The 57,671-nt window shown below is 64.1% G+C and carries 47 protein-coding genes (1 of these 47 running past the window's edge); 21 read left to right on the top strand and 26 right to left on the bottom strand.

Annotated elements, in window-relative coordinates:
- The 6 genes from P0D70_RS05510 to purT form a co-directional block, all read right to left on the bottom strand.
- Positions 1-444, bottom strand: partial view of a DEAD/DEAH box helicase gene (locus tag P0D70_RS05510; protein WP_408183364.1) — the 5' end (the start) only. 1,038 nt of this gene lie to the left of the window's left edge; 444 of the gene's 1,482 nt are visible here — the first part of the coding sequence; it begins with the start codon at positions 442-444; the stop codon falls past the left edge of the window.
- A gap of 324 nt (positions 445-768) precedes the next feature.
- A complete protein-coding gene (locus P0D70_RS05505) occupies positions 769-2,205 on the bottom strand; it encodes an aldehyde dehydrogenase family protein (RefSeq protein ID WP_408183362.1) in 1,437 nt (478 codons plus the stop codon).
- Between the two features lie 169 nt (positions 2,206-2,374).
- Entirely contained in the window at positions 2,375-4,027 is a 1,653-nt protein-coding gene (locus P0D70_RS05500) for an acetolactate synthase large subunit (protein WP_091796098.1), read from the bottom strand.
- A gap of 256 nt (positions 4,028-4,283) precedes the next feature.
- Positions 4,284-4,652 carry an MliC family protein gene (locus P0D70_RS05495; protein ID WP_408183358.1) on the bottom strand — a complete coding sequence of 123 codons (369 nt, stop codon included), beginning with the start codon at positions 4,650-4,652 and terminating at the stop codon, positions 4,284-4,286.
- A 104-nt stretch (positions 4,653-4,756) separates the two neighbouring features.
- Positions 4,757-4,969, bottom strand: a complete 213-nt coding sequence (locus tag P0D70_RS05490) for a DUF6726 family protein (RefSeq protein ID WP_408183556.1) — start codon at positions 4,967-4,969, stop codon at positions 4,757-4,759.
- A gap of 130 nt (positions 4,970-5,099) precedes the next feature.
- On the bottom strand, positions 5,100-6,314 hold the full coding sequence (purT, locus tag P0D70_RS05485) for a formate-dependent phosphoribosylglycinamide formyltransferase (protein ID WP_408183356.1): 1,215 nt from the start codon (positions 6,312-6,314) through the stop codon (positions 5,100-5,102).
- 274 nt (positions 6,315-6,588) lie between these two features.
- Between purT and P0D70_RS05480 the strand changes: the two genes are divergently transcribed.
- Both P0D70_RS05480 and P0D70_RS05475 read left to right on the top strand, forming a co-directional pair.
- Positions 6,589-7,140, top strand: a complete 552-nt coding sequence (locus P0D70_RS05480; protein WP_408183354.1) for an META domain-containing protein — start codon at positions 6,589-6,591, stop codon at positions 7,138-7,140.
- A gap of 260 nt (positions 7,141-7,400) precedes the next feature.
- Positions 7,401-11,861: an FtsK/SpoIIIE family DNA translocase gene (locus P0D70_RS05475; RefSeq protein ID WP_459252443.1), complete on the top strand. Its 4,461-nt coding sequence runs from the start codon at positions 7,401-7,403 to the stop codon at positions 11,859-11,861.
- A gap of 119 nt (positions 11,862-11,980) precedes the next feature.
- Here the strand turns inward: P0D70_RS05475 and P0D70_RS05465 are convergent, their stop codons facing one another.
- On the bottom strand, positions 11,981-13,273 hold the full coding sequence (locus P0D70_RS05465) for a lactonase family protein (RefSeq protein ID WP_408183352.1): 1,293 nt from the start codon (positions 13,271-13,273) through the stop codon (positions 11,981-11,983).
- 231 nt (positions 13,274-13,504) lie between these two features.
- Here P0D70_RS05465 and P0D70_RS05460 point away from each other — a divergent pair, with 231 nt between their 5' ends.
- Positions 13,505-13,657 carry a DUF3096 domain-containing protein gene (locus P0D70_RS05460; RefSeq protein WP_073429502.1) on the top strand — a complete coding sequence of 51 codons (153 nt, stop codon included), beginning with the start codon at positions 13,505-13,507 and terminating at the stop codon, positions 13,655-13,657.
- A 231-nt stretch (positions 13,658-13,888) separates the two neighbouring features.
- Here P0D70_RS05460 and P0D70_RS05455 read toward each other — a convergent pair whose 3' ends face one another.
- Entirely contained in the window at positions 13,889-14,134 is a 246-nt protein-coding gene (locus P0D70_RS05455) for a hypothetical protein (RefSeq protein ID WP_408183552.1), read from the bottom strand.
- Positions 14,135-14,362: 228 nt separating this feature from the next.
- Between P0D70_RS05455 and P0D70_RS05450 the strand changes: the two genes are divergently transcribed.
- Positions 14,363-16,243: a glycoside hydrolase family 15 protein gene (locus P0D70_RS05450; protein ID WP_408183350.1), complete on the top strand. Its 1,881-nt coding sequence runs from the start codon at positions 14,363-14,365 to the stop codon at positions 16,241-16,243.
- A 180-nt stretch (positions 16,244-16,423) separates the two neighbouring features.
- Positions 16,424-17,701: a polyhydroxyalkanoate depolymerase gene (locus P0D70_RS05445; protein WP_408183348.1), complete on the top strand. Its 1,278-nt coding sequence runs from the start codon at positions 16,424-16,426 to the stop codon at positions 17,699-17,701.
- Positions 17,702-17,816: 115 nt separating this feature from the next.
- Here P0D70_RS05445 and P0D70_RS05440 read toward each other — a convergent pair whose 3' ends face one another.
- Positions 17,817-18,449 (bottom strand): TetR/AcrR family transcriptional regulator, encoded by a 633-nt coding sequence (locus tag P0D70_RS05440; RefSeq protein WP_012432273.1) that lies wholly within the window; start codon positions 18,447-18,449, stop codon positions 17,817-17,819.
- A gap of 225 nt (positions 18,450-18,674) precedes the next feature.
- Here P0D70_RS05440 and rsxB point away from each other — a divergent pair, with 225 nt between their 5' ends.
- The 3 genes from rsxB to P0D70_RS05425 all read left to right on the top strand — a co-directional run bounded on the left by rsxB (position 18,675) and on the right by P0D70_RS05425 (position 20,765).
- On the top strand, positions 18,675-19,514 hold the full coding sequence (rsxB, locus tag P0D70_RS05435) for an electron transport complex subunit RsxB (protein ID WP_091800700.1): 840 nt from the start codon (positions 18,675-18,677) through the stop codon (positions 19,512-19,514).
- A gap of 19 nt (positions 19,515-19,533) precedes the next feature.
- Positions 19,534-20,178, top strand: coding sequence for an endonuclease III (nth, locus tag P0D70_RS05430; protein WP_091796126.1), 645 nt, complete (start codon positions 19,534-19,536; stop codon positions 20,176-20,178).
- Positions 20,179-20,330: 152 nt separating this feature from the next.
- Complete coding sequence (locus tag P0D70_RS05425; RefSeq protein ID WP_035551992.1) at positions 20,331-20,765, top strand: DUF1841 family protein; 435 nt, start codon at positions 20,331-20,333, stop codon at positions 20,763-20,765.
- Between the two features lie 129 nt (positions 20,766-20,894).
- On the opposite strand, the gene P0D70_RS05420 is transcribed toward P0D70_RS05425, so the two are convergent.
- Both P0D70_RS05420 and P0D70_RS05415 read right to left on the bottom strand, forming a co-directional pair.
- On the bottom strand, positions 20,895-21,278 hold the full coding sequence (locus P0D70_RS05420; RefSeq protein WP_095420040.1) for a c-type cytochrome: 384 nt from the start codon (positions 21,276-21,278) through the stop codon (positions 20,895-20,897).
- Positions 21,279-21,336: 58 nt separating this feature from the next.
- The gene (locus P0D70_RS05415; RefSeq protein WP_007175710.1) at positions 21,337-21,705 is read right to left on the bottom strand and encodes a c-type cytochrome; all 369 of its coding nucleotides are present in this window, start codon (positions 21,703-21,705) and stop codon (positions 21,337-21,339) included.
- A gap of 460 nt (positions 21,706-22,165) precedes the next feature.
- Between P0D70_RS05415 and P0D70_RS05410 the strand changes: the two genes are divergently transcribed.
- From P0D70_RS05410 to P0D70_RS05390, 5 genes are all read left to right on the top strand, one after another.
- Positions 22,166-23,008 carry an AAA family ATPase gene (locus tag P0D70_RS05410; RefSeq protein ID WP_408183344.1) on the top strand — a complete coding sequence of 281 codons (843 nt, stop codon included), beginning with the start codon at positions 22,166-22,168 and terminating at the stop codon, positions 23,006-23,008.
- A 112-nt stretch (positions 23,009-23,120) separates the two neighbouring features.
- Entirely contained in the window at positions 23,121-24,296 is a 1,176-nt protein-coding gene (locus P0D70_RS05405) for a vWA domain-containing protein (RefSeq protein ID WP_091796130.1), read from the top strand.
- 48 nt (positions 24,297-24,344) lie between these two features.
- Positions 24,345-25,565 carry a benzoate/H(+) symporter BenE family transporter gene (locus P0D70_RS05400; protein WP_091796132.1) on the top strand — a complete coding sequence of 407 codons (1,221 nt, stop codon included), beginning with the start codon at positions 24,345-24,347 and terminating at the stop codon, positions 25,563-25,565.
- A 292-nt stretch (positions 25,566-25,857) separates the two neighbouring features.
- Positions 25,858-26,811 carry a transaldolase gene (gene tal / locus P0D70_RS05395; RefSeq protein ID WP_091796133.1) on the top strand — a complete coding sequence of 318 codons (954 nt, stop codon included), beginning with the start codon at positions 25,858-25,860 and terminating at the stop codon, positions 26,809-26,811.
- A gap of 249 nt (positions 26,812-27,060) precedes the next feature.
- Positions 27,061-27,477 (top strand): VOC family protein, encoded by a 417-nt coding sequence (locus P0D70_RS05390; protein WP_408183341.1) that lies wholly within the window; start codon positions 27,061-27,063, stop codon positions 27,475-27,477.
- A gap of 124 nt (positions 27,478-27,601) precedes the next feature.
- On the opposite strand, the gene P0D70_RS05385 is transcribed toward P0D70_RS05390, so the two are convergent.
- The 8 genes from P0D70_RS05385 to P0D70_RS05350 form a co-directional block, all read right to left on the bottom strand.
- On the bottom strand, positions 27,602-28,726 hold the full coding sequence (locus P0D70_RS05385) for an FUSC family protein (protein WP_408183339.1): 1,125 nt from the start codon (positions 28,724-28,726) through the stop codon (positions 27,602-27,604).
- 177 nt (positions 28,727-28,903) lie between these two features.
- Positions 28,904-30,454 carry a monocarboxylate uptake permease MctP gene (gene mctP, locus P0D70_RS05380; RefSeq protein ID WP_091796139.1) on the bottom strand — a complete coding sequence of 517 codons (1,551 nt, stop codon included), beginning with the start codon at positions 30,452-30,454 and terminating at the stop codon, positions 28,904-28,906.
- Positions 30,454-30,693 (bottom strand): DUF3311 domain-containing protein, encoded by a 240-nt coding sequence (locus tag P0D70_RS05375; protein ID WP_091796141.1) that lies wholly within the window; start codon positions 30,691-30,693, stop codon positions 30,454-30,456. The genes mctP and P0D70_RS05375 overlap by 1 nt, the downstream gene beginning before the upstream one ends.
- Positions 30,694-31,125: 432 nt before the next feature.
- Positions 31,126-32,058, bottom strand: coding sequence for a class I SAM-dependent methyltransferase (locus tag P0D70_RS05370; protein ID WP_408183336.1), 933 nt, complete (start codon positions 32,056-32,058; stop codon positions 31,126-31,128).
- Positions 32,055-32,528 carry a DNA-deoxyinosine glycosylase gene (locus P0D70_RS05365; protein ID WP_091796148.1) on the bottom strand — a complete coding sequence of 158 codons (474 nt, stop codon included), beginning with the start codon at positions 32,526-32,528 and terminating at the stop codon, positions 32,055-32,057. The genes P0D70_RS05370 and P0D70_RS05365 overlap by 4 nt, the downstream gene beginning before the upstream one ends.
- A complete protein-coding gene (locus tag P0D70_RS05360; protein ID WP_408183333.1) occupies positions 32,528-33,211 on the bottom strand; it encodes a chorismate--pyruvate lyase family protein in 684 nt (227 codons plus the stop codon). The genes P0D70_RS05365 and P0D70_RS05360 overlap by 1 nt, the downstream gene beginning before the upstream one ends.
- A 123-nt stretch (positions 33,212-33,334) precedes the next feature.
- Positions 33,335-35,206, bottom strand: coding sequence for a hypothetical protein (locus P0D70_RS05355; protein WP_408183331.1), 1,872 nt, complete (start codon positions 35,204-35,206; stop codon positions 33,335-33,337).
- A gap of 47 nt (positions 35,207-35,253) precedes the next feature.
- Complete coding sequence (locus P0D70_RS05350; RefSeq protein ID WP_408183328.1) at positions 35,254-37,062, bottom strand: tetratricopeptide repeat protein; 1,809 nt, start codon at positions 37,060-37,062, stop codon at positions 35,254-35,256.
- A 273-nt stretch (positions 37,063-37,335) separates the two neighbouring features.
- Between P0D70_RS05350 and P0D70_RS05345 the strand changes: the two genes are divergently transcribed.
- Complete coding sequence (locus P0D70_RS05345) at positions 37,336-37,605, top strand: hypothetical protein (protein ID WP_408183325.1); 270 nt, start codon at positions 37,336-37,338, stop codon at positions 37,603-37,605.
- A gap of 124 nt (positions 37,606-37,729) precedes the next feature.
- Here the strand turns inward: P0D70_RS05345 and htpG are convergent, their stop codons facing one another.
- Positions 37,730-39,634 (bottom strand): molecular chaperone HtpG, encoded by a 1,905-nt coding sequence (gene htpG, locus P0D70_RS05340; RefSeq protein ID WP_091796158.1) that lies wholly within the window; start codon positions 39,632-39,634, stop codon positions 37,730-37,732.
- A gap of 164 nt (positions 39,635-39,798) precedes the next feature.
- Entirely contained in the window at positions 39,799-41,253 is a 1,455-nt protein-coding gene (locus tag P0D70_RS05335) for an aminotransferase-like domain-containing protein (protein ID WP_408183322.1), read from the bottom strand.
- Positions 41,254-41,527: 274 nt separating this feature from the next.
- Between P0D70_RS05335 and P0D70_RS05330 the strand changes: the two genes are divergently transcribed.
- The 6 genes from P0D70_RS05330 (at position 41,528) to P0D70_RS05305 (ending at position 49,368) form a co-directional block, all read left to right on the top strand.
- Positions 41,528-42,229 (top strand): VOC family protein, encoded by a 702-nt coding sequence (locus P0D70_RS05330; protein WP_408183320.1) that lies wholly within the window; start codon positions 41,528-41,530, stop codon positions 42,227-42,229.
- 72 nt (positions 42,230-42,301) lie between these two features.
- Positions 42,302-43,498: an aminotransferase-like domain-containing protein gene (locus P0D70_RS05325; protein ID WP_408183317.1), complete on the top strand. Its 1,197-nt coding sequence runs from the start codon at positions 42,302-42,304 to the stop codon at positions 43,496-43,498.
- Positions 43,499-43,565: 67 nt separating this feature from the next.
- Positions 43,566-44,030 (top strand): RidA family protein, encoded by a 465-nt coding sequence (locus tag P0D70_RS05320; RefSeq protein ID WP_091796166.1) that lies wholly within the window; start codon positions 43,566-43,568, stop codon positions 44,028-44,030.
- Between the two features lie 201 nt (positions 44,031-44,231).
- Entirely contained in the window at positions 44,232-45,149 is a 918-nt protein-coding gene (locus P0D70_RS05315; protein WP_408183314.1) for a PhzF family phenazine biosynthesis protein, read from the top strand.
- A 487-nt stretch (positions 45,150-45,636) separates the two neighbouring features.
- Complete coding sequence (locus P0D70_RS05310; RefSeq protein ID WP_408183550.1) at positions 45,637-47,997, top strand: bifunctional diguanylate cyclase/phosphodiesterase; 2,361 nt, start codon at positions 45,637-45,639, stop codon at positions 47,995-47,997.
- Positions 47,998-48,159: 162 nt separating this feature from the next.
- Positions 48,160-49,368, top strand: coding sequence for a chromate transporter (locus P0D70_RS05305; RefSeq protein WP_408183311.1), 1,209 nt, complete (start codon positions 48,160-48,162; stop codon positions 49,366-49,368).
- 108 nt (positions 49,369-49,476) lie between these two features.
- On the opposite strand, the gene P0D70_RS05300 is transcribed toward P0D70_RS05305, so the two are convergent.
- The 3 genes from P0D70_RS05300 to P0D70_RS05290 form a co-directional block, all read right to left on the bottom strand.
- Positions 49,477-49,935, bottom strand: a complete 459-nt coding sequence (locus P0D70_RS05300; RefSeq protein WP_012432243.1) for a CopD family protein — start codon at positions 49,933-49,935, stop codon at positions 49,477-49,479.
- A gap of 355 nt (positions 49,936-50,290) precedes the next feature.
- The gene (gene parC, locus P0D70_RS05295; RefSeq protein WP_091796174.1) at positions 50,291-52,615 is read right to left on the bottom strand and encodes a DNA topoisomerase IV subunit A; all 2,325 of its coding nucleotides are present in this window, start codon (positions 52,613-52,615) and stop codon (positions 50,291-50,293) included.
- 64 nt (positions 52,616-52,679) lie between these two features.
- A complete protein-coding gene (locus tag P0D70_RS05290) occupies positions 52,680-54,665 on the bottom strand; it encodes a DNA topoisomerase IV subunit B (RefSeq protein ID WP_408183308.1) in 1,986 nt (661 codons plus the stop codon).
- A gap of 54 nt (positions 54,666-54,719) precedes the next feature.
- Here P0D70_RS05290 and P0D70_RS05285 point away from each other — a divergent pair, with 54 nt between their 5' ends.
- The gene (locus P0D70_RS05285; RefSeq protein ID WP_143048318.1) at positions 54,720-54,956 is read left to right on the top strand and encodes a hypothetical protein; all 237 of its coding nucleotides are present in this window, start codon (positions 54,720-54,722) and stop codon (positions 54,954-54,956) included.
- 55 nt (positions 54,957-55,011) lie between these two features.
- Here P0D70_RS05285 and P0D70_RS05280 read toward each other — a convergent pair whose 3' ends face one another.
- Both P0D70_RS05280 and P0D70_RS05275 read right to left on the bottom strand, forming a co-directional pair.
- Positions 55,012-56,949 carry an ATP-binding cassette domain-containing protein gene (locus P0D70_RS05280; protein ID WP_091796178.1) on the bottom strand — a complete coding sequence of 646 codons (1,938 nt, stop codon included), beginning with the start codon at positions 56,947-56,949 and terminating at the stop codon, positions 55,012-55,014.
- Positions 56,950-57,141: 192 nt separating this feature from the next.
- Positions 57,142-57,543: a DUF4399 domain-containing protein gene (locus P0D70_RS05275; protein ID WP_091796180.1), complete on the bottom strand. Its 402-nt coding sequence runs from the start codon at positions 57,541-57,543 to the stop codon at positions 57,142-57,144.
- Positions 57,544-57,671: the final 128 nt, after the last annotated feature.

Genomic DNA, 57,671 nt, shown 5'->3' with positions numbered 1-57,671 from the left:
CAGACGGCCTGGCGTGGCGATCAGAATCTCGACGCCGCGGCGCAGTTGCTCCGATTGCGGATTCATATCCACGCCGCCGAACACCACTGCGCTGCGCAGCGCAGTGTGCTTCGCATACGACTGCACGTTCGCGGCGACCTGGTCGGCCAGTTCGCGGGTCGGCGTGAGGATCAGCGCGCGCACCGGATGGCGGGCGGGCGATGCGCTCGTGCTCGCCTGCGGCAACAGGCGCTGGATGATCGGCAGCGAGAAACTCGCGGTCTTGCCGGTGCCGGTTTGCGCGGCGCCCATGACGTCGCGGCCGGCCAGCACGACGGGAATCGCCTGCGCCTGGATCGGCGTAGGGATGGTGTAGCCCGATTCTTTGACGGCTTTCAGGATGTCGGGCGCGAGACCGAATTGATCAAAAGTCGCAGTGCTGGGCGTGACGGCTGTGTCGGACATGGTGGCTTTCGCTAAAAATGCGCTTTGCGCGTGCGCGCGGCAGCGGTCGGAACCGCAGAGGGCATTGTGATGAAGGCGGAGCCACGGCGTTCCGCACGGGACCCGATAGTATTGCGGGAAAAAATGCGGCCGGCTCCGGCCGGCGGAAACACCCGCCGGAAAGGCCGGTATTGTAGCACTTCAGCAAAAACACTCATGGCGCATGTGCCGGCTTTCTGCTTACGCCGGCGAAAGCCGGGGCGCCGGCACTCGGGGCACCCCCATGCGCCGTCGCGCTTCGCTCGCAGCGTAGTGGGCTCAGACGACAGTTGCGTGACAGCCGTCCTACCACGTCTCGCGCATCACCATCAGGCGCAGCTCGGTCATGTCTTCGATCGCGTAGCGCACGCCTTCACGCCCCAACCCGGAATCCTTCACGCCGCCGTACGGCATGTTGTCGACCCGGAACGACGGCACGTCGTTGATCACCACGCCGCCCACGTCGAGTTCGTCCCACGCGCGATGCGCATGCGCGAGCGAATCCGTGAACACGCCCGCCTGCAGGCCGAAGTCGCTGTCGTTGACGGTCGCGAGCGCGGCGTCGAAATCGTCGAAGCGCTCCAGAATCGCCACCGGTCCGAACGCTTCCTTGCGGTACAGATCGGTGTCGCGTTTCACGCCTTCGAGCAGCGTGGCCTCGAACATCGCGCCCTCGACCTTGCCGCCGGCAATGATTTTCGCGCCCGCCTGCACCGCGCTTTCCATCCAGCCGGCGAGGCGTTTGGATTCCGATTCGGAGATCATCGGCCCGACGAAGGTCTTTTCGTCTTTCGGATCGCCCATCACGAGCGATTTGGTCTTGGCAATGAGCTTCTCGCGCAAGGCGTCATACAAGCTGGCGTGGACGAGAATCCGCTGCACGCCGATGCAGCTCTGCCCCGACTGATAGAACGCGCCGAATGCGAGCCGGTCGACCACATAGTCGAGCTTTCCGCCCTGATCGCCGTCGACGATCGCAGCCGCGTTGCCGCCCAATTCCAGAATCACCTTTTTCTTGCCCGCCTTCTTCTTCAAATCCCAGCCCACCGCGGGCGAGCCGGTGAAGGACAGCAATTTGAAGCGCTCGTCGGTGGTGAAGAGATCGGCGCCGTCGCGATGCGCGGGCAGAATCGAGAATGCGCCTTTGGGCAGATCGGTTTCCGCCAGAATCTCGCCCATGATGAGCGCGCCGACCGGCGTGCGGCTCGCCGGCTTCAACACGAACGGCACACCTGCCGCGATAGCCGGCGCGACCTTGTGCGCGGTCAGGTTCAGGGGAAAGTTGAACGGCGAAATAAACGAGCAAGGGCCGATCGGCACCCGCTTCACATAGCCGTGGTAGCCCTTGGCGCGCGGCGAAATCTCCAGATTGACGATCTCGCCGTCGATGCGCACCGCTTCCTCCGCCGCCACCTTGAACGTGTCGATCAGGCGCGTGACCTCGCCTTTCGAGTCGTTGATCGGCTTGCCGGCCTCGATGCACAGCGCGAGCGCCAGTTCGTCGTAGCGCTCGCGAAAGCGCTTCACGCAATGTTCGAGCACCGCCTGGCGTTTGAACGGCGGAAAAGCGCGCAGCGCGGGCATGGCCTCGACGGCGTGGCCGATCGCTTTGTCGATCGCGGCGGCGTCGGCCATCGCCACGCGGGTGGCGACTTCGCCGCTGAATTTATCGGTGACTTCGAGATCGGTGTTGGCGGCCACCGCAACGTTGGCGAGATAGTACGGGTAGGTCTTGTTCAACATGACGCGTCTCCTTGATCCGATACCTGTAAAAGCAAGACTGCCAGCAAGGGGCATGCCCCTTGGCTGCTCATTGGCTGCTCACTTGCCACTAGCGTGCCGTTCGCGTGCCGCTCACTAGCCGCGCGCATTTCCCGCTCGCCCGTCAGTCGCCGGTGAAGCCACCCGCCGTTCATAGTTGCGCCGACAGCCGCTTGATCTCGCGATTCAGCACGCGCTCGTTGTCGGAATAGTCGATCGGCAGATCGATCACATGTACGCCCGGCGTCACGAAACATTCGCGCAGCAGCGGCGCGAACTCCGCCGCCGATTCGATACGGTGACCCTTTGCCCCATAGCTCTGCGCATACGCGACGAAATCCGGGTTGCTCAGCGTCATGCCGTAGTCGGGGAAGTTCATGTTTTCCTGCTTCCAGCGGATCATGCCGAACGCGTCGTCGCGCAAGATCAGGATCACCAGATCCAGCCTCAAACGCACCGCCGTTTCCAGTTCCTGCGAATTCATCATGAAACCGCCGTCGCCGCACACGGCCATGACCTTGCGGTCCGGATGCACGATCTTGGTGGCGATCGCGGACGGCAGCCCCGCGCCCATCGAAGCCAACGCGTTGTCGAGCAGCAGTGAATTCGGTTCGTGCGCGCGGTAGTAGCGGGCGAACCAGATCTTGTACATGCCGTTGTCCAGACATACGATGCCGTCCACCGGCGTGGTCTCGTACACGTCGTTGACGATCCGTACCGGATACATGGGAAAACGATCGTCGTGCTGGCCCTTGATCAGATGCGCCTCGAAGTGCTCCTTGATTTCCTTGAAGCGCGTGAAGTCCCAATGCTCCTGGCGCTCCTTGAGACTTTCCTTGAGTTGCCACACGGCGTTGGCGATATCGCCGACCACTTCGATCTGCGGGAAGTACACCGTGTCGACCTCGGCGCCGAGGAAGTTGACGTGAATCACCGTCTTCTCGCCGGCCTCGCCGCTGCGCATGAAGAACGGCGGCTTTTCGATCACGTCGTGACCGACATTGATGATGCAGTCCGCGTGGTCGATCGCGCGGTGCACGAAGTCGCCGTCGGAGAGCGTCGCGTTGCCGAGCCACATGGGATGCGATTCGTCGATCACGCCCTTGCCCATCTGCGTGGTGAAGAACGGAATGCCGATCTGGTCGACGAACTCGCGCAGCATCTTGGTGGTCGTCTTGCGATTGCCGCCCGCGCCGATCATCAATAACGGATGCTTCGCGCGGGTGATCGCCTCGACCGCGTGCGCCACGGCTTTTTCCTCGGCGATGGGACGGCGGCTGTAGCTCTTCGGAATCGGCTTGCCGTCGCCTTCTTCATGCGCGACGTCTTCCGGCAATTCGAGGTGAGTGGCGCCGGGCCGCTCTTCTTCCGCCTGACGCACCGCCTCGCGCACCGCCGCCGGGATATTGCTGACCGACACGATCTGCCGCGTGTATTTGGTCAGCGGCTCCATCATGCGCACTACGTCGACGATCTGAAAATGCCCTTGCTTGCTCGCCTTGATCGGTTTTTGCCCGGTGACCATCAGCATCGGCATGCCGCCCAGTTGCGCGTACGCGGCGGCAGTCACGAGGTTGGTCGCGCCCGGGCCCAGGGTCGCCAGGCACACGCCGATGCGCCCCGTGAGACGCCCGTAAGTGGCGGCCATAAAACCGGCCGCCTGTTCATGACGCGTGAGGATCAGACGGATTTTCGAGCGGCGCAGCGATTCGAGCAGATCGAGGTTTTCTTCACCGGGAATACCGAACACATACTCGACACCTTCGGCTTCCAGCGATTTGACGAACAGGTCCGATGCTTTCATTGAGGGTCTCGCTTGATGATACGGACGCGGGCCGCGACCCCTTGCCGGGGTCCGGAAACGGACGATCGAAAGACGACGACGGCCATGCGGACACCGCCCGGCATGGCTTGATGGCATAACGTGAGCGCGCTGCAGATGCCACGCCAGACAGCTTACTACTCGAACGGGAATGATGTGCGGCCGGCGGCCAATGCCGCGCGGCAGGAGCATGATGAGGCAATCGGCGGCGCAGTTGGGATAACCCGCCGCCGCATGCCTAGCGATTGATGGTGACGCAGTCCGACAGCATGGGCGGCGCGTTTTCGCCGTCCATGGCGTCGTACAGGTCGGCGCGCGGGCCCTTGGTCCACCATGTATAGCTGCCGGCCTGATATTTCGCGCCGGAGGCCGACATGGTGTTGACGAACAGCAGCGCTTTGCCCTTCACCGGCACGAGCGCGAAGCTCTGGCCGTTCGCCGTGTTCCAGTAGGTGACCTGCAGGATCTTGCCGGTCGCACAGGTGTATTTGTGGGTCTGACGGTTTTTTGCCTGAATCTCTGAAAACTGCAACGGCGCGGCACATGCAACGCCATATGACGCCGCCAGTCCCGCCGCCGTGGTTAACGCAACCAGCCATCTCTTCATGGGAAGCCTCGATCGTTGCTGCCAGTCAAACACGGGCGATGCCAGGCAAGCCCCAGGTATGCCGCGCCTCGTGGCTGCGGCTCAGGACAGTCGACGCGAATCGATCATGGATCGATCACGTCGGCGCACGCATCGGTCGGCGCGGCGGCCACGTGCCCGACCACCGGCACGATCTTCAAGCCGGCCGAAGCGATCCGGCACGGCGCGGCCGCGAGACCGCACCCCGTCAATCCGGCACATAGCGCGAACAGCACGCCGAGTGCGCCGAGACGGCCGGCCACCCCGCGCCGCGTGTTGTTGCCGATTTCCAGCGCCATACGTACCTCAACGTCGATGAGCTCGACGAGCCCAATCATTTCAGATTGCGCGCGCCGATTATGCCGGCCGCGCGAAACCAGCGGCGCGTGGCGGTTCGTCACAACCATGCCGAGCGCGCCCCGCCGGCACTTACTTCGCCGACACCGGCCGCACCGCCGCCGCAGCCTGCTTCGCACGCGAGCGTGCTTCGTCGGTCGTGTCGCCCGTGGCGAGCGCCACGCCCATGCGGCGCTTGACGAAACTCTCCGGCTTGCCGAACAGGCGCAGGTCCGAGTTCGGCACCGCCAACGCCGCGGCGACACCTTCGAAAGCAATACCGGTCTCGTCGAGGCCGCCGTAAATCACCGCCGACGCACCCGGCGCCCGCAGCGACGTATCCACCGGCAAACCGAGGATCGCGCGCGCGTGCAATTCGAATTCCGAAAAGCGCTGCGAGCACAGCGTGACGAGACCGGTATCGTGCGGACGCGGACTCACTTCCGAAAACCATACGTCATCGCCGCGCACGAAAAGTTCCACGCCGAACAGACCTCGCCCGCCGAGCGCGGCCGTGACCTTGTGCGCCACTTCACGCGAACGTTCGAGCGCGAGCGGGCTCATGGGCTGCGGCTGCCACGATTCGACGTAATCGCCCGCCACCTGCACGTGGCCGATCGGGTCGCAGAAATACGTGCTGACTTCACCGCTCGCCGGGTCGATGGCGCGCACGGTCAACTGCGTGATTTCGTATTCGAAGTCGATAAAGCCTTCAACGATCACGCGGCCGTGGTTCACCCGGCCGCCGGCCATGGCGTATTGCCATGCGGGTTCGACGTCGGCGTCGCTGCGCAGCACCGACTGCCCCTTGCCCGACGACGACATGACCGGCTTCACCACGCACGGATAGCCGACTTTGGCGATGCCCGCGCGCAGTTCGTCGAGCGAGTCGGCGAACGCGTACGGCGAGGTCGGCAGGCCGAGTTCCTCGGCGGCCAGACGGCGGATGCCTTCGCGGTTCATGGTGAGCTGCGTGGCGCGCGCCGTTGGGATCACTTCGGCGAGCGCGTCGGCCTCGATAGCGGCGAGTTCGTCGGTCGCGATCGCCTCGATCTCGGGGACGATCAGATGCGGGCGCTCCTGTTCGACCAGCGCGCGCAACGCGGCGCGATCCGTCATGTCGATCACGTGCGCGCGGTGCGCGACCTGGTGACCCGGCGCGTTCGGGTAACGGTCGACGGCGATCACTTCGACGCCCAGCCGTTGCAACGCGATGATCACTTCCTTGCCGAGCTCGCCGGCGCCGAGCAGCATGACACGCGTGGCGGATTCAGAAAGGGGCGTGCCGATCCGTTGGCCGATCTGCATGAGGTCTCCAGATAAAAGTCGGATGAGGGTGGGATTGGGTAGAGCACGATGTTAACATGCGGGCCCCTCGCCGCACCTTGCTCGCGGCGGCCACATCCTGATCCGCGCGTGACGGGCAACGACTGCGCACGACTTGCGCACAACCTGCGCACAACGGCGGCGTACAAGGCCGCCACGGCGCGCTGAATAAGCTCGTGGCACGCCAATGCTCTCGCGTGCGGCGAGCTTAGTGCGTTACCCTTACGCCTTCGCCAGTTTGAAGAGGAACGACGCCATGCTCCAAAGCTCCTCCGCGCGACGTGTTGCGCGCTTTGCCCCGTATTTCACCCCGCATCTGCGCACCGCCATCGCCGCGTTGAGCGTCGCCGCGCTGTTGAGCGCCTGCGCGATCCCGAAACATCCCGACTCGGAAGCCGCCGCGCCCGACCCCTTCAACCCCGCCGCCGCGCAATTGCTCGACGACACCAGCTGGGTGCTGAGCGCCTGGAAACAGGCTGACGGCACCGTACGCGCGATTCCGTCCGCGAACCAGGGCGCGCCGATTACGCTCACGTTGTCCACCTCGACCGGTCAACGGCACGCCAGCGGCTTTTCCGGTTGCAACCGCTATATGGGCTCGTATGCGCTGAAAGACGGCAAGCTGAGCTTCGGGACGCTGGGCGGCACGCGCATGGCGTGCATGACGCCGGGCGGACAGATCGAGGGCGCGTATCTCAATGCGCTGACGCATATCGATCGCACCGGCGTGCAGATGCGCGCGCCGCAGCAGATGCAACTGGTGCTCGACAACGGCGACACGCTGACCTTCGACAGCAGCACGAAATGAGCGGGGCGCGGATCACCGGACGAGAGCAAGGCACACTGACTGGCCAACCGGCCTGCGGCGCGCGCCACGGTCGGAACGGTCCGCATGAAGGGTGAAGGCTGTCCCGACAGCCGTTGTTTTTCACCGACGGCAGGCCGCGCGCCGGTCTGCTTTCCAATGGGACGCAAGCATACTTGCGTCTGCCTTCGAAGCGTCGGGCTTCGCCGGTTTAAACTCGACGGATTGCGTTTGCGCGCGTCCGTCATTCGTTGATGTCTAGTATGCAAACGGTAGTTTTCGGCTGGTTCGGCGGGTCAGCCGTCTGGTTCATTCCTCTTGTGTGGCGTCTCGTGAAGTCCGCGCTGCCGGGCGGCGCAGGCTTGCGCGGCCCCGGCACGATCCGGCTTTGGCTCGGCTTCGTCTGCGTGCTGGTGGCGAGCTGCACACTCGAAGCGTCGCTGATCGGCATGGCCGGTGTGAATGGCTTCGGCCACGCGCTGGCCGCGGGCTTCGGTCATCTGCTCGGGCATATCGGCACGCCTCTCGCGGCGCTCGCGCTGCTGCTGATCAGCCTGCCCTGGCTGATCGATTTCCGCTGGCGCGACTTCGCCGCATGGGCCGACGGCGCGTTCGGCCTCGGCCTGTCGCGCGGCCTCGCCAAACGCGACGAGGAAGCACGCCGTCATCGCAGTATCGACGACGGTGTGCCGTCGCACGTTTCGCCGGCCACCAATACGATGGCGCCGAAAACCAATGGACGTTACGCGCGCCCCACGGTGTGGCGGCCGCCGGCGCGCGGGCGCGACGCGGCCGCGGGAGCCGCTGCGGCTGCCGCGGGCAAGGATGCGTCGGCGCGTGGCGCCGGCGCGAGCTGGCGCAGCGGGGCGGCGGCGCCGCGCGGTCAGACGCAGTCCGAGCCGGTGCTGCGCACGGGCGCAGCGACGACACCGCCGCGCCATGTACCGATGCAAACGCAATCACTCAACCCGGACAAAGCCGCGTGGATGCCGGTCGAGCCGGTCGCACCGACCGGCTGGTTGCGCGACTCCGGATCACGCATGGCTGCGCCGGCGGCGGATTCGGTCGCCGGATCGGGTGCATCCGGTGCCGCGGCTCGCGACAGCGCATCGCAGGTTGGACGTCGGTCGGCTGGCGAGCAGCGGGCCGTCGGATCGTCAGGGTTCGGTGCCGGCCTCGCGGCAGGTGCGGCCTTCGCTCCGGGTGCTGCTGCAGCTGGTGCAGTGGGTACAGTGGGTGCAACTTCGGCAGCCGCGACAGGCACTGCGAGTGCGGCACGTACTGTGGGTGGTGCAGCTGCGGCGGGCGCGGCAGCTGCCGCGGGCCGCGCGGCTGTGCCAACCAGAGTGGCTCAGACAGCGACGCACGCGACGGCAACGGCGCGCGGCGTCCCCGGCGCGGCCTCGCACTCGACTGCGGCGTCAGTGGGCAACGCAACCACTGGCGCGGCGCGTCCGTCGGTGGCGGCCCAAGGCACGTCTGCCCCGGCGGCTTCGGTCAATCGCGCCGCGGCGCCCCGGCAGGCTTTCCCGGCCGCCCCGCGTTCGGGCGACGACATGCCGGCGTCGGCGACGCGCCGGGCGCCGCCCAGCTTCACGCGGCCTATGCCCACGACGCAGAAAGTCACGCCGCCTCCGAGTGTGCAGGAGACGCTTCGCAGCATTGCTGAAAACGCCGCCCGCTGGACCGACCTTGCCGGGGTGAGCCTCGCGCGCAGCAGCAGCGCGGACGCCCCGAAAGTCACGAGCGCGCTGGACGCGTTGGGGTCGTTCGAGGTTCGGCCATCGGGCGGGGATGTGGCGCGAGCGGAGGTACTCGAGACGCCTTTGATGCCATTGACGCCTTTGCCGCCGGACGAGTCTGTGCCTTCGTTCGAAGTTGTGGAAAGTGCATCGGCTGACGACTCGGTAATCGCACCGGTCGAAACGACGCGCACGGAAACCGCGATCGAAGTGCCGCTGGAGGTCAGCCACGAGCCCGTCGTGCAATGGCCGATCGAGCCACCGATCATTCAACCACCGTTGACGGCGGCGCCCGTAGTCGAGCCTGTGTTTGCGGCTCCGGCTGCGGCTGCGGCTGCGGCTGCACCTGCGTCGCAGTATGTGCCATCGGTTGCTACACCTACGCCGTTTCAGATCTTCGCGGCGCAGTTGCAAGCGAGCGAAGCTCACGCGGACGAACCGCCGCTCGAAGACGATTCAGCGCAGCTGGCACCTCACGCCGACAGCCACGCGAACCCGACAGCTGAAGTCGCGCAGACACCTAGCCAGCCGGCGGATCACTCAGAAGTCATCGCATCTGAGGTTGCCGGGCAGCCAACTACATCCGCGGCCACCGAACACGTTAAAGCAGCCGCACCGGTCATCGAGCCGCCATCCGCTGTGCCGGCGTATGCCCCGGTCGCTTCCGTCGTGTTCGATAAAACCCTCGCGCCTTGGGAAGCCGAACTCGATGCCGTCCTGGCGCAACACGCGGCTTCGTCGTCGAGCGGGCCGGCAGTCGCTAGCGTTGCCGCGTCGAGTGAAGCCGTGGCGACGCATGACGTCGTGCCGTCGCTGAGCGGAGCGCGCCTTGACGAATCCGCCGCGCCGCTCCAAATGGAGGCAGTGAACTCCCCTGCTCTGCCGGACGCGACCCAGGCATCGGACGCGTCAACCAGCACGCACGCTGCAAACATAACCGCAGCAATGCCGCCACTCAACGTAGCGTCGCATGCGTCGGAATCGCCATCCACCGAGCACGTTGCAAACGCTTCGGCCGCAATGCCACCGCAAAGCATCGTGCCGCATGCGTCGAACTCGCCAACCACCGAGCACGTTGCAGACGCTTCGGCCGCAATGCCACCGCAAGGCATCGTGCCGCACGCGTCGGAATCGCCGGCCACCGCATACGCCGACAACACAGCAGCCGCAGAGCCGCCACCCACCATCGTGGCGCAGGCATCGAACGTGGTTCGCTTTCCGGGCTTCGCGGTTCACGCCGCGCCCGTGGCATCCGATGTCGTTGCCGACGAACCGGTCGCCGTGGAAGACCGCGTCGACGAGGCCACCTTCGCGCCGGCGGCATCCGCACCGCTCGCGGCAGCACCGCTCGACGCAATGCCACTCGACGCAACACCCCCCGCTGCACCGACCACAACCGCGCCCGCATCCACCGGGCCCGCCGAACCCGCCGTCCAACGCCCGCCGCTGCGCGGCCACAGCCCCACCAACGGCTTCGAGTTCCGCGCACCCGCGGCATCGATGGTCGAACTGCCCACGCTCGACCTGCTCGCGCCCGCAGACATCGACGTCGAACCGGTCTCCGAAGAAAAGCTCATCGAAACCGGCCTGCTGATCGAACAGCGTCTGCAGGAATTCAAGGTGCCGGTGACCGTTGTCGGCGCGTCGGCCGGGCCGGTCATCACGCGCTTCGAAGTGGAACCGGCGCTTGGCGTGCGCGGCAGTCAGATCGTCGGTCTGATGAAGGATCTGTCGCGCGGGCTCGGCCTGACATCCATCCGCGTGGTCGAGACGATTCCCGGCAAGACCTGCATGGGTCTGGAATTGCCGAACGCCAAGCGCCAGACTATCCGCCTGTCCGAAATTCTCGAAGCCAGCGTCTATCAGAACTCGCATTCGCAGTTGACGCTCGCCATGGGCAAGGACATCACCGGCCATCCGGTGGTGGCCGATCTGGCGAAGGCGCCGCACATGCTGGTCGCGGGCACGACCGGTTCGGGCAAGTCGGTGGCGATCAACGCGATGATCTGCTCGCTGCTCTTCAAGGCGACGCCCGAGGAAGTACGCCTCATCATGATCGATCCGAAGATGCTGGAGCTATCGGTCTACGAAGGCATTCCGCATCTGCTCGCGCCGGTCGTCACCGACATGAAGCTGGCCGCCAACGCGCTAAACTGGTGCGTCGGCGAAATGGAAAAGCGCTACCGCCTGATGTCCGCGGTCGGCGTGCGCAATCTGGCCGGCTTCAACCAGAAAATCCGCGACACCGAAGCCAAGGGCAAGAAGCTCGGCAACCCGTTCTCGCTGACGCCGGAAGCGCCCGAGCCGCTCGCGCCGCTGCCGCTGATCGTGGTCGTGATCGACGAGCTGGCCGACCTGATGATGGTGGCCGGCAAGAAGATCGAAGAACTGATCGCGCGGCTTGCGCAGAAGGCGCGCGCTGCCGGCATCCATTTGATCCTGGCGACGCAGCGTCCTTCGGTGGACGTGATCACCGGCCTCATCAAGGCGAACATTCCGACGCGCGTGGCGTTCCAGGTATCGTCGAAGATCGACTCGCGCACGATTCTCGATCAGATGGGCGCCGAGTCGCTGCTGGGCCAGGGCGACATGCTGTTCCTGCCGCCCGGCACGGGCTACCCGCAACGGGTACACGGCGCGTTCGTCGCCGACGAGGAAGTGCATCGGATCGTCGAGTATCTGAAGCAGTTCGGCGAACCGCAGTACGAAGAAGGCATTCTCGACGGCCCGGCCACCGAGGGCGGCGCAGCGCAAGACCTGTTCGGCGAATCGCCGGACGCGGAGGCCGATCCGCTCTACGACGAGGCGGTCGCCTTCGTGGTGCGCACGCGGCGCGCGTCGATCTCCTCGGTGCAGCGCCAGTTGCGCATCGGTTATAACCGCGCGGCGCGTCTCGTCGAACAGATGGAAACGGCGGGCCTCGTGTCCGCCATGGGCATCAACGGTAGCCGTGAAGTGCTGGCGCCTGGGCCGGCGGAGTGAGCCACTATCGCGGGGCATCGCTCGCATAAAGCCAGCCGCAAAAAATGCGGCCGCTTGAACAACAAGCGGCCGCATTTTTCATTCAGCGCGCATAGTCAAATCACACGCTTCGTCATCGCTTACGACGGCGAGACCAGTTTGAAATCCACCGGCGATCCAAGCTCGAAGTGCTTCGGATTCGCTTCGAGCAAACCGCTCTGTTGATCGCGTTTGAACACATACACGGTATCGCTATTCTGATTACCGACGATCAGCCAGTTGCCGGTCGGATCGATCGCGAATTCGCGCGGCGATTTGCCGAGGCTCGATTGATGCCCGATCTTCCTGAGATGCCCGTTGGTCGGGTCCACCGAAAAGATCACGATCTCATTCGCGTCGCCGCGATTGGTGGCATACAGAAAGCGCCCGTCCGGCGACAGATGAATCGCCGCCGCGCCTACCGCGCCCTTGAAGCCCGGCTCGGTCAGCGGCACGGTCTGCACCTGCGTGAGCTTGCCGCCGTCGTAATTGAACGTGCTGACCGTGGCGGCCAGTTCGCTGGTCAGATACGCGTGCTTGCCGTCCGCGCCGAACACCAGATGGCGCGGCCCCGTGCCCGCTTTCTCCTGGGTGTAGCGCCAGTCGGTCGGGCCGAACAGGCCGCGGCTGCCATCAGGTGTGTAGCGGTACGAGTACAGCTTGTCCGCGCCGAGATCCTGCGCGAACAGATAGTGGCCGTCCGGCGAGAACACGGTGGAGTGAACGTGCGAATTGTCCTGGCGGCCCTTCACCGGACCACCGCCTTCGTGATGCACCGTGAGCACGGACGCGCCGACCTGGCCGTCGGCCTGCAACGGAAACACGGCGAAACTGCCGCCCGGGTCGGCTGCCACTGAGTAGTTCGCGGCCAGCAGATATTTGCCGTCCGGCGAGAGGCTCAGATAGCACGGATCATTGCCGTCCGCCGACACCTTGTTGAGGAACGTCAGCTGGCCGCTCGCGGCGTCGAATCGAAACGCGCTGATGCCGCCGCGCTGGGAGGCCGGGCCATTGTCACCGGGCAGTTCGTTGACCGCGTAGACGAAACGGCGGTCGCGGCTCACCACGAGATACGACGGATTGACCGTCGGCGCGACCGAGACGCGCGTCGCCTCGCCCGTCTTCGTGTCGAAGCGATAGACGTACAAGCCTTCACTCCTGGCGCCGGTGTACGTGCCGACCAGCATGTCGTAGACACCGTCGGCGGGAACCGGGCCGGAATCTTGCGCAAAAGCGTGCGAAGCAACAATCGAGACCATGAGCGCGAAACCTTTTATTATCGAGCGGGCGGAGCGCGACGGAGCAGCTTGCCCCGCGCGTTGTGAAATGCCATCAACAGCAGGCAGGTGAGAACCTGCAACGGCACGCGTCGCGGCCCGGTGACGACGAAGCATATGACCTCCTGTTCATTCGTTATTGGGTTGAACCGGTTGTAAGAGTGTCTCTGGTCTGCCGCGCCATCGGTCGAGCGTTGTTCTTATCGAAAGAAGTATAAAAGCGTTGTGTCGGATCATGCTGTTAATGCGGCTGGCGGTATCCAGTGGAACCGAGAGCCGCAGCATGGGTAACCATTGTCCCGCCTGACGGGGCATTTTTTCAATCGCGTCTCACTCTACGGAGTCTTCATGAACGTCACACTCAGTTTGGGCCCGCTGGTTTCGTTGATCGCCGGTATTCTGATTCTCGTCATGCCGCGCCTGTTGAACTACATCGTCGCGCTCTATCTGATCATCATCGGCATCATTGGGATCTTCGGCGTGGGGGCTTCGCACTTCTGAGGCCGGGCGGCGCCCGCTTGCGCATGCATGAGACGCACTACCGGGCGCAGTCGCGGCCCGGTGCCGTTCCGCTTCGCGAGCGGACACAAGGCGTGACGCAACGTCACGTGCGCGGGAGTCGTGAAAACGAGGGAAGCGATAAAACGCGGCGGCGCGGCGAAGCGGTGTACCCTCGCCGCAAGCGCGATCAGATTGCGCTTACTGCGGCGCGCCGACCACGAAGGCCTGCGGTCAGCCGTTCGAAAGCTGGTCGAGGCGCAGACGTCCCTGCAACGAAAGAGCGCCCACGGCATAATTGCCATCGCCTTCCTGATAACGCCGGAAGCAGGCCCGTTCGACCAGAAAGGCGGCGGCTGCCAGCATGCCGTTGCGGCTCAGGCCCAGCCGGCCGTGATCGAGCGGCAACATCGAATCGTCGGCAAGCTCGCTGGCGGCCGAGAGAATCGTGATGCAATCGGATTTCGACGGGTTCGGCATAGCTTTGGTCCTCGGAAACGGCGTCTGTATGCGCCATGGGCGGGGCCGGTCCATCATCCGGAATGCTCCGGGCGTCGGCATGAAATCTGATTGTAGGCATTCGTTTGACAGATTACCAACTCGCGTTTCGCGGCAATGTGCGGTGAACCAAAGCGCATCGCGCGAGTCGGGTAACAACAACGACACGCGCGGCGCTCCTTGCCGCGCGCCATACTGACTCCGCTCCCCATGCCCGCACACATCGAAGACTATGCGCTCGTCGGCGACGGCCACACGGCCGCGCTCATCTCCCGCGAAGGTTCCGTCGACTGGCTCTGCTGGCCGCGCTTCGATTCCGGCGCCTGCTTCGCCGCGCTGCTCGGCACGCCCGGCAACGGACGCTGGCTGATCTCACCGGTCTCGGACACGCCGCCCACCGTCACCCGCCGCTATCGCGGCGAAACACTGATTCTCGAAACCCATTTCGAGACGCCCGAGGGCGCCGTCACGCTGGTCGATTTCATGCCGCCGGGCAATGGCTGGTCGGAACTGGTGCGGATCGTCGTCGGCCAACGCGGCACGGTGCGCATGAAGATGGAACTCGTGCTGCGCTTCGATTATGGTTTCTCGATTCCGTGGGTCGACCGCCTCAAGCACGACAGCGGCATCAAGGCGATTGTCGGGCCCGATACCGCCGTGTTGCGCACACCGGTCGCGTTGCGCGGCGAAGACATGAAGACGTTGGCCGAATTCACCGTCAGCGAAGGCGAGCGGGTGCCGTTCTCACTGGCTTATTCGCCCTCGCATCTACGCATTCCGCCGGCGCGCGACCCGCATACGTCGCTTGCGCGCACCGAGAACCACTGGCTCGAATGGTCGGCGCGCAGCACGGTCGAAGGACGCTGGGCCGAGCCGATCCGCCGCTCGCTGATCACGCTCAAGGCGCTCGCCTACGAGCCGACCGGCGGTATCGTCGCCGCGCCCACGACTTCGCTGCCGGAGCAACTCGGCGGCACCCGCAACTGGGACTACCGCTATTGCTGGCTACGCGACGCCACGATCACGCTGCTCGCCATGATGCGCGGCGGCTACTTCGACGAAGCCCGCGCGTGGCGCTCCTGGCTTGGCCGCGTCATGGCCGGTGCGCCGGATCAGTTGCAGATCATGTATGGCATCGCGGGCGAGCGGCGTTTGCCCGAGTTCGAACTCGACTGGCTGCCGGGCTATCAGGACGCGAAACCGGTGCGGGTCGGCAATAACGCGGTCGGCCAACGCCAGCTCGACGTCTATGGCGAAGTGATGAATGCGCTGCATCTCGCGCGGGTCGGTGGCCTGCAGGCGGACGACACGGCGTGGAACGTGCAGCGCGCGCTGCTCTCCCACCTCGACACGATCTGGCGGGAACCCGACGAAGGCATCTGGGAAACGCGCGGCGGCCGCCAGCATTTCACCTTCTCGAAGGTGATGGCATGGGTCGCCTACGACCGTGCCATCCGCTCGGCGGAAATGTTCAAGCTCGACGGCCCGCTCGACGAATGGCGCGCCACCCGCGAGCAAATCCATGCGGAAGTCTGCGAAAAGGCATGGAATCCCGCGCTTAACGCGTTTTCGCAGTCCTACGGCACCGACCAGCTCGATGCGAGCGTGCTGTTGATGCCGCTGGTGGGCTTTCTGCGGCCGCAAGATCCGCGCGTCAAAGGCACCGTGGCGGCCATCGAAAAGGACTTGATGCATGACGGTTTCGTGATGCGCTATCGCACCACCGAATACGACGACGGCCTGCCGCCAGGAGAAGGCACGTTTCTCGCGTGTTCGTTCTGGATGGTGGACAACCTCGCGCTGCAAGGCCGCCTCGACGAAGCGATCGCCATGTACGAACGGCTGCTCGCGCTCTGCAACGATGTCGGTTTGCTCGCGGAAGAGTACGATCCGGGTGCGCAGCGCCTGGTGGGCAACTTTCCGCAGGCTTTTTCGCATGTGGCCCTCGTGCATACCGGCCTGAACCTGATGAAGCACGAACAGGCGATGGCGCAGGCGACAGGGCAACCTCCCCATAACGGCACCGGAGAAACAGAACTTGATGTTGCGGCAAGCCCCGATAGCGGCACGGCAACATCGCCAGTAGCATGATTTAATGACAGTTCGCGTGGCAGCTGCACGCGAATTGCTGCATTGCACAATTGCGCTTAGTTCGATATGATCGATCAGACTGTCGGCCGAAAAACAATGTGCCCACAAACAAATTGGCCTGCCGCAACGCCCTGCGCGTGTTTGCGAAGCCCCATGCGAACCGCTTAAAACGGAGCACCCATGCTCTACCAACTGCACGAATTCCAGCGGGCTATGTTGAGCCCCCTCACCGCCTGGGCTCAGGCCGCGTCCAAATCCTTCGCGAATCCCGCCAGCCCCTTGGCCTATGTGCCGGGCGCCACGCGCCTCTCCGCCGGGTACGAATTACTCTACCGGCTGGGTAAAGATTACGAAAAACCCGAGTTCAATCTTCATCAGATTGTCAAAGACGGTCACAACATTCCGATCATCGAGCAGACGATCATCGAGAAGCCGTTTTGCCGCCTGATGCGCTTCAAGCGTTTCGCGGACGACAGCGACGCTGTTACCCAATTGAAAGATGAGCCGGTCGTGCTGGTATGCGCACCGTTGTCAGGACACCACGCCACGCTGCTGCGCGACACCGTGCGCACGTTGCTGCAAGACCACAAGGTCTACCTGACCGATTGGATCGACGCGCGCATGGTGCCGCTCGAGGCCGGCGAGTTTCATCTGGACGATTACGTCGCCTACATTCAGGAATTCATCCGCCACATCGGCGCGAAGAATCTGCATGTGATCTCGGTATGTCAGCCGACCGTACCCGTGCTCGCCGCCATTTCGCTGCTGGCGAGCCGCGGCGAAGACACGCCGCGCACCATGACCATGATGGGTGGCCCGATCGACGCGCGCAAGAGCCCGACCTCGGTCAACTCGCTTGCCACGCAGCATTCGTATGAATGGTTCGAGAACAACGTGATCTTCACGGTCCCGCCGAATTATCCGGGCGTCGGCCGCAAGGTTTACCCGGGCTTTCTGCAGCACACCGGTTTTGTGGCAATGAATCCGGAACGTCACGCGGCGTCGCACTGGGACTTCTATCAAAGCCTGCTGCGCGGCGACGAAGACGACGCGGAAGCACACCGCCGCTTCTACGACGAGTACAACGCGGTGCTCGACATGGACGCGGACTACTATCTCGACACGATACGCGTGGTGTTCCAGGAGTTCAGCCTCGCCGAGGGCACGTGGGACGTCTCCGGCGAACGGGTGAAACCGCAGGACATCACGAAGACCGCGCTCTTCACGATTGAAGGCGAGCTCGACGATATTTCCGGCGACGGCCAGACCTATGCCGCGCACGAACTGTGTACGGGCATTCCGGAAGCAAACAAGCGTCACTTCACCGCGGAAAAGTGCGGCCACTACGGCATTTTCTCGGGACGCCGTTGGCGCACCATCATTTATCCGCAGTTGCGCGACTTCATCCTCGAGCACAACAAGGTGACGAAGGTCGCGAAGGAAAGAGTCGAAGCCTGAGCGGCGTACGCACAGCACGCGCATCACGCACAGCCAGTCGGCAACAACGGCCTCTTCGGAGGCCGTTGTCGTTTATGAGGATCCCGAAGCCTCCACCCGCGATTGACGCTGCAGCCTACTTGCGCAACAGATACGCGAGCAGCAACTCGGTGTTCATCTGAATCACTTCACTGCGCTCGCTTGCGCTGCTGAAATCGCGCCCGAGCGTGGCTTCGAGCGTGAAGCGATTCGACACGATGTAGTAGCCCATGCCGGACAGCGTGACATAGAAACGCAGCGGGTCGACATTGGTGCGAAACAGCCCCGCGCGTTGGCCACGCTCGAGAATGCCGCCAAGCGTGGCGACGATCGGCGAGATCATTTCGCGGATGCGCGTGGACTTCTGCATGTAGCGTGCTTCGTGCAGATTCTCGTTGTTGATGAGACGCAGCAACTCGGGATGATCGCGGTAGTAATCCCAAACAAAATGCGCAAGACGCGTAATGGCCTCCACCGGCGCGATGCCGTTGAGTTCGAGCGTGCGCTCCGCTTCATTGAGCGCGCTGAACGCGTGCTCGAGTACGGCAGTGAAAAGCTGCTCCTTGCTACCGAAGTAGTAATAGAGCATGCGTTCATTCGTTTCCGCGCGGCGGGCGATCTGATCGACGCGCGCGCCGAATAGCCCACCATTTGCAAACTCTTCGGCCGCCGCGAGCAGAATGCGGCGCCGTGTGCCTTCAGGATCTCTTTTGATTTTCGGCTGATTCATGGTGGCATCGTCTTCGTGAGCCGCGTTATCCGGATCGCGCCGCCGGCCTCTCCTCGGGCCTTGCACCGACAGCACTGAACGGGCTGGTTGGGGGAACACCCTTCTGCGGTCTTTCGAAAAAGCGCTTCGATTATGGCACATGGATTGCGGATGGCAATTGGGGAAATCGGCGATAATGTGCTATTTAGTTCAAGCTGTGCGGCCGCAAGCCAAAAGCCCCACGTCGTGACCGTGACAGAAATCAAAACACTCGCAGATCGCATTGAAGATCTGCTCCCACAGACGCAATGCACCAAGTGCGGTTACCCCGCATGCCGCCCCTATGCCGAAGCCGTGGCGAGCGGCGAGGCCAATTACAACCAGTGTCCACCGGGTGGCGCCGAAGGCATCGCCCGGCTCGCCGCATTGCTCGGCAAACCGGTGATTCCGCTCAATTCCGCCAATGGCGTCGAACGGCCACGTCCGTTGGCGGTTATCGACGAACAAGTTTGCATCGGCTGCACGTTGTGCATGCAGGCGTGTCCAGTCGATGCAATAGTTGGCGCACCGAAACAGATGCATACGGTCATCGCAGAGCTTTGCACCGGCTGTGATCTGTGCGTGCCGCCCTGCCCGGTCGACTGTATCGCGCTACCGCCCGTGACCGGCAACGCAACCGGTTGGGACGCGTGGAGCCAGGCCCAGGCCAACGCCGCGCGCGAACGCCATGACCGGCGTGAAGCGCGTCTCGCCCGCGAACGTGAGGCCGCCGAGGCACGTGCCGCAGCGCGGCGCACAGGCAGCAGCCCGGCTGCTCAGGTTACCGAAACAACGCGAGCCGGCGCTGCGGTGACATCCTCCGCGCCCGCGGCGGAAGACGCCGAAGCAAAGAAACGCGCGATCATCCAGGCCGCGCTCGAACGTGCCCGCAAGAAAAAGGAAGAATTGGCCGCCAAGGGCCAAGGTCCGCTGAACACCGAACAGGTGAGCGCCGACGTCCAGGCCCAGATCGACGCCGCCGAAGCACGCCGCCGCCGTCTCGGACTCGCCGGCGACGACACCGGCACGCCGTCCGACAAGCGCTAACCGCACCTTCACGACGAGTATGAACGCGAACAAACGCCGCGCCATCTACGAGACGCTTCAGAGTCTCAATCCGCATCCCACAACCGAACTCGAGTACACCACTCCGTTCGAACTGCTGATCGCCGTGCTGCTGTCCGCGCAGGCCACCGACGTCTCGGTCAATAAAGCCATGCGCAAGATGTTCCCGGTCGCGAACACGCCGCAGCAGGTTTTCGATCTCGGCGAAGAAGGCGTGGCCGGCTACATCAAGACCATTGGCCTCTATCGCACCAAGGCGAAGAACGTCATTGCCACCTGCCGTATTCTGCTCGACCAGTATGGCGGCGAAGTGCCCGAGGATCGCGAAGCGCTCGAAAGTCTGCCGGGCGTCGGCCGGAAAACGGCCAATGTGATTCTGAACACGGCGTTTGGTCATCCGACCATCGCGGTCGACACGCACATCTTTCGGGTTGCGAACCGAACCGGTCTTGCACCGGGCAAAGACGTTCGCGCAGTCGAGGCGGCATTGGAGAAATTCACCCCCGCCGAATTCAGGCAGGATGCGCACCACTGGCTGATCCTGCACGGCCGTTATGTCTGCAAGGCGCGCCGGCCGGAATGCTGGCATTGCGTGATCGAACCGCTGTGCGAGTTCCGTCCGAAAACACCGGCGCCGGATCTGTGAGCGTCGCCCGCCCGGCACGGCGGCACGGCGGCGTGGGCGCCCCAGCAGCCCGCGGCGCCGCGGCGTAAAATGACGGCCTGCCTCGTCGGCTTCATAGGCTGACGCTTCAACGACTTACGCTACACGCCCCAACTCCACGCACCGGTCCCACGATGTTCAATCCTAGCCGCGACGAAGTCCGTCTCTTCTTCACCGACACCTGGCGCAAGCAGCGTCAAGGCGAAATTCTCACGCCGCTGGAGGCAATCGCCGCCGACTGGATCGTCGAGCATCCCGAATATCACGCCGACCTGACCGACGGCGACGCCGCCCAGGCGCAGGACTACTCGCCCGAACGCGGCCAGACCAACCCGTTCCTGCATCTGTCGATGCATCTGGCCATCACCGAACAGTTGTCGATCGATCAGCCGCCCGGCATTCGCGCGGCGCACGAGCGGCTCGCCGCGCGCCTCGGCTCGACCCACGAGGCACAGCACGCCATCATGGACTGCCTCGGCGAAACCATCTGGGAAGCGCAGCGCACCGGCACGCCGCCGGACACGGACGCGTATCTTCAACGGATCGAGCGGCGCGCCACGCGCGACTGAGACCGGGGCCGAACGCGCAATACCGGACGCGCAACACCGCGCACACGAATCACCCCTCCAAAAGCACAACACCCCGCCGAGGCGGGGTGTTGTTCAATCTAAAAGCCGCGCGCAAACCACGCGACTCGCTTACTTCTTCTGCACCAGATCGCCGTTCAGCGATTCGACATAAGCTGCGATGTCTTTCATGTCGCTTTGCGACAGGCTTTGCACCTGCGCCTGCATGATCGCGTTGTTGCGACCGAAGTGCGGGTTGCCGTTGCCCATCTGGTATTGGCGCAACGACCAGTACACGTAATCGGAATGCTGACCGGCGAGCTTCGGATATTCCGGGCTCACCGGCTTGTTCAGGTTCACGCCGTGGCAAGCCGCGCAGTTGTGGCTGTCCGCCAGCACCTTGCCGTTGCCGGCGTCTGCGGCGTGCGCGAGATTCGCTGCAACCAGACCGATCACTGCCGCCGACGCGCATGCAGCCTTGAACACCGTGTGGAGTGCCTGTTGGGGCTTATTCATGAATTCTCCTATCCCGCGAATTTAATAGCCGAGTGACTGGATGGATGACCGCAGCCGATCACTTGTCGGGATTGCTTTTCGAAGAGGAATTTTGCGCTGCGTAATAAGCAGCGATGTCGGCGATATCCTGGTCCGACAGCGACGCGGTAATGGCGCGCATCGTTTCGAAATGGCGGTCGCCCTTCTTGTAGCCATGCAGGGCGTTTTCGAGGTACGCCTGATTCTGGCCGCCGAGCATCGGCACGCGGTAGACCTCAGGGTACGCCGTGCGGTATTCAGGGATGCCGTGGCAGCCGATACACATCGCGACCTTGCCTTGGCCCGCCTTAGCGTTGCCGACGACATCCGCTGCCTGCGCACTGGCCGCATAGCCCGCGAGCACCGACAGCGCTGCGATCACGACGTGTTTGCCAACGAATTTATTCATAGCATGTAACCTGGCTTGAGGGGAAACGGGCGACCAAAAGGCAACGGCCCGCGCCGTTATTCTTATAGGGTAGCCACGCAGGCCAAAAAAATCGGGCTAATTGTACCGCGACGCCGCGCCAAACGTCCACCGCGCGGGGCCGGCGGCCCATCCGCCAGGCGCAAAACCACGCCTAGCGCCGCTTTGCTCCGCCGCGTCTGATCGGCACCGCGTGGCGGCCGCCTTCGCATGCCGAACCGGCGCACCAATTCCACACGGCATTCGCCGCCGCAAGCACCCGATCCGCCCGGCACGCCCGCCCACCGGGCCCGCCGGGCGAGCATCCGGGCCGCTCGCACGCGCCGCGCGCACCCTTGCTTCACGCTGCGACACCGCGGGTGACACCTTACGCGAGCCGGTTTCAGGCCAACAGGTCTTCTGACTTATACTGGGCTTTTTCCCCGAAAAAGAGCATCTCGCCATGCGTTTCGAAGGCTCATCGCAGTACGTCGCCACCGACGACCTCAAGCTCGCGGTCAACGCCGCGATGACGCTCAAGCGCCCGTTGCTGATCAAAGGCGAACCCGGCACGGGCAAAACCATGCTCGCCGAAGAGGTCGCCGCGGCGCTCGGCATGCCGCTGCTACAGTGGCACATCAAGTCCACCACCAAGGCGCAGCAGGGTCTGTACGAGTACGACGCGGTCTCGCGCCTGCGCGATTCGCAGCTCGGCGACGAACGCGTCAAGGACATTCGCAACTACATCGTCAAGGGCGTGCTGTGGCAGTCGTTCGAATCGGAGGCGCAAACGGTGCTGCTGATCGACGAGATCGACAAGGCCGACATCGAATTCCCGAACGACCTGCTGCGTGAACTCGATCGCATGGAGTTCTATGTGTACGAGACGCACGAGCTGATCCGCGCGAAACAGCGCCCGCTCGTGATCATCACCTCGAACAACGAAAAGGAATTGCCCGACGCGTTCTTGCGCCGCTGCTTCTTCCACTACATCAAGTTCCCCGACCCGGTCACCATGCAGCAGATCGTCGAGGTCCACTATCCCGGCATCAAGAAGGAACTGCTCGCGGCCGCCATGCAGAGCTTTTTCGAGTTGCGCAACGTCGCCGGATTGAAGAAGAAGCCGTCCACCTCGGAACTGCTCGACTGGCTCAAGCTGCTGCTCGCCGAAGACATTCCGCCCGAAGCGCTGCGCTCGTCCGACCAGAAGCAGATCATTCCGCCGCTGCACGGCGCGCTCCTGAAGAACGAGCAGGATGTGAGCCTGTTCGAGCGGCTGATCTTCATGAACCGCAATAACCGTTGAAAGATCGTCGACTGAGCGTCGGTTGATCATTGATCGAGCGCCGGGCAGTCGCCGCGAGGCCGCCATTGAAACGACCGCCGCCCCGACCACCCGAGCCCGCAGAGGACCCAGCATGCTGATCGATTTTTTCTACTCGCTGCGCGCCGCCAAGCTGCCGGTGTCGGTGAAGGAATACCTGACGCTGCTCGAGGCGCTCAAAGCCAACGTCATCGCTCCGTCGCTCGACGAGTTTTACTATCTCGCGCGCATGACGCTGGTCAAGGACGAGCAATATTTCGACAAGTTCGACCAGGCGTTCGGCGCGTATTTCAACGGCGTCGCACAGGCCTCGGAGCTCGCTTTCGACGTGCCGCTCGACTGGCTGAAAAAGAAGCTGCAACGCGATCTGTCGCCGGAAGAAAAAGCGCAGATCGAAGCCATGGGCGGCCTCGACAAGCTCATGGAGCGCCTGAAAGAACTATTCGACGAACAGAAGGAGCGCCACGAAGGCGGCAGCAAGTGGATCGGCACCGGCGGCACGTCGCCGTTCGGCAATGGCGGCTATAACCCGGAAGGCGTGCGCATCGGCGGCGACGCGGCGGGCAACCGCACCGCCGTCAAGGTCTGGGAAGCCCGCGCCTATCGCGATTACGACGATCAGGTCGAAATCGGCACGCGCAACATCAAGGTCGCGCTGCGCCGCCTGCGCCGTTTCGCCCGCGAAGGCGCCGCCGAAGAACTCGACCTGCCCGACACGATCCGCAGCACCGCCGCGAATGCCGGCTGGCTCGACCTGAAGATGGTGCCCGAGCGCCACAACAAGGTAAAAGTGCTGATGCTGCTCGACGTGGGCGGCTCGATGGACGATCACATCAAGCGCACCGAAGAACTGTTCTCCGCCGCAAAAGCCGAGTTCAAGCATCTGGAGTTCTACTACTTCCACAACTGCGTGTACGACTTCCTGTGGAAGAACAACCGCCGCCGTCACGCTGAGCGCATGCCGACGTGGGACGTGCTGCATAAATTCACGCCCGACTACAAGCTCATTTTCGTCGGCGACGCGACGATGAGCCCGTACGAAGTGTTGCAGCCGGGCGGCTCGGTGGAGTACAACAACGCCGAAGCCGGCGCAGTCTGGCTGCGCCGTCTCGCCGATCATTTCCCGCATCACGCGTGGCTCAATCCCGAACCGGAAGGCCTGTGGGCGTACCGGCAGTCGGTCAGCGCGATCCGCGAAGTGCTCGGGCACCGCATGTACCCGCTCACGCTCGCCGGCCTCGAGACCGCCATGCGCACGCTGAGCAAATAGTCCGGTCACGTTTTCACGCTTTACACTCCACGATAAGAAAGTATCTGCATGAGTCCGCTGTCATCGCCCGATTTGTCCCCTGCCGCGACACCGCCTGGGCGCCTCAATCCCTTCGCCGACACCTCGCTGTCCGCCATCGTCGCCGGTTTCGTCGCGATGATGACGGGCTACACCAGCTCGCTCGTGCTGATGTTCCAGGCGGGCCAGGCCGCGCATCTGACCGATGCGCAGATTTCGTCATGGATCTGGGCGCTTTCGATCGGCATGGCCGTGTGCACGATCGGCCTCTCGCTGCGTTACCGCGCGCCGATCGTAATTGCCTGGTCGACGCCGGGTGCGGCGCTGCTGGTGTCCTCGCTGCCGCATGTGCCGTACGCGGTGGCCATCGGCGCGTTTATCGTGTGTGCGCTGCTGCTCACCCTGGTCGGCCTGACCGGTTGGTTCGATACGCTGATGAGGAAAATTCCGGCGGGCATCGCCTCGGCCTTGCTGGCGGGCATCCTGTTCGAGATCGGCATCGAGATTTTCCGCGCCGCGCAGTTCCAGACCGCGCTCGTGCTGACCATGTTCCTCACCTATCTGGTCGTCAAACGGCTCGCGCCGCGCTATGCGATCGTGACGACGCTAATTGTCGGCACGGCGGCCGCCGGCGCACTCGGGCTGCTCGACTTCAGCCACTTTCACGTCGCGCTGGCGCATCCCGTGTTCACGATGCCGGCGTTTTCGGTGGCGGCCAGCGTCAGCATCGGGATTCCGCTCTTTGTCGTGGCAATGGCGTCGCAGAACGTGCCGGGTATCGCCGTGCTGCGCGCGGACGGCTACAGCACGCCCTCCGCGCCGCTGATTTCGACCACCGGCATCGCTTCGCTGCTGCTCGCGCCGTTCGGCTCGCACGGCATCAATCTTGCGGCGATCACCGCTGCGATCTGCACGGGCCCTGAAGCGCACGAAAACCGTGACAAGCGTTACACCGCCGCGGTCTGGTGCGGCATCTTCTACCTGATCGCCGGCATTTTCGGCGCGACCATCGCCGCGCTGTTCGCGGCCTTGCCCAAGGCGCTGGTGGTCTCCGTCGCGGCGCTGGCGCTGTTCGGCTCGATCATGGGCGGCCTCACCAACGCCATGCAGGACGTGAAACAGCGCGAGGCGGCGCTGGTCACGTTCATGGTGACCGCCTCGGGGCTCACGCTGCTGTCCATCGGCTCGGCATTCTGGGGGCTGGTGGCGGGCGTGGTGACGCAACTGGTATTGAACGCGCGGCGCGCCTGAGGGCCCGTGGTGCGCTGCGGCGGCATAATGGGCGGCAATACCTTGCACGTCGTCACATCAACGGTGGCGGGCAACTGCCGTTCGAATTCCGTTTGAACGGATTGCCGTGGCCAAGTGTCAACACTGCATCAGGCGATCGCCATAGAATAGAAGCATCCGGCAGCGTTTCCCGGCAACATGGCGGGCAATGCTGCAGCGTGACCCGCGGCCGCCGGAACTGATCTGTCTTTCAGACCGGCGGCGATCTCATTTCTCCTGAACCACGGCGCACGAGCGCCCTGAAGGCTCGAACATGACAACCGCACTCGACCAACTCAAGCAATACACCACCGTCGTGGCCGATACCGGCGACTTCCAGCAGCTTGCCCAATACAAGCCGCAAGACGCCACCACCAATCCGTCGCTGATTCTGAAAGCGGTGCAGAAAGACGACTACAAGCCGTTGCTCGAAAAGACCGTCAAGGCGCACGCGTCGAAGCCGGTCGGCGCGATCATCGACCAGTTGCTGATCGCATTCGGCACCGAAATTCTCAAGATCATTCCCGGCCGTGTGTCGACCGAAGTCGACGCGCGCCTGTCGTTCGACACGGAAGGCTCGATCGCCAAGGGCCGGGAACTGATCGCGCTGTATAAGGAACACGGCATCGGCCGCGAACGCGTGCTGATCAAGCTCGCCTCCACGTGGGAAGGCATCCGCGCGGCGGAAGTGCTGCAGAAGGAAGGCATCCACTGCAACATGACGCTGCTGTTCTCGCTCGCCCAGGCCGCGGCCTGCGCCGAAGCGGGCGCGCAGTTGATCTCGCCGTTCGTCGGCCGGATTTACGACTGGTACAAGAAAAACGCCGGCAGCGCGTGGGACGAAGCCAAAGACGGCGGCGCCAACGACCCGGGCGTCAAATCCGTGCGCCGCATCTACGCGTACTACAAGAAGTTCGGTTACAAGACCGAGGTGATGGGCGCGAGCTTCCGCACGCCGGGCCAGATTCTGGAACTGGCCGGCTGCGATCTGCTGACCATCAGTCCGGATCTGCTGCAAAAACTGCAGGACAGCACCGAAAAAGTGGAGCGCAAGCTGTCGCCGGACCTCGCCAAGGATACGGACATTGAACGCGTGCCGGTCGACGAATCGTCGTTCCGTTTCCTCGTCAACGACGAAGCCATGGCCACTGAAAAGCTCGCCGAAGGTATCCGTGCCTTCGCCGCGGACGCGGTCAAGCTGGAAAAGCTGATCGACGCGCTGCGTTAAGCCTCGCTCGCGCCGCGCTCAACGCCGGCGCTCGGAACTCGCGGCCCTGGATCTCACGATTCAGGGCCGCGCGCCGTTTACCGGCGAGTTTGCGAGGACCGCGTGTGGCAGTGGCGTGCGGCGCCCCACTCTACGACATATAGTCACAATTGCCGTTTGAGCGGCGACTACAATCGTCTTCACGGGTGCTTTCCCGCCAGTCCTGGCGGGCGATATCGGTGCCACTGACCTCGATTCCGGGAGACGATCATGCAGGTTCAACCCTACGTATTCTTCAACGGGCGTTGCGAAGAAGCGCTCGACTACTACTGCGCGAAGCTCGGCGCCCAGGTGACCTTCAAGATGCGTTACAAGGAGGCGCCGCCCGATCCGCAAAACCAGCCGCGCCCCGGTCTCGAAGAGAAAATCATGCACGCCAACGTGCGGATGGGTTCGACCGACTGGATGGCCTCCGACGGCCATTGCGATCCCGCTGCGGGCTCGATGAACGGTTTCAGCCTCTCGCTGACAGCCGACGACACGGCCTCCGCCGAACAGTACTTCACGGCCCTCGCCGATGGCGGCCAGGTCATGATGCCGTTCCAGCCGACCTTCTGGAGCAAGGGCTTCGGGATGGTAGTGGACCGCTTCGGTCTGATGTGGATGGTGACGCTGCCGGAAGGTTGAGCGCGGCGAGGCGGTGGGCGCTCTCGCCGGGTGAGGCTTGCGGCAAGTGGGGCGTCTTGCCGTAAGTGGTGAGGCTTGCCGCAAGCGGCACGCTCAACCCGCCCACCTCTCCAGCCTCACTCGCCTACCCCTTCGCTAAAATCCGCGAATTCCGTTCGATGTTCCAGTTCGACTCGGTTTCCAGCAACTGCTCGCGCAGCCGGTCAACCTGTTCGGCGAGCCGTTGCCCGAGCCAATACGGCCCCTGAAGTTCGGCCGGCAGTTTGAGCGCCGCGTCGCCGTGCCGCTGCGCGAGCGGCGACGCGGCCGGAATGCCGAAATGCGTCGCCCGCGCAAAGCGCAGACCACGCGCCATTGCCAGCAGTATCGCGCGCACGGCGCTCACCTCCGCGCCGCATTGCCTGGCATAGGCGGCGCGCGCTACGGCGTCGGCGTGCATCAGCGGGCCGGTGGCCAGCAACTCCAGTGAACTGAGCAGCGAGCGGTGCAGCCGCTGAATCTCTTCGAGCTTCGCTTGCGGCACATCGATTTCCTTCGCCACCGAAGGCATCAACGAACGCAATTGCACGAGCCGCTTGTTGATGGCAAGAAAGCGCTTGACCTGCTCTTCCTCGCTGATCGTCTCGCCTTCCAGCAGGCGCGTGTAGATACGCGCGCATTCGCGCAGATTGGCCGCGATGCCGTAGCGCCACGAATAGGTGGCATGCAACGGCAGCGCAAACGAAAACGCCAACGCGATCACAATGCCGATCAGCACATTGAGCGTGCGCCAGAGGCCAACATCGATCAGGTTGTCGCCGTGACCCGCGACGATACACATGGTGATGGCCGTCAAGAGCCCGATATACCCGGACGAGCCGATCGCAAACCACGCGCAGATGCCCGCGACGATCGACATCAGCACATAGGTGAGCGGCAGCGAGCCGGTCAGGTTTTGCAGGAGGATCAGGCCGAGCCCGATCGTCGCCCCGAGCAGCGTGCCCGCCGCCCGTTCGGTCGCCTTCTTGCGGATGTTGCCGTGATGCTGCAAGCCGCCGATCACCACCAGCAGCGTCACCGAAGACCAGATGCCGTGCGGAATATCGATCCCGGTGGTCGCCAGAATCGAAACCAGCATGGCCACGCCCACGCGCAGACTGTGCAGCACCTTGGCATGGCGATAGCGGTAGTACGGCGACGTCACCGCTCGAACCATCCGGCTGAACGCCGAGCGGCGAGGAATCAAAGTATGGGAATCGGCAGAAGCCATGGCGGCGCGCTCGATGCGGTAAAGGATGGTTCCGCTATCCTGCCCTGGAGTGCCCTATCAAGACAAACATCGGCAACACAATGCCATCAAGACAAACGCCCGCAAACTTTCGTCTGCGGGCGCTGCGCTTTTCAAGCTCTCGAACCCGTCACGCGGAACGAGGCAAGCTAGTCGTGCTTAGCTTTCGACCACGTCCAGATAGTCTTCCGGACGGGTACGGTCTTCGGCGCGCTGCATGCCGGCCGCGCGCACCAGCAGGCTCACCACCACCGACACCACCAGGTTCACGATCAGCGACCACACTGCCGCGTAGCCCGGAATCGCCATGCCGAACAGGTGGATCGTGAAGATCGAACCGGCCAGCTTCAGCGAAATCGCCATCCACGTACCGGTTGCGATACCGACCGCCCAGCCGGCCAGCAAGCCGCGATAGTCGAGCACGCGCGTGTACAGACCCAGCACGATCGCCGGCAGCGTCTGGATGATCCAGATACCGCCGAGCAGCTGCAACTGGATCGCGTACGTGAGCGGCAGACCGAGAATGAACGCCACCGCGCCGACCTTGACGATAAGCGAGACCAGCTTGGCGACATTGGTCTCCTGCTCATGCGTCATATTGCGGTTGACGAACTCCTTGTGGATGTTGCGCGTGTACAGGTTCGCGGCGGCGATCGACATGATCGCCGCCGGCACCAGCGCGCCGATGCCGATTGCCGCGAACGCCACGCCGACGAACCACGACGGGAAGTAATGCAGGAACAGCGCCGGCACCGCGAAGTTCGGGCCGAACGCCTTGAAATACGGCGCGAACTCCGGCATGTCCTTCACACCCGAGGCGAGCGCCATGAAACCGAGCAGCGCGAGCAGGCCGAGCACCAGCGAGTAGGCCGGCAGCATGGCCATATTGCGGCGGATGGTGTTACCCGACTTCGACGACAGCACCGCCGTGATCGAGTGCGGGTACAGGAACAGCGCGAGCGCCGAACCCACCGCGAGCGTCGCGTACGCGCTGTAGCCGTTCAGGCTGGAGACGTCCGGCGCCTTCAGCAACAGCTTGGCAGGCGGCACGATGCTGAAGATGTGGCCGAAGCCGCCCAGTTGCGGCGGAATCACGATGACCGCGGCAAAGATCGTGATGTAGATCAGGATGTCCTTGACCACCGCGATCATGGCCGGCGCGCGCAGGCCCGAGGTGTACGTGTAGGCCGCGAGAATCGCGAAAGCAATGATCAGCGGCAGATCGCCGACAAAGCCCTTGGTGTCGAAACCGAGCGCGCCGATCACCACTTCGATACCCACCAGTTGCAGCGCGATATACGGCATGGTGGCGACGATACCGGTCACGGCGACCGCCAGAGCGAGCATCCGGCTGCCATAGCGCGCCGACACGAAGTCCGCCGATGTCACGTAGCCCTGACGTTTGGCGATGCTCCACAGTTTCGGGAACACGACGAACGCGAACGGATAGATCAGGATCGTGTATGGCAGCGCGAAGAAACCGGTTGCGCCCGCACCGAACACCAGCGCCGGCACGGCGATGAAGGTGTACGCGGTGTACAGGTCGCCGCCCAGCAGGAACCAGGTGACGATGGTCCCGAAGCGCCGGCCGCCAAGGCCCCACTCTTCCAGATGCGCGAGGTCGCCACGCCGCCAATGGGCCGCAATAAAGCCGAGAATCGTGACGCCGATAAAAAACAGAACGAAGACGAAAGTTGCTGTGGCGTTCATTATCGTGCGCCCCCTTGCGGACGGCTATTCGAGCGCGTCTTGGTCTTGAAGTACACGAGCGCCGTGATGACGGCGCTGATCAGCACCCACAGGAGCTGATACCAGTAGAAGAACGGAAAATCGAACAGCACCGGTTCGACCTTGTTATATGACGGCACCCAGATCATTGCGATCCAGGGCAACAGCAGCAACCAGAGCCAGTGCTTGCTGGCTTTGTTCGCGTCGGCGTCGTGAGCCATGACGTCTCCTCTTCCCTATTATTGAAATGTTGGCCCGTGTTTGACGGGTGGTGGATCCCGCAGCGAGGGGTCGCCTCGCGAATGCCAACGGGCGCCCCGAAAGCTTCGAAAGAGTATAGGAGCCGCGAACGCCCGGTCAAGCAGGGACGACCCGAGCACGACCGTGCTTTCGGGGTCGGTGACGGGGTGTCCGAATGGGCGTTGTCGATGCGAAGAGGCGGGGCGCGGGAGAGTCCGTGCGGCCTGGCTCTGACAGGCCGCCGGTCCGCGTCACGGGGACGCGGACCGGCTATTCAATGCGCGATGGATGGTGCTGCAGGCAACCGTCGCGTGGGCGCAACGGCGAAGGGAGCGGCAACGGGGCAATTGCGCCTCTGTGCTGCTTCGGGCCGGACCCGGCTCGTGCGAGTCCGACCGCTTCGGCACACCAGATCAGATCGAGAACGCGGCGCCGGTCTGTCCGGTCGATTCCTGCAAGCCCTTGATCCACTTGCGTGCGGGCAAACCGAGTTCGGTTTCGATCAGCTTGGCGCGCGTTTGCAGCGCCGTGAACGGGACCTCGAGCGGCGGCCCCGAAAACGCGATCGCGATGCGGTTGCCGTCGTGCACTTCCGGCAGCGCGACCACGCGGCCGTCGAAGGCTTCGTTCAGACGCTTCATGTTGCGCACGAAGCTCGGATGGTCGCCGAACAGGTTCACCGTCACCACGCCCGCTTCGGTCAGACACGCGCGCACCGCACGATAGAAGCCGACGCTGTCGAGCACCGGACCGCGCGCGGTCGCGTCGTAGACGTCGATCTGCAGCGCGCCGATCGTGCCGTGGTTGGCGCGGTCGTTGACGAAGTCCCATGCATCCATTTCGTGCACGCTCAAACGCGCGTCGTCGTGCGGCAGTTCGAACATCGTGCGCGCGGCCACCACGACTGCCGGGTTCACTTCCACCGCCTCGACCTTCGCGTGCTTCAGGAAGCGGTGCGCGAACTTGGTCAGCGCCGCGGCGCCCAAACCGAGCTGGACGATGCGCCTGGGCGTTTCGATGAACAGCAGCCAGGCCATCATCTGCTGCGCGTATTCGAGTTCGATGTGATCCGGCTTGCGCAGACGCATCGCGCCTTGAACCCACTCCGTGCCGAAATGCAGGAAGCGCACGCCGCCCTCTTCCGAGAACGTCACCGGCGCGAAACGGGGCTTGCGCGGCGCTTCGATTTGCGGCGCGTCCTGCAGATCTTCGTCGTGCGAAGCGCGCTTCTTGCCGCGCAGGAGCTTCTGCTCGTTCTGCTTTTGAGGACGACCGCCGGCGGCGTCAGCGTCACGGTTGCGGAAGGCACGCGCTTCAGCGGAAGCGCGCTTGATCAATTTCGTCATGTAAGGATGTCGCGCCAAAGACGCAATTTTTGGTCGAACGAGAGCATAGCATTCGCCGGACTCGACGAAGGCAATACCAGGGTGGCGTAGCCCGCTGCGCCGATCACCGGCGCGAAGCGGCCCGCCGTCTTGCCGTTGAAGCAGACTTTCGCGAGCTTCGGCGCGTGCTCGCGCAACGAAGCGAAATCGTTCGGACTGGCATTGCGGATCGCCGCGTCGAGACTGCCTTCGCGCGTACAGGCGGCGAGCACGTCCCACACACCGATGCCGTGAGCCAGCACGCGCCGCAGACGCTCTTCGTAGGCGAGTTCGGCGAGCGGTTCGTCGAGCACGGTGCCGAGAAGCCGCCAGAACTGGTTGCGCGGATGCGCGTAATACTGTGTCGCGGCGAGCGACGCCTCGCCGGGAAAGCTGCCGAGAATCAGCGTATGCGTATCCGCCGCGGCGACGGGAGGAAAGCCGCGCAGCATCAGCGGCGCCGCTCGTCGGTCGCGCGCGTGGCGGGATGCGCGCGCGATGCGGTGTGCTCGAGCGGACGGCCGTGTTCGCGCACGCGCGGATGCGCGAGCCACTCGTCCGACCAGCTCGCGTGAGACAAGCCCGCCAGATGCGCCCATAGCGCCGGCAGCATGCATTCGGTCACCATCAACGGCGTGCCGTGGCGCTCGAACACCGAGCGGCGCGCGACCAGCGCGTGCGGCGGCAAGCCTTCGACCGCGCGCGCCGCGAGGCGATAGAGCGGATGCCGCGCAGTCAATCTGCGGCTCACCAGCGACGAACGCGCCACGCTGCTGTCGCTATACAGCAACTCGGCCAGCGGCCGGGTGCGCAAGCGCCGCATGGCTTGCCAGACGCCGGCGCTCGCGGCGAGCGGCGCGATGCTGTGCGCCGCCACGAACGGCACGCCGTCGACCGCGAGCATGACTTCGCGTACCCACACCGGCGCGCGCGGCGCGAGACCGAGCGCGGCGCTCTCGTCGGCCCACGGCAGCGCGACGCCCTCATGCGTCACGCGTACCTCGACAGCGCCGAGCGCACGCAGATGCGCGGTCAGTGAACCACCACGGGTCAACCAGTCTTTCTGCGCGGCGCTCAAGCCGGGCAAGGGAGCGACGCGCCAGCGGGCGTCGGCGGCAACGAAACGGATAGACATGGTGTCGGATTATAACGGCGCGGCGGTCGGACCCTTCCCCGCCGCGCACGCTCTTTCCTCCACAGGATTCCATCTTTTACGACGCGGGTCGCGAAGCACTTCGACTGGATTGCGGATTTCGGATCATTCCGCTTTTTCGCCGCCCTGCTCGCGCCAGAACGCGCCGCGCTCTCGGGTAGCGACAAAATCGCGCAATGCTCGCGCGACTTCATCGAGCACCGTATCCCACCGTCCCAACTCGCGCTGCCTGAACAGACGCGCCGACGGATACCACGGACTGTCTTCACGCTCCGTCATCCAGCGCCAGTCCGTGAAGGTCGGCACCAGCACCCAGACCGGCGTGCCGCACGCACCGGCCAGATGGGCAACCGCGGTGTCCACCGTGATGACCAGATCGAGCGACTGCACGATCGCGAGCGTATCGGCGAACGTGCCGATCTCGGGCCCAAGCCTGTGCATGCCGAGATCCGTGCGCCACGTCACCGCCTCGTTTTGCGCCTCGCCCTTTTGCAGCGAAAACCAGCTCACGCCGGTTTGCTCCAGCGCCGGCAGCCATTGCGGCAACGGAATGGACCGGTAGCGATCGAGCCCGTACGCCGGATTGCCGGCCCAGACAATGCCGACGCGCTTTGCAGACGGGCCGCACGCACCGACCGGCGCAAGGGCGTCGAGGCGGTTCCGCCAACGCTGCGCCTGGGCCGGCGATGCACGCAGATAAGATGTGGCGAGCGGCAACATCGGCAAATCGAGATTCATGGGTTCCGGCATTCTGAGCATGCGGCACCAGTAGTCGTACGGTCCGGGCGGCGCGGTGGTCCACGCGGCATGCACGCCCGCCGCGAGACGCGCGACTTCGCCCAGCGGAACCTCGACCCAGACATCCACTTGCGCGCCAAGACGATGCAACCAGTCGGCCATGCGCAAGAACTGCAATTGATCGCCAAGCCCCTGCTCGCCAACGAGCAGAAAGCGGCGACCCGCCACCGGCTCACCTCGCCACTCTGGAAAATCCGGGCGAGCCAGATCGCGATTTTCCGGCAACGCCTCATGCCATCGGTATTGCTTCCAGCCGTTTTTAAAGTCGCCCGCGCGCAATTGCGCAGCAGCCAGATTGAATTGCATCAGCGGATGATCGGGCATCAGCCGCGCGGCTTCGACAGCATGCGCATGCATAGCCGGGAACTCGCCCAGCATGTTGAACGCAAACGACGCGTTGTGATGCAGCCAGCCGTTATACGGATCGACGCCGATGCCCTGAATGGCGACGCTGATCGCGTCTCTGAAACGCTCTACGCCATTCAGCGTGTAAGCCACCTGTTGCAGCGCGAATGCGTCCGCCGCGAAACGCGTGCGCAACTCGGCGATCACGCCGTCGATCGCGTCGCCGCGCTGCGCTTGCCACAGAGCCGCAATCAATTCGAGCGCGTCGGGCAGATGCGTCGAGTCGAGCCGCCAGGCACGCAGCCAGTAGTCCGCTGCGTGCTGATGACCTTCGAGTTGCGTGCTGATTCGCGCCAGCGCGCGCACCGCATGATGCAATGCCGGCTCGAGTTCGAGCGCTTCGAGGTAGTGCCCGCGTGCTTCGGCGAGTCGCATCGAAAGCTTCAGGCAGTCGGCCAGATTGCGATGCAGGCTCGCGGTGCCGCCACCCAGGCTCATGGCGCGATGGTAGAACGCTTCGGCCGCGATCAGCTCGCCGCCCAGCGCGGCGATCAAGCCGCGGTGCTCCCAGATATCCGCGCGCTCAGGCGCGAGGTTCAATGCCAGATCGAGATACTCGCGCGACCGCTCAGTTTGATCGACGCGGAAAGATGCGAGGCCGAGACGGTGGAGCGCGTGTACGTTTTGCGGTTGTTCTGCGAGGACCCGCTGGTAGTCGGCTATCGCTTCGAGATGACGCCCTGCGGCGAAGCAGGCGTCGGCATGTGCGGTGATTGCGGCGACATCGTCGGAGAAGGAAGTGCTGAGTAGTAAATCTGTTTCGTGCATCAACATCGATCAATCGGTTGCGTGAATTGCTTATCTGCAATGGCCTGCGCCGCTTAGGCTTTCTGGTCCGGTGACATCATGGCCGCAAGATGCGCCGCCACCCGCTCGACCACCGGCGCCCACTGTGCAGGCTGCGGCTGCCGGAACAGATCGACGGAGTCGTACCAGAACTGCGACTCCTGCGTGCCCCACGACCAGTGCGAGACGTGATCCAGCATCGCCACTACGCGATGCCCTAATGCGCCGCCGAGATGCAATGGCGCGCTGTCGATCGTTACCAGCGCGTCCAGCGCGGCAAGATGGGCGGCCACGTCATCAAAACCGTGCTCGTAGCCATCGGTCAGGTCGCACAGGTGATAACCCTGCGCGGCGAGCGCCGTCACATCGGCACGGCGTGCGGGCGTGAGCGGATGGAATACGACATCGGGCAGCGCCAGCAGCGGTGCCAATGCCGCAAGCGGGATCGACCGTTTGGCGTCGCGCCGATGCGTCGGGCTCCCGGACCAGACGAGGCCGATTTGCCACTTCGCCTCGGGCGCGCGTGCGCCGACCCGTTCGCGCCACGCCGTCACCTTCGCTGCATCGGCCCGCAGGTACGGCGTGCCGCGGATCTGCTCCGGATGGAGGCCAAGCACGAGCGGCAGGCTCATCATCGGCAACGCGTAGTCTGGCGAGCCGAGCGGTCCGTCTTCTATCGACACGCAATCGGCGTAGAAACGCGCAAACAGCGGTTGCAACGCACGACGCACGGCGAGCACCAGCCGGCCGCCCTCGTCGCGAACGCGAGCGGCCATGAACGGAATGAAGCGGACCATCTGGATGTCGTCGCCGCTGCCCTGCTCGCTGTGGACCACCAGCGTCTTGCCGCCGAGCGCTTCACCACGCCAGCGCGGGCACAAGCGGGCCATCAGACTGACGACGTTGTTCTGTTCGCGGTCTTCGCGCGCAAGACGCGCCTCGAAACGCGGCCACGCGCTCGACCAGGCGCCGCGCCGCAGTTCGAGATCGGCGAGATCGACCGCGGCCTGCACCGCCGACGGATCGAGCGCGAGCGCCGCATGCAGCGCCGCTTCGCTCTCTTCATAGCGCGCCTGCTCGCCGAGATACATGCCGATTGCCGCCAGCACGTCCGCATTGCCAGGCGCGGCGGCTTCCACGGCGCGCATGGTGGCTTCCGCCGCTGCCGGGTCGTCGCACTGCCATTGAGCGTGACTGAGTTGCCACGCCACTTCCGCATCGCCGGGATGACGCGCGAGACTCTCGCGGCAGACGCGCTCGACCACCGGCCAGTCGCGAATCTCGCGAAACGCCAACGCGAGTTGCAACGGCAAGGCCGGATCGAGCGCGGGGTCGAGCGCATAGGCCCGCAGCAGGGCCGCGCGCCGCTCGGCTCGCGCGTCCGCCCCGGGCAGTGCGGCCAACGCGATCGACAAACACCACGGCGCGCGCGCGTCCCGCGGCGCTCGACGCTCATAGACACGCAGCATGGGTACAGCCGCCGACGGCGCGCCGCATTCATCGATCAGCCAGGCCACCCAGTCGAGCGTCGCCTCGAGCGGCTGTGCGGCCACCGCCAACTCGCTGTGACGCTGCGCCGCCTCGGCCTGACCGAGCGCGTCGGCAAACAGCGCGAGCCGGGCATGGCGCGCCCCGTTCGCGCACGCTTGCGCCTGCGACGCGCTGTGATACGCCGCTTCGAAATGCGCCACGCTCGCGCACAGGTCCGCATGCAATTGCGGCGTAACGCCTGCCGCGGCTAATTCGGCCGCGCGCCGCGCGGCGGCATCGAAACCTTGCTCGCGCAGGATCGACCACAGGAGATGAACGGAATCGAGAGGAACGGCCAAGGCGGAATCGGGCATGGGAATGAGGAGCGTGGTTGTCGCGGGCGAGTGCGTAGTCGCAAAAATAAGATCTAGTGCTAGCGGCGCTTAAAGATCGCCAAATAATCCTTTAAGCCTCCGAATAAAAATCGCGCGATCATAAGATAAAGCCGAGCATTGGCATCTCACAAACCAATCTCAATTTAATGCCATTGCTTCTATTTATTTAGTTAACCATAATTAATTTCGACCGATGCCCGGGCACAGCCCCACCGGCCGATCAGATCAACCCATCACAACTTGGAGCAACACTTGAACACTGCGAAATCGAAGGAAACGTCCGACCGCATCGCTCATCTGGCCGCTGTCGTATTGCGGCGCGCGGGTGTCGCGCAACTGGAAAAGGAACTGGCGGGATCGGCACTGGCGCAGCATCACACGTCGAAACAGACCAGCAAGGCGATCGGCAGTCTCGCGGCGAAAGTGCTGGCCGATCATGCCGCGTGTCACGAGGCAAAGGAATTGGCCGGCTGCGTGCTCTCGCAAGTACGCCATGTGGAGGCCGCGGTTCCCGCGCGTTAAGCCCCTGGCTTGAGAGCACCGAAGCGGCCCTGAGGTTGCCGCGCCGGATAAAAAAAATGCGCTGCCGAAGCAGCGCATTTTTCAACCACAAGCGTTATTGCAACGCCGCGGAATCAGGCTCGTCTTACGCCTGGCTCGCGCGCGCCAGCAGCAGCGCATTGGTGCGTTTCACGAAGCTCGCCGGGTCTTCCAGCGCGCCGCCTTCGGCGAGCAAGGCCTGATCGAACAGCAGATGGCACCAGTCGCCGAAGTTCGCGCTGTCCGCATGCAGCCCCTTCACTAGCGCGTGTTCCGGATTCACTTCGAGAATCGGATGGAACGACGGCGCTTGCTGGCCCGCGGCCTTCAGCATGCGTTGCAGGTAGCCGCTCATTTCGCCGTCGTCGGCAACGAGGCAAGACGGCGAATCGGTCAGGCGGAACGTGAGGCGCACGTCCTTGGCCTTGTCCTTCAGCGCTTCCTTCATCTTTTCGACGAGCGGCTTGAACTCTTCGCCAACCTTTTCCTGCGCCTCTTTTTCCTCGTCGTTCAACGCGCCCAGGTCGAGGTCGCCACGCGCCACGCTTTGCAGCGGCTTGCCTTCGAACTCGTTCAGGAACGACAGGATCCATTCATCCACGCGATCGGTCAGTAGCAGCACTTCCACGCCCTTCTTGCGGAACACTTCGAGGTGCGGGCTGTGGGTAGCGGCTTGCCAGGTGTCGGCGGTGACGTAGTAGATCTTGGTCTGCTCGGGCTTCATGCGCGCGACGTAGTCGGCGAGCGATACGGTCTGCTCCGGCGTGTCCGTATGCGTCGACGCAAAGCGCACGAGCTTCGCGATCCGCTCGCGATTGGCGAAGTCTTCGCCGATGCCTTCCTTCAGCACCTGGCCGAATTCCTTCCAGAAACCAGCGTACTTTTCCTTGTCCGCCTCGTTATCCGAATTGGCCAGCTCTTCGAGCATGGACAGCGCGCGCTTGGTCACGCCTTCGCGGATCGCTTTCACGTCGCGGCTTTCCTGCAGGATTTCGCGCGACACGTTCAGAGGCAGATCCGCCGAATCGACCACGCCCTTCACGAACCGCAGATAGGCCGGCAGCAGTTGCTCGGCGTCGTCCATGATAAACACGCGCTTCACGTACAGCTTGAGGCCTCCGCGATAATCGCGGTTGAACATGTCGAACGGCGCGTGGGTCGGCACATACAGCAATTGCGTGTACTCGCTGCGGCCTTCGACGCGGTTATGCGTCCACGTGAGCGGATCCTGATGGTCGTGCGAGAGGTGCTGATAGAACTGCTTGTACTGCTCGTCGGTGATCTCGTTCTTCGCACGCGTCCACAGTGCGCTGGCCTGATTGACGGTCTCGTCTTCGTCCTTCGTGACCATCTCGCTCTTTTCCGCGTCCCACTCTTCCTTCTGCATGAGGATCGGCAACGCGACGTGGTCCGAATACTTCTGGATGATCGATTTCAGACGATGCGACGACAGCAGTTCGTCTTCATCGGCACGTAGATGCAGCGTGATGGTCGTGCCGCGCGCGGCGCGCTCGATCTGCTCGACCGCGAAATCGCCCTCGCCCGCGCTTTCCCAGCGCACGCCTTCCGAGGCCGGCAAACCGGCGCGGCGCGTTTCGACCGTGATCTTGTCCGCGACGATAAAACCCGAATAGAAGCCCACGCCGAACTGGCCGATCAGCGCCGCGTCTTTCTGCTGGTCGCCGGAGAGCTTGCCGAAGAATTCCTTCGTGCCCGAGCGCGCGATCGTGCCGAGGTTGGCAATCGCTTCGTCGCGGCTCATGCCAATGCCGTTGTCGTCGAGCGTGATGGTGCGTGCGGCCTTGTCGTATGACACGCGAATCCGCAGATTCGGATCGTTCTCGTACAACGCGCTGTTTTCGATTGCTTCGAAGCGCAGCTTGTCGGCCGCGTCGGACGCGTTCGAAATCAGCTCGCGCAGAAAGATTTCCTTGTTGCTGTACAGCGAATGGATCATCAGGTGCAGAAGCTGTTTCACTTCTGCCTGAAAGCTCATGGTTTCTTGTGCCATGGTCGGACTTCCTCTCTGTTGCGAATGGGGTTCAAGTCGGGCGCGGCGCCGTTCGTTGCGGGCTGCCCGCCGGCGTGCCGCCGGCCGCCGGTGGGCCGGCCACCGGAGCCGCGAGCCGCGGTACGCCGGATCGTCCGCCTAATTGGGGGCGAGCCGGCGCGGTTTCAAGAGGCGCGCCGCGCCACGCTGTCGAGATAGCGGCACAGAAACGTCGCCAGCTCCGGGTCACCGCAGTTGGCGATATTGAAGCGCATCCAGGTGGTCGGCGACTGCTGCGGTGAGAACAGGCTGCCGGGCGTGAGCAGGAAGCCGGCTTCGTGGCCGGCGGCCGCCAGCGCGTCGGCATCGACGCCCGTGTCGGCCCACAGGAACATGCCGGCCATCGGCGTCAGGAACAGTTTCAGCCCGGTCTTCTCCAGCATCCGCACGGACTTCTCGCGCACGCCGTCGAGCCGCACGCGCAGGCGCTCGACATGCCGCCGGTAGTGGCCTTCGGTCAGAATCTTGTATAGCACACGCTCGTTCAGTTCCGGGCTCGTCATGCCGACCAGCATCTTCTGGTCGCTGACCGCGATGGCCACCTCAGGCGCGCAGGCAATGAAGCCGACCCGCAGATTCGGTGCAAGCGTTTTCGAGAAACTGCCGAGGTAGATCACGCGCTTCAACTGGTCGAGGCTCGCGAGCCGCGTGCCGGGATAGCTCGGCGGACACAGATCGCCGTAAATATCGTCCTCGACGACGATGAAGTCGTACGCTTCGGCAAGACGCAGAATACGGAACGCCTGGGCCGCCGTGAGCGACGTGCCGGTGGGGTTCTGCAGCACCGAATTGATCACCAGCATTTTCGGCCGCCAGGTCTGCACGAGCGACTCGAGCGCATCGAGATCGGGGCCGTCCGGCGTGTACGGCATGCCGACCAGCCGCGCGCCCTGCGAGGCGAAACGCCCGAACATCTGGAACCACGCCGGATCGCCGACGATCACCGCATCGCCGGGTTTCACGTAGATGCGCGAGATCAGGTCGATGGCCTGGGTGATGCCGGACACCATCACGATCTGATCCGGCGAAGCGCCGATCTCCAACTCTTCCAGCCGCGTCTGCAACTGCTGACGCAGCGGCAGGAAGCCCTGCGGCGTACCGATACCGAGCATTTGCGCGCCGCTTTGCCGGCCGAGAGTGCGCAGCGCGTTGGTGATCAGATCGCCGTCGAGCCAGCGCGCCGGCAGATAACCGAGGCCGGGACTGCGCTCCGGACGTGCGCCGGTGTGCAGCATGTTGCGCAGCAGCCAGACCACGTCGATGGTGGCGGGCGCGGGGGCCGCCTCGGCGAGCCGATGAATCTCGGCGGAGGCCGCGGCGGCCAGCCGCTCGCGCACATAGAACCCGGAACCGCGCCGCGACTCCAGAAAACCCTGCGCCACCAGCCGTTCGTACGCCTCGACCACGGTAAAACGCGACACGCCCTTGTCGAGCGCGAGCTTGCGGATCGACGGCATGCGCATGCCCGGGCGGAACACGCGTTCCTCGATACGACGGCGCGCCCACTGGACGAGCTGCTCCACCAGCGTCAGCGACGCGGTGTCGTGCGGGGCGGGAATCTGGGCAAGCGGGACGGACATAACGGGCTCCAACTGTACCGAACAGTATCGAATCGATTGTACCGTTACTGTGCCGGTGGGCGCCGCTACATTTGAGATAAGCAAAGGATGGGACGCAGTCCGGCGGCGCTTAGACAGCCATCCCGGGATCCACGCGTGATCCGGCAAAACCCTGCCGAAACGCCATCCGCATGGCCCGCCGATCCGGCAAACGGTTATGCTTACGGCCCCGGCAACGCCGCCGCCACACCCGGCACGTACCGGTTTACCGCAGAAACCGTTTCCTCGATCCGTCATGACTGCTCACCCGCTCCGCCTCGATCACCTCGTGATTTCCGCCCGCACCCTCGACGAGGGCACGCAGTACGTCGCCGACACGCTTGGCGTCGCCCCGGCCGGCGGCGGCGCGCATCCGTTGATGCGCACGCACAACCGCCTGCTGAACCTGTGGGGCGGCGTGTATCTGGAAGTGATCGCGATCGATCCGCTGGCCGCGTCACCGAACAATGGGCCTGCAGGCGGCGACGCGCCGCGCGCCCGCCTGTTCGCCCTCGACGACCCGGCCACGCACGCGCGGCTCGAAAACGGGCCATATCTGTCGCACTGGGTCGCCCGGGTCGAGCGGCCGAAACACCTCCCGACGTGGCAAGCGCAGTATCCGCAGCGCATCGCTCCGGTGATTCCGATGACGCGCGGCGATTTCACCTGGGGCCTGACCGTGCCCGACGACGGCGCATTCCCCGCCTGGCAAGGCGTCGGCGACGGTGTGCTGCCCTCGCTGATTCAGTGGGACACGGTGCGGCATCCGTCGGCGGTGCTGCCGGAAACGGGCATTTCGCTGAAGTCCCTGAAGGGCGTGCATCCGCAAGCCGAGACGGTGGCGGCGCAACTGCGGTGGCTGGGTGCGGCGCACCTGATCGAGTTGCAGTCCACGGAAGGCGCGCCGGCGCTCGTCGCCGAGTTTGAAACACCCGACGGTCTACGGACCCTTAAATAAGCAGCGCGCGCGGGTCGCCGACTCGCGCGATAATCGAAGTTTTGACCGGTTCCAGTACCAGCAGAGGAGACCATGGACCAAAGCGACTTGAAAGCCCCCACGTGGCAATTGTCCGAACGCGCACGCAAGCTCACGAGCTCGGCGATCCGCGAGATTCTGAAGGTCACGGAGCGGCCTGAAGTCATTTCGTTCGCGGGTGGCTTACCCTCGCCGGCTACCTTCCCGGCCGAACGCATGCGCGCGGCAGCCGACCGCATTCTGCGCGACGAGCCGGCCGCGGCGCTGCAATACAGCGCGACTGAAGGCTTCCTGCCGCTGCGCGAATGGATCGCGAAGCGCTATTCGGTCAACGGCGCACAGATTCGCCCGAGCCAGGTGCTGATCACCACCGGCTCCCAGCAGGCGTTGGACCTGCTCGGCAAAGTGCTGGTGTGCCCGGACAGCCCGGTACTGGTGGAAACGCCGACCTACCTCGGCGCGCTGCAATCGTTCTCGATGTACGAGCCGCGTTACGTGCAAGTGCCGACCGACGACCAGGGCCTCATCCCCGAAGCGCTCACGCCCGAACTGACCGCCGGCGCGCGCCTGTTGTACGCCCAGCCCAATTTCCAGAATCCGACGGGCCGCCGCCTGCCGGTCGAACGCCGCCGCGCGCTCGCCGAGTTCGCGAAGACCGCGCCGTTCCCGGTCATTGAAGACGATCCGTACGGCGCGCTCGACTACGCGGGCGAACCGCTGCCCACCATGCTGTCGATGGCGCCGGACCATATCGTCCACCTCGGTTCGTTCTCGAAGGTGCTGGCGCCGGGTCTGCGGGTCGGCTACATCATCGCGCCCGAAGAGCTGATCTTCAAACTCGTGCAAGCCAAGCAAGCCACCGACCTGCACACACCGAGCTTCACCCAGCGCATCGTGTACGAAGTGATCAAGGACGGCTTTCTCGACACGCACGTGCCGACCATTCGCGAACTCTATCGCGATCAATGCGCGGCGATGCTGGCCGCGCTCGAACGCTACATGCCGGAAGGTGTCAGCTGGAACCGCCCGGAAGGCGGCATGTTCGTGTGGGTGAATCTGCCCGCGCAGATCGACAGCATGAAGCTGCTCGAAGAAGCGGTCGCGCAGAACGTCGCGTTCGTGCCGGGCGGCCCCTTCTTCGCGAACGAGGCGCAACACAACACGCTGCGTCTGTCGTTCGTCACGGTGCCGCCGGCCAAGATCGACGAAGGCGTGTCGCGGCTCGCCGCGCTGATTCGCGCGAAGATCTGAGCGTTTTTTAGCGCGGTCTTCGCCCGCCTCGCGTCAACCGAACTTCACTACTGATCAAGGACACAACATGGCTCAAACGAATGTGTACGACAAGCTCGAGCAACTGGGCATCGAATTGCCGAGCGCAGGCGCGCCGGCAGCCGCCTATGTGATGAGCGCGCAAAGCGGCAACACGGTGTATCTGTCCGGGCATATCGCCAAGAAGGACGGCAAGGTATGGGTCGGCAAGCTCGGCGCCACCCTCACCACCGAGGAAGGCAAAGCCGCCGCGCGTTCCATCGCCATCGACCTGCTCGCCACGCTGCACGCGCATGTGGGCGACCTGAACCGCGTCACGCGCATCGTCAAGCTGATGAGTCTCGTCAACTCGACGCTCGAATTCACCGAACAGCATCTGGTCACCAACGGCGCGTCCGAACTGATCGCCGATGTGTTCGGCGAACGTGGCAAGCATGCGCGCTCGGCATTCGGCGTCGCGCAGATCCCGCTCGGCGCGTGCGTCGAGATCGAGCTGATCGCCGAAGTGGAGTAACCCGCTCGAACCCGCGAGCCGCATGGCAGGAGCGGCCCGCAACGGCTGCCGGTTCGCCCGGCGCAGTGCGCAACGAAACGCGTCGCGAGGTGTCAGCCACCCGCGGCGCGTTTTGCATTTGTGGTGAGGTAGATCGTTCCGCCGTCAGCGGATAGAATCCGCCAACCCTATTCATTCGTTTGATTCGCCGGACCGCGCCCCATGCCCGCTCACACTGTCCGTTTCAAACAGGTCGACGTATTCACGTCGGTGCCATTCAAAGGCAATCCGCTTGCCGTCGTGTTCGACGCCGACACACTCGACGCGAATCAGATGCAGGCCATCGCCCACTGGACCAATCTGTCGGAAACAACGTTCCTGTTGAAGCCCACCGACCCGGCCGCCGACTATCGTGTGCGCATCTTCACCACGCATGGCGAATTGCCGTTCGCCGGTCATCCGACGCTCGGCACCGCGCACGCGTTGCTCGAAAGCGGCTATCCGCCGAAGCAGGCCGGCAAGCTCGTGCAGCAGTGCGGCGTAGGGCTCGTCGAACTGGAGGCGCTGTCCGAGCCGCACGGCGCGTGGGCCTTCGCCGCGCCGCCCGCGCGCGTCACGCCGCTTGGCGAGGATCGCTACGCGGCGCTGTCTGCGGCTTTGCGTAGCGATGCGATCGATTTCAGCGCGGCACCCTGCGCGGTCGACAACGGCGCGCCGTGGCTCGTGGTGCGCGTCAATTCGGCGCGCGAGTGCCTTGCGCTGGATCCCGATGCCGCCGCACTCGCCGAGATCGTGCGTTCCGTGAATACCCACGGGCTCGCCGTCTATGGCCCGCACGAGGCCGATGGCCCGGCCACCTTCGAGGTGCGCTGCCTGATGTCCGGAGGCAGCTTCGGCCTGGGTGAAGACCCTGTGACCGGCAGCGCCAATGCGGCGCTCGCAGGCCTCCTGAGCGCCCAGCAGTTGCGCCCCGGCGCGCATTATTCGGTGCGTCAAGGCACCGCGCTAGGCCGTGCCGGCCAGGTGTGCGTGCACTACGACGATGCACGCCCCGAGGGAAGCCCCCTTCGGCAACGCGGCAAGACATGGGTTGGCGGTTCGTCGGTGACGATCGTCGACGGTACCTTCCGCCTGCCCTGACCGGCGCGCTACTTGCGTAGCGCGAACATGGACACCGGCTCGCAAACGTAACGAGTCCGGGGTTCACCCAGCCTTGCCACGCTCGACCACAGAATGCCGCATCGTGCGCACGATTGAATGCGCGGTGCATGGGGAAAGGCCTGGCACACCTGAATGCCGAAGCGCCGGAGCGCCGATTGCCGATGAAATACTCGAATACGACCGCCACACCGCGCCTTCAAGACGGTCCACGCCGGCTGCCAGATTCGCCCCATGGGGCGGCTTGCCGCGCCCGCGTATACCCGATGCCCGGACCCTTCCTTAATCCAGTGGCATTAAGTAATATCGAAACGTACCCGATGACCCGCGGATGGTCAGGCACGGCGCCACGCTCCTTTATTCTGCGCAGCAGTCCCGGCACCTTGGTCACCATGCAGCCACCCATGAATCTAGCGCAGTCAATTCTCGCGCGTTTGTTACCGGCCGGTACCCAGGCACGGGCCGCCCGATGAGCCAATCCCGCTTCTCAGACCAGCGCGAAGCCAAATCCCGCCGCGACCCCGCGGTGTCGCGCCGTCGCGCGTTTCTCGCCATTCCCGCGCTCGGCATATTGGTCCTGATCCTGCTTTGGACGGTGATCTTCGCGCGTCTGTCGGTCGAGAAAGAAGCCACTTATCGTGAGGCCATGGCCTCTGCTGCGATTCTCTCCGCAGCACTGGAACAGCACACGGTCAAGGCGATTCACCAGGTCGACCAGATCACCCGCTTCGTCAAGTTCGAGTTCGAGAAAACGCCGAATCATTTCGATCTCGCGAGCACGGTGGAAAAAGGCGTCGTGCAAAGCGAAACGCTCGTGCAAGTTTCGTTGATCGACGAGCACGGCACGCTGATCGCCAACACGGCCGAACTCAATCCCAAGCGCATCGACCTGTCCGACCGCGAACACTTCAAGGTCCACGAACACGAGAACGACGACCAGTTGTATATCAGCAAGCCCGTGCTCGGCCGTGTGTCCGGCCACTGGACTTTGCAGATGACGCGGCGTTTGAATCATCCGGACGGCTCGTTCGCGGGCGTCGTAGTGGTCTCCGAAGACCCCAGCTATTTCACGAGCGATTTTTATAACAACGCGGCGATTGGCCGTGAAGGCGTGATCGCGGTGATCTCCGACAACGGCGCCGTGCTCGCGCGGCGCACCGGCACCGCCGACACCGCGAGCGGCGCCTTCTCCGCAAGCGGCTCCTATCCGACCTCGGAGCATGTGTCGGGCACCTACGTCGATTCGATCGACAACGTCACGCGCATCGTGTCGTACCGGCATATCGACGGCTATCCGCTCGGTGTACTGGTGGGCTTGTCGCAAGCGGAAGAATTCGCCGACTACAACCACACGCGCAACGTCTATCTGCTGATGGCGGGCTTCATCTCGCTCGCCATGCTGAGCTTCTTTGCCGTGGCGACCGGCCTGATCGGCAAGCTGCTCGGCCGCGAGCGCGAGATGACTCACCTCGTCGAATACGATCTGCTCACCGGCTTGCGCAATCGCTACGCGACGCTGCAAAGCCTGCGGCACGACGTCGCGCAGCCGGCCAATCTCGGCCACCTCGCGATTCTCTTTATCGACCTCGACAACTTCAAGACCGTCAACGACACGCTCGGCCACAACGCCGGCGACATCGTGCTGCAAATGACAGCCTCGCGGCTCGCCGCCGCGGTGGCCGACGGCGGCGCGTTGAGCCGCATCGGCGGCGACGAGTTCGTCGTCGTGATCAAGGGCGAGGACGTCGAGAAGCGCGCCGTCAAGCTGGCCGAAGCCGCGGCCGAAGCGTTCGACAAACCGTTCGAAGTTCGCGGCAGTTCGTTCGTGCTGCATGCGAGCATCGGCATCGCGCTCTACTCGGTGGCCAACGAAAGCGAGATCGACCTGCTGAAAAAAGCGGACCTCGCCATGTACAGCGCGAAAGACGCGGGCAAGAACTGCTATCAGTTCTACTCACCGCAACTGTCGCATCGCGCCGATCATCTGATGAAGTGGGAGCAGCAATTGCGCGTGGCGCTCGCTGAAGGGCAACTGTTCCTCGCCTATCAGCCGAAGATCGATCTGACGCGCCGCTGCATCACCGGCTTCGAGGCGCTGGTGCGCTGGAATCATCCGCAGCACGGCTTGATTCCGGCCAACGAGTTCATTCCGGTTGCCGAATCGACCGGCCTCATCGTGCCGATCGGCGACTTCGTGATCGAAACCGCCTGCCGTCAACTTGCGCTGTGGCAGCAACAGGGCTACGACACGCTGTCGCTCGCGGTGAACATTTCGGCGGTGCAATTCTGGCGCGGCGACCTGTACGAAACCATCTCGCACGCCATCGAGGAAAGCGGCATTTCCGCGCGCCGCCTCGAACTTGAAATCACCGAAACGGCGATGATGGAATATCCCGAACTCGTCTCGGAGAAAATCTTCGCGTTGAAGCGCCTCGGCGTGCGCATCGCGCTCGACGATTTCGGCACCGGCTACTCGTCGCTGTCGTACCTGAACCGTTTCTCGGTGGACACGCTGAAAGTGGACCGTTCGTTCATCCAGGCAATTCCAGGCGACCGCAGCGTCTGCGTGATGGTCACCGCGATCGTCAACCTGGCACGCTCGCTCGGGCTCACGGTGGTGGTCGAAGGTACGGAGACCGAAGAGCAGATTGCCTGGCTCGCCGCGCTCGGCCATATCGAGGCGCAGGGCTTCCTGTTCTCGCGTCCCGTGCCGGTGGACGCGATTCCGGCGCTGCTCGAGCGCTTCGGCGTCTGCGGTTTAACCGTCCCTGCCCGGCGCGCCGGGCACGAAACCGACAGCACCACCAGCGTGTCCAGCACCGGCACCTGAACGCCACGGGCCACACGGGTCGTCGCGGATGATCTACCCGCGACGCCGCAAACCCGCTACATTCTCGCTGTACTGGTCACAGCGCGATGCCGCTACCGGCCGCGTCGAATCACCAAGAAGATCTCACAGGACGGCGCCCGCCTGCCGGGCGCTTGCGGCGCCATGCAGACGACCACGAGCCAGGATGCTGCCAGACGAGGGGAACGGGAACCGCTATGGACGCTGTTCCGGGTCGTGTTCGGCCTGTCGGCGTTGTCATGGGGCGGCCTCGCCCTCATGGCGCAACTCGAAAACCATTACGTCGAGCGCAAAGGCCGCCTCTCGCGCGTCGCGTTCTCCGATCTGATCGCGCTCGCCTGGATGGTGCCCGGCCCGGTGGGCTGCAATGTCGCCGTGCAATTGGGGCATGCGCTGCGTGGACGCGCCGGCGCGTGGATCGCGGGCATTGCCAGCGTACTGCCCTTCTTCATGCTGATGACGCTGTTCGCGATCTTCTACCGCACGCCGCTCGTGCGCGCCGCCGCCTCGCAAACCTTGCTCAATCACTTCAGCGTCGTGCTGGCCACGCTGATCGCGATCACCTGGTACAAGCAGACGCGCGCGCTGGTGCGCGGCAAGCTCGAATGGCTCGCGACGGTGCTCGGTTGCGTGGCGCTCTTCTATGCGCACAGTCCGGCGGCGTATGTCCTCATGCTGGGCGCGGCCTTCGGCACCGGCTGGCTGGTGAGCCCGGTTCGCAACGCGCCTCTTGTCGTCTCGTTGGCGCGTGGCGACTGGCAGATGCTGACCGCCCTGTGCGGATTCCTCGTGCTGTTCGCGCTGCCGCTGCCGCATCGCTATGACCTGGCGCTGTTGTGGCCGCGGCTCGCCGGCGCCGGCATGACCCTGTTCGGCGGTGGCTTCTCGGCGTTGCCGGTGCTCAAGACGCTGTTCGTCACGCCGGCGATCGGCGTCTCCGATAACGACTTCACACTGGCGTTCTCGTTGTCGCCGTTATCGCCCGGGCCGCTCCTAAACGTGGTGCCGTTCTTCGGCTATCTGGTGGATGGCTGGGTGGGTGCGCTGATTGCCACGCTCGCGCTATTCGTGCCGTCGGGTTGCCTCGTCGTGCTTGCGCAACGGCATCTGCATCAGTTGAAGGCCAATCCGCGATTCGAGCACGGCATGCGGATGCTGCGCGCGGTTACTACCGCGTTTCTCGCGGTGGCCGTGCTTCGCATTGCCGGGCATGTGCCGTTCAGCCCGGTTTATCTGATGACCGCGCTGTTCTCCGGCATGTGCTTCGCGAAGCTGAAGGTGCCGGTGTACGTGGTGTACGGGACGGTAGCGGCGGTGTGCGGGTTGTGGCTCGCGTATGGCGAGCTGATCTAGACGGTGGCGTGCGTGGAGAAGGCCGCGCTTGATGGCCGCTAGCTGCGCGGCAGTGTCGCTGCGCGGCTAGCGGCTAGCGGCTAGCGGCTTTCAAATAGCGTAGCGGGTTCAGAAGCCGCGCGAGAGCACCGCAACGCCGATCGTCACCACGCCGAGCACGATATTGATCAGCACCAGACGACGGATCGTGCCGACGGCCCGCGCGCCATCCGGCCATTTTTGCGCCTGCACCGCGCGACGGATGCGCGGGAACACGGCAAACCGAATGTGCCCAAAGATCAGCATCATCACGATGCCGAGACCCGCCATGGCATGCAGCGGCCAGGTGGCATGGCCGCCGCCGAATTGCATGAGCAGAAATCCGCCGGTGAGGAGAATCACCAGCACTGACGCGGCGACCCAATTGAAGAAGCGGCCGAACACCGACTCCCACAGAGGCAAGCGTAATTGAGGCGAGAGATCGGCAATCGCCGGACGCAGACAGAAATGGGCGAACACCATTCCACCTACCCACACCGCAACCGCGAGCAGATGTAGAAAGAGCGCGAGTTCGATAGCCTTGTTCATGTTGTTTTCCTCTCCCGACGACGCCACACCGCTTGTGCAGAGTGCTATTAGCAGCGGCTATTAAATGAAATGCGCTCAAACCCGGCGCCTCGCGCCAGGCCCCCGGGCGAAAGCAATTCCCCCAACGGGACCTTCTACGGGGCGGAAAACGCGCGACGACCCGGCGTTTTCTTGAGAGCCCATTCGACCACGCAGTCCGCACGCAGTTCCGCTGCACTCGTGGCTTTCACGTCGTGTTGTAGTTGTTATCGCAGCAGTCCACCGCAATGGCCAGGCTGCACCCCGATTTGATACTGCGCACGACAAGCGCCTCGCATGCTAGCAGACGCTCGCCGTGTTCCTGCGTCAAGCTTTGTTAAACGGCCAGCACCGGACGCATGCCTTCGAGCTTCATCTTGCTCTCGGGCGTGCGGCCCTTGCGCGCCCGCTTGCCGATATGCGGCGCGAGCGCCGCGCCGCTCACCTTTTCTTCATCCACGCGGCCGCCACGGCGCGTGCCGATCAACACGACACCCGCGTTGTTGATGGCGAGCGCCTGCGCGAGCGTTTCATTGTCGTCGAGCGCCATCAAGGTGACGCCGCGACCGCCGCCGGAGAGCGTCTTCATCTCGTCAAGGCCGAACACCAGCAGGCGCCCGCCCGAGGAAAGACACGCAATGTGCGTCGCATCCGGCAGCATCGGCATCGGCGCGAGCGGTGCGGCGCCCGCGTCGATCGTCATGAACGACTTGCCGGCCTTCACGCGGCTCACCATGTCGCCGACCTTGGCGATGAAGCCGAAGCCGTTGCTCGAAGCGAGCAGCAACGCCTGATCCGCGGACGCCGCGTAGTAATGCATTAGATGGCTGCCCGACTCCAGTTCGATCAGCGACGTGACCGGCACGCCGTCACCGCGGCCGCCCGGCAGCGTGGCGACCGCAACCGAATAGACGCGGCCGTTGCTGCCCCACGCGACCAGCGTGTCCGGCGTGCGGCACTGGAAGGCCGCGTACAGCCCGTCGCCGGCCTTGAAGGTAAAGCCCGCCGCGTCGAGCCCGTGGCCCTTCAGCGCGCGCACCCAGCCCTTCTGCGACACCACCACCGTGACCGGTTCGTCGACCACGCGTGCTTCGAACGTTGCGCGCTTTTCCTGCTGGATGAGCGTGCGGCGCTCGTCGCCGTATTGCTTGGCGTCGCCCTCGATTTCCTTGATGAGCAGGCGCTTCATTGCCGATTCGCTGCCGAGCAGTTCTTCCAGCTTGGCCTTCTCGTCGCGCAGTTCTGCCAGCTCCTTCTCGATCTTGATCTTCTCGAGCCGCGCCAACTGACGCAGGCGGATTTCAAGAATGTCTTCGGCCTGGCGATCGGACAAGCCGAACGCGGCCATCAACGCGACCTTCGGCTCGTCCGACTCGCGAATGATGCGGATGACTTCGTCGATATTCAAAAAGACGATCATCCGGCCTTCGAGGATGTGAATCCGGTCGTCGACCTTCGTCAAACGATGACGCGTGCGGCGCGTCACCGTCGCGAAACGGAACGCGATCCACTCGTGCAGGATTTCGCTCAAGCCCTTCTGACGCGGCCGGCCGTCGCCGCCGACCATGACCATATTGAGCGACGCGTTCGATTCGAGGCTCGTATGCGCGAGCAGCGTGTTGACGAAATCTGTCTGGTCGATGCGGCTCGACTTCGGTTCGAACACGAGGCGCACGGGTGCGTCCCGGCCGGACTCGTCACGCACGGCATCGAGCAGCGCCAGCATGGTCTGCTTGGTTTGCAGCTGTTCGGGGGTGAGCGCCTTCTTGCCGAGCTTGATCTTCGGGTTGGTCTGCTCTTCGATTTCTTCGAGCACTTTCTGCGCCGCGGTATTCGGTGGCAATTCGGTGATCACCAGTTGCCACTGGCCGCGCGCGAGTTCTTCGATCTTCCAGCGCGCCCGCACCTTCAGGCTGCCGCGGCCGCTTTCGTACGCGGCGGAAATTTCGGTGTCGCTCGAAATGATCTGACCGCCGCCCGGGAAGTCCGGCCCGGCGATGTGCTGCATCAATTCCGCGTGCGAAATCTTCGGATTGCGGATCATCGCAACCGTTGCAGCCGCCACCTCGCGCAGATTGTGCGACGGAATTTCCGTGGCCAAACCCACCGCGATGCCCGACGCGCCGTTCAGCAACACGAACGGCAAGCGGGCCGGCAACAGCCTCGGCTCCTCGGACGAGCCGTCGTAGTTAGGCATGAAATCGACCGTGCCCTGATTGATCTCATCGAGCAGCAGTTTCGAGATCGGCGTGAGGCGCGCTTCGGTGTACCGCATGGCCGCCGCGCCGTCGCCGTCGCGCGAACCGAAATTGCCCTGACCGTCGATCAGCGGATAGCGCATCGAGAAGTCTTGCGCGAGGCGCACCAGCGCGTCGTACGCGGACTGGTCGCCGTGCGGGTGATACTTGCCGAGCACGTCGCCGACCACGCGCGCCGACTTGACCGGCTTCGCGTTGTCGGAGAGGCCCATGTCGTTCATCGCGAACAGGATGCGGCGCTGAACCGGCTTTTGCCCGTCGCACACATCCGGCAGCGCGCGGCCCTTGACCACGCTCACCGCATAGTCGAGGTACGCGCGTTCCGCGTAATTGCCGAGCGTGAGAAAGTCGCCTTCCGGGGGCGGCGGCTCGGTGAAAAGGTCGAGAGTGTTATCGTCGTCCATCTAGATTCCGTATCCGTGTTTGGCGTGAAGTTTTCGTGCGGAGTGAGTGCACCTTAAAAGGCGCTCAGATATCCGCTTCCACTTCGTTGCCCTTTTCTTCCAGCCAGCTGCGCCGCGACGCCGCTTCGCCCTTGCCCATCAACATGGTCATGCGCGCGACCGTGGCGTCGTAGTCGAGTTCGCCGAGCGCGACAGGAGTTAGGCGCCGCGTATCGGGGTTCATGGTGGTGTCCCACAACTGCTCCGCGCTCATTTCGCCGAGACCCTTGAAGCGGCTGATGGACCACTGCGTGTCGCGCACGCCGTCCTTGCGCAGCTTGTCGAGAATCGCTTCGAGTTCGCCTTCGTCGAGCGCATACAGCTTTTGCGCGGGCTTCTTGCCCCGCGCGGGAGCGTCGACCCGGAACAGCGGCGGGCGCGCCACGCACACGTGACCACGCTCTATCAGCTGCGGGAAATGCTTGAAGAACAGCGTGAGCAGCAGCACCTGGATGTGCGAACCGTCCACGTCAGCGTCCGACAGAATGCAGATCTTGCCGTAGCGCAGATTCGACAGATCGACCTTGTCGTCCGGGCTATGCGGATCGACGCCGATCGCCACCGAAATGTCGTGCACTTCGTTATTGGCGAACAGCCGGTCGCGCTCGGTTTCCCACGTATTCAGCACCTTGCCGCGCAGCGGCAGGATGGCTTGATATTCCTTGTCGCGGCCCATCTTCGCGGAACCGCCCGCGGAGTCGCCCTCGACGAGAAACAGTTCGTTGCGGCCGATTTCCGTCGATTCGCAATCGGTCAGCTTGCCCGGCAACACGGCGACGCCCGAGCTCTTGCGCTTCTCGACCTTCTGCCCGGCACGTGTGCGCGCCTGCGCCTGCTTGATGACGAGGTCCGCGAGTTTCTTGCCGTGCTCGACGTGCTGGTTCAGCCACAACTCCAGTGCCGGCCGCGCGAACGACGACACCAGCTTGACCGCGTCGCGGCTATTCAGGCGTTCTTTGATCTGCCCTTGGAATTGCGGATCGAGCACCTTCGCCGACAGCACGAACGACACGCGCGCGAACACGTCTTCAGCGAGCAGCTTGACGCCCTTCGGCTGCAGGTTATGCAACTCGACGAAGCTCTTCACCGCCTGGAACAGACCGTCGCGCAAGCCGGATTCATGCGTGCCGCCCGCGGGCGTCGGAATCAGGTTGACGTACGACTCGCGCATGAGCGGGCCTTCTTCGCTCCACGCGACGACCCACGAGGCGCCCTCGCCTTCCGCGAAAGTCTCTTCGCTCGCGCGCGAGTTTTCGACATAACGCTCGCCCTCGAACAGCGGAATCAGCAGATCGCTGCCGTTCATGCCTTCGAGCAGATAGCCGCGCAGACCGTCTTCGTATTTCCAGCTTTGCTGTTCGCCGGTTTTCTCGTTGATCAGCGTGACTTCCACGCCCGGCAACAGCACCGCTTTCGAGCGCAGCAGACGCTGCAATTCGCCGAGCGGCAGGTTCGGCGAATCGAAGTACTTCGCATTGGCCCACGCGGTGACGCGCGTGCCGGATTTCTTGTCGCCCTTCGCCGCGGGGCGCACTTCGAGCTCCTTGGCGACGTCGCCATTGGCGAAACTCAGTTCGGCAATCTTGCCCTCGCGCCAAACGGTCACGTCGAGGCGCGTGGACAGCGCATTGGTGACGGACACGCCGACGCCGTGCAAGCCGCCCGAGAACGTGTACGCGCCGCCGGCGGCCTTGTCGAACTTGCCGCCCGCATGCAGGCGCGTGAACACGATTTCGACGACCGGCACGCCTTCCTCCGGATGCAGGCCGAATGGAATGCCGCGGCCGTCGTCTTCGACCGAGACCGAATGGTCGGCGTGCAGCGTGACCGTGATTTGCCGGCCGTAGCCGCCGAGGGCCTCGTCCGACGCGTTGTCGATAACTTCCTGGATGATGTGCAGCGGATTCTCGGTGCGGGTGTACATACCGGGCCGTTGCTTGACCGGCTCCAGACCCTTCAACACCTTGATCGACGCTTCGCTATACGCGGCGTTTGGCTTTTTCGTAGACATGGTTGACTCGGATGCGTCGGTTCATCGTTGTCCACAGGAGCTGTGGACAGGTCCGTGGACAATGCGTTGAGTTTTCAAAAAAAGCGAAACGAAACAATGGGGTTAGGTGGGGTGCCCGTGGTGCGGGCAAGCTGTTTTGTCGCCTGGCTTCCGGTTGACGCGCTCGACGGCCGCTCGAAGCCGGCCCTCAGGCCGGGCAACGTCGACGCGGGTGCGAACGCCGGGGAAGCCTGTTCGCGGGGTATTTTACTGATTTCGATCCGGGCGGCAATTCGCGACACGCGGGAATAGCCGTCTGGATAAGGGGCGGCGGTGACGCCGCGCAGTCCCGCCTCGCCCCCACACGTCACTTGCGCCGGTTCTCCAGCTCGTCCCAGCGCTCGAGCGCGATCAGCAGTTCTTCGTCGATCGCGGCGTAGCGTTCGGTCAGGCGCGTGCCTTCCTGCGCATCTTTGGCGAATACGGAACCGTCTTCGAGTTGCGCGCCGATCGTTTTCTGCTCCGCTTCAAGCGCGGCGATCTTCTGCGGCAGCGCCTCCAGTTCGCGCTGCTCCTTGAACGACAGCTTCGCGGCACGTTGCGTATTGCGGCCCGCGGAACTGTCTTTGGCCGGCGCCGCGTCTTTACCCGCTTCCTTGCCGGCTTCTTTCTGCGCCTCCAGCGCCATCTGCTGCGAGCGATCGCGCTGGATCTGCCAGTCGGTAAAGCCGCCGACGTACTCGCGCCACTTGCCGCCGCCTTCCGAGGCGATCACCGAGGTCGCGACGTTGTCGAGGAACGCGCGATCGTGGCTGACGAGCAGCACCGTGCCGTCGTATTCCGTGAGCAGTTCTTCGAGCAGTTCGAGCGTGGGAATATCGAGGTCGTTGGTCGGTTCGTCCAGCACCAGCACGTTGGCCGGGCGCGCGAACAGACGCGCGAGCAGCAGGCGATTACGCTCGCCGCCCGACAGCGACTTGACCGGCGAACGCGCGCGCTCCGGCGCGAACAGGAAGTCGCCCAGATAGCTCATGACGTGCTTCTTCTGGCCGTTGACTTCGACCCACTCGCTGCCCGGGCTGATGGTATCGGCGAGGCTCTTTTCCAGATCGAGCTGCGCGCGCATCTGGTCGAAATACGCAACCTGCAGATTCGTGCCGATGCGCACCGTGCCTTCGTCCGGAGCCAGTTCACCGAGGATTATCTTGAGCAGCGTGGTCTTGCCCGCGCCGTTCGGGCCGACAAAGCCGATCTTGTCGCCGCGCATGACCGTGGCGGTGAAGTTGTCGACCACCGTGCGCGAACCGTAGCGTTTGGTCACGTCGGTCAATTCGGCGACGATCTTGCCGGACTTCTCGCCCTGGCCGACGTCGAGTTTGACGTTGCCCTGCACGTTGCGGCGTTCCGCGCGCTGGTTGCGCATCTCCACGAGCCGCGCGATCCGGCCGACGCTGCGCGTGCGGCGCGCTTCGACGCCCTTGCGAATCCATACCTCTTCCTGCGCGAGCAGCTTGTCGAACTTGGCCGCTTCCACCTGTTCGACTTCGAGCTGCTGCGCCTTCCTCGTCTGGTAAGCGCTGAAATTGCCCGGATACGACAGCAAACGCCCGCGGTCCAGCTCGACGATGCGCGTGGCGACGCGGTCGAGAAACGCACGGTCGTGGGTAATGAAGAGCAGGCCCGCGCGCAGCGAGACCAGCAGGTCTTCGAGCCAGCGGATGCCGTCGAAATCGAGGTGGTTGGTCGGCTCGTCGAGCAGCAGCACGTCGGGCTGCACGACCAGCGCGCGCGCCAGCGCGACGCGCTTTTGCATGCCGCCCGACAGCGAACCCACCCGCGCCTCGCCGTTCAGGCCGATCTGCTGCAACGTGGTCGAAACCCGCGTGCTCCAGTTCCAGGCGTCCGAATGGTCCAGCGACGACTGCAGCGTGTTCATGCGCGCCATGAGCGCGTCGTGCTCGGCGCCTTCCGGCTCGTCGGCGAGCTGGTTGGCGACCGCGTCGTATTCGTCCAGCAGCGCGCGAGCGTGCGTGAGGCCGGCGGCGACCGCGTCGAATACCGTGTCGTCCGTGTCGAACTCCGGCTCCTGCGGCACATAAACCGTGGTCAGATTCTGCTGGCGCGTGACGAGCCCGTCGTCAGGCTTGGTCAGATCGGCGACGATCTTCAGCAGCGACGACTTGCCCGCGCCATTGCGGCCGATCAGCCCGACGCGCTCGCCCGCTTCGAGAGAGAAATCCGCGTGATCGAGCAACGCGACGTGACCGAAGGCCAGTTGGGCTCCGGTAATGGTGTAAAGCGACATGGAGAATTGGAGAAGACAGCGATGAGTCGGAACTGCCCATTGTACCGGGCGCGCGGGCGGCTGCCTGTCTGCCGGAAGAGATAGGCCGAATGGCCGGCTTGCCAGACGCGAAAAAACCGCTGCATCGGGCGAAGAAGCCGGCTGGCATGGCCGGAGTGCGTTGGCGCGCGCCCGGCCGTCTCGTGCGGCGTCTTATTTCACGTGCACGGTGATGGTCTTGCTCAATTCCGGACCATACGAACGATGCGCGCCGTCGCCGAATTGCAGCGTCAACGTGTGGTCGCCTGGCGGCAGCGTCAGATCGGTCTCGGTCTGGCCCTTGCCGAAGTGCAGTGACTTATCGTTTGCCGGGATGACCTCGCCCTTGGGCAGCGGCTTGCCGTCCACCAGCAGATGATGGTGCCCCGTGCCTTCCGTCATCGTGCCGGCCGGCGCGATCTTCATGCCGTCGACGCCGAACACCACGTGGACGGGATTGCTGACCGTCGCGCCGTCCGCCGGTTGGACGAACGACACGCTTGCGGCCTGCGCCACGCCGGATACCGCGAGCAATCCGGCCAATACCGCACCAGCCAACCATGTGTTTTTAAGCATCGTTTTTTCTCCTTTTTTGGGAAACGAGAGTCGTGCGCGGGCCATGTCGGCGACGACGGCACGCTCAGTAACCTGAGGCCGATCGTCGCAATTCATGCCGGGCACCCCGGCGCGCCGGTCTAAAAGAC

Source organism: Paraburkholderia sp. RL17-381-BIF-C (genome assembly GCF_046026435.1).
In the GTDB taxonomy this organism is placed as follows: Bacteria; Pseudomonadota; Gammaproteobacteria; order Burkholderiales; family Burkholderiaceae; genus Paraburkholderia.
Note: the sequence above shows the minus strand (reverse complement) of the source record. Positions and strands in the feature narration are given on the sequence as shown.

Coding starts and splice junctions, on each gene's coding strand:
- P0D70_RS05505 (WP_408183362.1), bottom strand. CDS start 2,205: ATGTTGAACAAGACCTACCCGTACTATCTCGCCAACGTTGCGGTGGCC.
- P0D70_RS05500 (WP_091796098.1), bottom strand. CDS start 4,027: ATGAAAGCATCGGACCTGTTCGTCAAATCGCTGGAAGCCGAAGGTGTC.
- P0D70_RS05495 (WP_408183358.1), bottom strand. CDS start 4,652: ATGAAGAGATGGCTGGTTGCGTTAACCACGGCGGCGGGACTGGCGGCG.
- P0D70_RS05490 (WP_408183556.1), bottom strand. CDS start 4,969: ATGGCGCTGGAAATCGGCAACAACACGCGGCGCGGGGTGGCCGGCCGT.
- purT (WP_408183356.1), bottom strand. CDS start 6,314: ATGCAGATCGGCCAACGGATCGGCACGCCCCTTTCTGAATCCGCCACG.
- P0D70_RS05480 (WP_408183354.1), top strand. CDS start 6,589: ATGCTCCAAAGCTCCTCCGCGCGACGTGTTGCGCGCTTTGCCCCGTAT.
- P0D70_RS05475 (WP_459252443.1), top strand. CDS start 7,401: ATGCAAACGGTAGTTTTCGGCTGGTTCGGCGGGTCAGCCGTCTGGTTC.
- P0D70_RS05465 (WP_408183352.1), bottom strand. CDS start 13,273: ATGCTTCGTCGTCACCGGGCCGCGACGCGTGCCGTTGCAGGTTCTCAC.
- P0D70_RS05460 (WP_073429502.1), top strand. CDS start 13,505: ATGAACGTCACACTCAGTTTGGGCCCGCTGGTTTCGTTGATCGCCGGT.
- P0D70_RS05455 (WP_408183552.1), bottom strand. CDS start 14,134: ATGCCGAACCCGTCGAAATCCGATTGCATCACGATTCTCTCGGCCGCC.
- P0D70_RS05450 (WP_408183350.1), top strand. CDS start 14,363: ATGCCCGCACACATCGAAGACTATGCGCTCGTCGGCGACGGCCACACG.
- P0D70_RS05445 (WP_408183348.1), top strand. CDS start 16,424: ATGCTCTACCAACTGCACGAATTCCAGCGGGCTATGTTGAGCCCCCTC.
- P0D70_RS05440 (WP_012432273.1), bottom strand. CDS start 18,449: ATGAATCAGCCGAAAATCAAAAGAGATCCTGAAGGCACACGGCGCCGC.
- nth (WP_091796126.1), top strand. CDS start 19,534: ATGAACGCGAACAAACGCCGCGCCATCTACGAGACGCTTCAGAGTCTC.
- P0D70_RS05425 (WP_035551992.1), top strand. CDS start 20,331: ATGTTCAATCCTAGCCGCGACGAAGTCCGTCTCTTCTTCACCGACACC.
- P0D70_RS05420 (WP_095420040.1), bottom strand. CDS start 21,278: ATGAATAAGCCCCAACAGGCACTCCACACGGTGTTCAAGGCTGCATGC.
- P0D70_RS05415 (WP_007175710.1), bottom strand. CDS start 21,705: ATGAATAAATTCGTTGGCAAACACGTCGTGATCGCAGCGCTGTCGGTG.
- P0D70_RS05410 (WP_408183344.1), top strand. CDS start 22,166: ATGCGTTTCGAAGGCTCATCGCAGTACGTCGCCACCGACGACCTCAAG.
- P0D70_RS05405 (WP_091796130.1), top strand. CDS start 23,121: ATGCTGATCGATTTTTTCTACTCGCTGCGCGCCGCCAAGCTGCCGGTG.
- P0D70_RS05400 (WP_091796132.1), top strand. CDS start 24,345: ATGAGTCCGCTGTCATCGCCCGATTTGTCCCCTGCCGCGACACCGCCT.
- tal (WP_091796133.1), top strand. CDS start 25,858: ATGACAACCGCACTCGACCAACTCAAGCAATACACCACCGTCGTGGCC.
- P0D70_RS05390 (WP_408183341.1), top strand. CDS start 27,061: ATGCAGGTTCAACCCTACGTATTCTTCAACGGGCGTTGCGAAGAAGCG.
- P0D70_RS05385 (WP_408183339.1), bottom strand. CDS start 28,726: ATGGCTTCTGCCGATTCCCATACTTTGATTCCTCGCCGCTCGGCGTTC.
- mctP (WP_091796139.1), bottom strand. CDS start 30,454: ATGAACGCCACAGCAACTTTCGTCTTCGTTCTGTTTTTTATCGGCGTC.
- P0D70_RS05375 (WP_091796141.1), bottom strand. CDS start 30,693: ATGGCTCACGACGCCGACGCGAACAAAGCCAGCAAGCACTGGCTCTGG.
- P0D70_RS05370 (WP_408183336.1), bottom strand. CDS start 32,058: ATGACGAAATTGATCAAGCGCGCTTCCGCTGAAGCGCGTGCCTTCCGC.
- P0D70_RS05365 (WP_091796148.1), bottom strand. CDS start 32,528: ATGCTGCGCGGCTTTCCTCCCGTCGCCGCGGCGGATACGCATACGCTG.
- P0D70_RS05360 (WP_408183333.1), bottom strand. CDS start 33,211: ATGTCTATCCGTTTCGTTGCCGCCGACGCCCGCTGGCGCGTCGCTCCC.
- P0D70_RS05355 (WP_408183331.1), bottom strand. CDS start 35,206: ATGTTGATGCACGAAACAGATTTACTACTCAGCACTTCCTTCTCCGAC.
- P0D70_RS05350 (WP_408183328.1), bottom strand. CDS start 37,062: ATGCCCGATTCCGCCTTGGCCGTTCCTCTCGATTCCGTTCATCTCCTG.
- htpG (WP_091796158.1), bottom strand. CDS start 39,634: ATGGCACAAGAAACCATGAGCTTTCAGGCAGAAGTGAAACAGCTTCTG.
- P0D70_RS05335 (WP_408183322.1), bottom strand. CDS start 41,253: ATGTCCGTCCCGCTTGCCCAGATTCCCGCCCCGCACGACACCGCGTCG.
- P0D70_RS05330 (WP_408183320.1), top strand. CDS start 41,528: ATGACTGCTCACCCGCTCCGCCTCGATCACCTCGTGATTTCCGCCCGC.
- P0D70_RS05325 (WP_408183317.1), top strand. CDS start 42,302: ATGGACCAAAGCGACTTGAAAGCCCCCACGTGGCAATTGTCCGAACGC.
- P0D70_RS05320 (WP_091796166.1), top strand. CDS start 43,566: ATGGCTCAAACGAATGTGTACGACAAGCTCGAGCAACTGGGCATCGAA.
- P0D70_RS05315 (WP_408183314.1), top strand. CDS start 44,232: ATGCCCGCTCACACTGTCCGTTTCAAACAGGTCGACGTATTCACGTCG.
- P0D70_RS05310 (WP_408183550.1), top strand. CDS start 45,637: ATGAGCCAATCCCGCTTCTCAGACCAGCGCGAAGCCAAATCCCGCCGC.
- P0D70_RS05305 (WP_408183311.1), top strand. CDS start 48,160: ATGCAGACGACCACGAGCCAGGATGCTGCCAGACGAGGGGAACGGGAA.
- P0D70_RS05300 (WP_012432243.1), bottom strand. CDS start 49,935: ATGAACAAGGCTATCGAACTCGCGCTCTTTCTACATCTGCTCGCGGTT.
- parC (WP_091796174.1), bottom strand. CDS start 52,615: ATGGACGACGATAACACTCTCGACCTTTTCACCGAGCCGCCGCCCCCG.
- P0D70_RS05290 (WP_408183308.1), bottom strand. CDS start 54,665: ATGTCTACGAAAAAGCCAAACGCCGCGTATAGCGAAGCGTCGATCAAG.
- P0D70_RS05280 (WP_091796178.1), bottom strand. CDS start 56,949: ATGTCGCTTTACACCATTACCGGAGCCCAACTGGCCTTCGGTCACGTC.
- P0D70_RS05275 (WP_091796180.1), bottom strand. CDS start 57,543: ATGCTTAAAAACACATGGTTGGCTGGTGCGGTATTGGCCGGATTGCTC.